Source organism: Terriglobus sp. 2YAB30_2 (assembly GCF_052114765.1).
Classification (GTDB): Bacteria; Acidobacteriota; Terriglobia; order Terriglobales; family Acidobacteriaceae; genus Terriglobus.
Window position 1 is genome coordinate 514,303 of record NZ_JBFRFJ010000002.1, and the last position, 57,671, is coordinate 571,973.

General features: G+C 58.3%; 46 protein-coding genes (2 of these 46 only partly in view). 15 read left to right on the forward strand and 31 right to left on the reverse strand.

The genetic code is table 11. From position 1 onward, the window contains the following. The 6 genes from AB4Y89_RS04785 to AB4Y89_RS04810 form a co-directional block, all read right to left on the reverse strand. Window positions 1–661 carry the 5' portion of an HAD family acid phosphatase gene (locus tag AB4Y89_RS04785; RefSeq protein ID WP_442299750.1) on the reverse strand. Its footprint begins 134 nt before the window's first position, so only the first 661 of its 795 coding nucleotides appear in the window; the start codon lies at window positions 659–661; its stop codon lies off the left edge, out of view. Between the two features lie 217 nt (window positions 662–878). Next, window positions 879–2,729, reverse strand: coding sequence for an AMP-dependent synthetase/ligase (locus AB4Y89_RS04790; protein WP_442299751.1), 1,851 nt, complete (start codon window positions 2,727–2,729; stop codon window positions 879–881). A 228-nt stretch (window positions 2,730–2,957) separates the two neighbouring features. After that, window positions 2,958–3,635, reverse strand: coding sequence for a hypothetical protein (locus AB4Y89_RS04795; protein ID WP_442299752.1), 678 nt, complete (start codon window positions 3,633–3,635; stop codon window positions 2,958–2,960). Window positions 3,636–3,790: 155 nt separating this feature from the next. Then, window positions 3,791–6,358: an ABC transporter permease gene (locus AB4Y89_RS04800; protein ID WP_442299753.1), complete on the reverse strand. Its 2,568-nt coding sequence runs from the start codon at window positions 6,356–6,358 to the stop codon at window positions 3,791–3,793. Window positions 6,359–6,486: 128 nt separating this feature from the next. Next, window positions 6,487–7,833, reverse strand: a complete 1,347-nt coding sequence (locus AB4Y89_RS04805; protein WP_442299754.1) for a hypothetical protein — start codon at window positions 7,831–7,833, stop codon at window positions 6,487–6,489. Further along, entirely contained in the window at window positions 7,830–8,150 is a 321-nt protein-coding gene (locus tag AB4Y89_RS04810; protein WP_147648251.1) for a PadR family transcriptional regulator, read from the reverse strand. The genes AB4Y89_RS04805 and AB4Y89_RS04810 overlap by 4 nt, the downstream gene beginning before the upstream one ends. Before the next feature lie 90 nt (window positions 8,151–8,240). On the opposite strand from AB4Y89_RS04810, the gene AB4Y89_RS04815 reads away from it, so the two are divergent. Together AB4Y89_RS04815 and AB4Y89_RS04820 are read left to right on the forward strand one after the other, a co-directional pair. Then, complete coding sequence (locus AB4Y89_RS04815; protein WP_442299755.1) at window positions 8,241–9,008, forward strand: ABC transporter ATP-binding protein; 768 nt, start codon at window positions 8,241–8,243, stop codon at window positions 9,006–9,008. Next, entirely contained in the window at window positions 9,001–10,722 is a 1,722-nt protein-coding gene (locus AB4Y89_RS04820; RefSeq protein WP_442299756.1) for a hypothetical protein, read from the forward strand. Before AB4Y89_RS04815 ends, AB4Y89_RS04820 begins: the two co-directional genes overlap by 8 nt. A 58-nt stretch (window positions 10,723–10,780) precedes the next feature. On the opposite strand, the gene AB4Y89_RS04825 is transcribed toward AB4Y89_RS04820, so the two are convergent. The 5 genes from AB4Y89_RS04825 to AB4Y89_RS04845 form a co-directional block, all read right to left on the reverse strand. Further along, window positions 10,781–11,182, reverse strand: coding sequence for a PEGA domain-containing protein (locus AB4Y89_RS04825; protein ID WP_442299757.1), 402 nt, complete (start codon window positions 11,180–11,182; stop codon window positions 10,781–10,783). A gap of 215 nt (window positions 11,183–11,397) precedes the next feature. Beyond that, on the reverse strand, window positions 11,398–11,967 hold the full coding sequence (locus AB4Y89_RS04830) for an outer membrane beta-barrel protein (protein WP_442299758.1): 570 nt from the start codon (window positions 11,965–11,967) through the stop codon (window positions 11,398–11,400). Window positions 11,968–11,988: 21 nt separating this feature from the next. Further along, complete coding sequence (locus AB4Y89_RS04835) at window positions 11,989–14,442, reverse strand: NHL domain-containing protein (RefSeq protein ID WP_442299759.1); 2,454 nt, start codon at window positions 14,440–14,442, stop codon at window positions 11,989–11,991. 100 nt (window positions 14,443–14,542) lie between these two features. Beyond that, on the reverse strand, window positions 14,543–15,082 hold the full coding sequence (locus AB4Y89_RS04840) for a phage tail protein (RefSeq protein ID WP_442299760.1): 540 nt from the start codon (window positions 15,080–15,082) through the stop codon (window positions 14,543–14,545). A gap of 179 nt (window positions 15,083–15,261) precedes the next feature. Continuing rightward, window positions 15,262–17,253, reverse strand: a complete 1,992-nt coding sequence (locus AB4Y89_RS04845) for a DNRLRE domain-containing protein (RefSeq protein WP_442299761.1) — start codon at window positions 17,251–17,253, stop codon at window positions 15,262–15,264. Window positions 17,254–17,936: 683 nt separating this feature from the next. Here AB4Y89_RS04845 and AB4Y89_RS04850 point away from each other — a divergent pair. Together AB4Y89_RS04850 and AB4Y89_RS04855 are read left to right on the forward strand one after the other, a co-directional pair. Further along, the gene (locus AB4Y89_RS04850; RefSeq protein ID WP_442299762.1) at window positions 17,937–18,467 is read left to right on the forward strand and encodes a TetR/AcrR family transcriptional regulator; all 531 of its coding nucleotides are present in this window, start codon (window positions 17,937–17,939) and stop codon (window positions 18,465–18,467) included. Between the two features lie 7 nt (window positions 18,468–18,474). Then, entirely contained in the window at window positions 18,475–18,816 is a 342-nt protein-coding gene (locus AB4Y89_RS04855) for a hypothetical protein (RefSeq protein ID WP_442299763.1), read from the forward strand. Between the two features lie 58 nt (window positions 18,817–18,874). Here the strand turns inward: AB4Y89_RS04855 and AB4Y89_RS04860 are convergent, their stop codons facing one another. Continuing rightward, window positions 18,875–23,353: a glutamate synthase-related protein gene (locus tag AB4Y89_RS04860; RefSeq protein ID WP_442299764.1), complete on the reverse strand. Its 4,479-nt coding sequence runs from the start codon at window positions 23,351–23,353 to the stop codon at window positions 18,875–18,877. A gap of 333 nt (window positions 23,354–23,686) precedes the next feature. On the opposite strand from AB4Y89_RS04860, the gene AB4Y89_RS04865 reads away from it, so the two are divergent. The 7 genes from AB4Y89_RS04865 (at window position 23,687) to AB4Y89_RS04895 (ending at window position 30,401) form a co-directional block, all read left to right on the forward strand. Further along, window positions 23,687–24,127 carry an arginine repressor gene (locus AB4Y89_RS04865; protein WP_442299765.1) on the forward strand — a complete coding sequence of 147 codons (441 nt, stop codon included), beginning with the start codon at window positions 23,687–23,689 and terminating at the stop codon, window positions 24,125–24,127. A gap of 4 nt (window positions 24,128–24,131) precedes the next feature. Then, window positions 24,132–25,217 (forward strand): N-acetyl-gamma-glutamyl-phosphate reductase, encoded by a 1,086-nt coding sequence (gene argC, locus AB4Y89_RS04870; RefSeq protein ID WP_442299766.1) that lies wholly within the window; start codon window positions 24,132–24,134, stop codon window positions 25,215–25,217. After that, window positions 25,214–25,996, forward strand: coding sequence for an acetylglutamate kinase (argB, locus tag AB4Y89_RS04875; RefSeq protein ID WP_442299767.1), 783 nt, complete (start codon window positions 25,214–25,216; stop codon window positions 25,994–25,996). The genes argC and argB overlap by 4 nt, the downstream gene beginning before the upstream one ends. Window positions 25,997–26,025: 29 nt before the next feature. Continuing rightward, a complete protein-coding gene (locus AB4Y89_RS04880) occupies window positions 26,026–27,276 on the forward strand; it encodes an aspartate aminotransferase family protein (RefSeq protein WP_442299768.1) in 1,251 nt (416 codons plus the stop codon). Continuing rightward, window positions 27,269–28,333, forward strand: a complete 1,065-nt coding sequence (gene argF / locus AB4Y89_RS04885; protein ID WP_442299769.1) for an ornithine carbamoyltransferase — start codon at window positions 27,269–27,271, stop codon at window positions 28,331–28,333. Before AB4Y89_RS04880 ends, argF begins: the two co-directional genes overlap by 8 nt. Before the next feature lie 75 nt (window positions 28,334–28,408). After that, window positions 28,409–29,809: an argininosuccinate lyase gene (argH, locus tag AB4Y89_RS04890; RefSeq protein WP_442299871.1), complete on the forward strand. Its 1,401-nt coding sequence runs from the start codon at window positions 28,409–28,411 to the stop codon at window positions 29,807–29,809. After that, window positions 29,802–30,401 (forward strand): GNAT family N-acetyltransferase, encoded by a 600-nt coding sequence (locus AB4Y89_RS04895; RefSeq protein WP_442299770.1) that lies wholly within the window; start codon window positions 29,802–29,804, stop codon window positions 30,399–30,401. Before argH ends, AB4Y89_RS04895 begins: the two co-directional genes overlap by 8 nt. 80 nt (window positions 30,402–30,481) lie before the next feature. Here AB4Y89_RS04895 and AB4Y89_RS04900 read toward each other — a convergent pair whose 3' ends face one another. The 18 genes from AB4Y89_RS04900 to AB4Y89_RS04985 form a co-directional block, all read right to left on the reverse strand. Then, window positions 30,482–31,273 carry an ABC transporter ATP-binding protein gene (locus AB4Y89_RS04900; protein WP_442299771.1) on the reverse strand — a complete coding sequence of 264 codons (792 nt, stop codon included), beginning with the start codon at window positions 31,271–31,273 and terminating at the stop codon, window positions 30,482–30,484. 59 nt (window positions 31,274–31,332) lie between these two features. Further along, window positions 31,333–32,484 carry an aminofutalosine synthase MqnE gene (gene mqnE, locus AB4Y89_RS04905; RefSeq protein WP_442299772.1) on the reverse strand — a complete coding sequence of 384 codons (1,152 nt, stop codon included), beginning with the start codon at window positions 32,482–32,484 and terminating at the stop codon, window positions 31,333–31,335. A gap of 32 nt (window positions 32,485–32,516) precedes the next feature. Next, on the reverse strand, window positions 32,517–34,550 hold the full coding sequence (locus AB4Y89_RS04910; RefSeq protein WP_442299773.1) for a WD40/YVTN/BNR-like repeat-containing protein: 2,034 nt from the start codon (window positions 34,548–34,550) through the stop codon (window positions 32,517–32,519). A 76-nt stretch (window positions 34,551–34,626) separates the two neighbouring features. Next, complete coding sequence (locus AB4Y89_RS04915; RefSeq protein WP_442299774.1) at window positions 34,627–36,231, reverse strand: OmpA family protein; 1,605 nt, start codon at window positions 36,229–36,231, stop codon at window positions 34,627–34,629. A gap of 178 nt (window positions 36,232–36,409) precedes the next feature. Then, window positions 36,410–37,027, reverse strand: coding sequence for an NADH-quinone oxidoreductase subunit B (locus AB4Y89_RS04920; protein ID WP_442299775.1), 618 nt, complete (start codon window positions 37,025–37,027; stop codon window positions 36,410–36,412). A gap of 95 nt (window positions 37,028–37,122) precedes the next feature. Next, the gene (locus AB4Y89_RS04925) at window positions 37,123–37,803 is read right to left on the reverse strand and encodes a hypothetical protein (RefSeq protein ID WP_442299776.1); all 681 of its coding nucleotides are present in this window, start codon (window positions 37,801–37,803) and stop codon (window positions 37,123–37,125) included. Continuing rightward, on the reverse strand, window positions 37,793–40,414 hold the full coding sequence (gene glnD, locus AB4Y89_RS04930; protein ID WP_442299777.1) for a [protein-PII] uridylyltransferase: 2,622 nt from the start codon (window positions 40,412–40,414) through the stop codon (window positions 37,793–37,795). Before glnD ends, AB4Y89_RS04925 begins: the two co-directional genes overlap by 11 nt. 63 nt (window positions 40,415–40,477) lie before the next feature. Then, a complete protein-coding gene (locus tag AB4Y89_RS04935; protein WP_442299778.1) occupies window positions 40,478–40,816 on the reverse strand; it encodes a P-II family nitrogen regulator in 339 nt (112 codons plus the stop codon). 31 nt (window positions 40,817–40,847) lie between these two features. Next, complete coding sequence (locus AB4Y89_RS04940; RefSeq protein ID WP_442299779.1) at window positions 40,848–42,209, reverse strand: ammonium transporter; 1,362 nt, start codon at window positions 42,207–42,209, stop codon at window positions 40,848–40,850. A 190-nt stretch (window positions 42,210–42,399) separates the two neighbouring features. Further along, window positions 42,400–42,672: a hypothetical protein gene (locus tag AB4Y89_RS04945; RefSeq protein WP_442299780.1), complete on the reverse strand. Its 273-nt coding sequence runs from the start codon at window positions 42,670–42,672 to the stop codon at window positions 42,400–42,402. Next, a complete protein-coding gene (locus AB4Y89_RS04950; RefSeq protein WP_442299781.1) occupies window positions 42,669–43,598 on the reverse strand; it encodes an alpha/beta hydrolase in 930 nt (309 codons plus the stop codon). The genes AB4Y89_RS04945 and AB4Y89_RS04950 overlap by 4 nt, the downstream gene beginning before the upstream one ends. Before the next feature lie 298 nt (window positions 43,599–43,896). Beyond that, window positions 43,897–44,985, reverse strand: coding sequence for a serine hydrolase domain-containing protein (locus AB4Y89_RS04955; RefSeq protein WP_442299782.1), 1,089 nt, complete (start codon window positions 44,983–44,985; stop codon window positions 43,897–43,899). 89 nt (window positions 44,986–45,074) lie between these two features. Then, window positions 45,075–46,544: a rhamnulokinase gene (locus tag AB4Y89_RS04960; RefSeq protein WP_442299783.1), complete on the reverse strand. Its 1,470-nt coding sequence runs from the start codon at window positions 46,542–46,544 to the stop codon at window positions 45,075–45,077. Beyond that, window positions 46,541–48,739: a bifunctional rhamnulose-1-phosphate aldolase/short-chain dehydrogenase gene (locus tag AB4Y89_RS04965; RefSeq protein WP_442299784.1), complete on the reverse strand. Its 2,199-nt coding sequence runs from the start codon at window positions 48,737–48,739 to the stop codon at window positions 46,541–46,543. Before AB4Y89_RS04965 ends, AB4Y89_RS04960 begins: the two co-directional genes overlap by 4 nt. Window positions 48,740–49,221: 482 nt before the next feature. Continuing rightward, window positions 49,222–49,866, reverse strand: coding sequence for a LutC/YkgG family protein (locus AB4Y89_RS04970; RefSeq protein ID WP_442299785.1), 645 nt, complete (start codon window positions 49,864–49,866; stop codon window positions 49,222–49,224). Then, on the reverse strand, window positions 49,859–51,310 hold the full coding sequence (locus AB4Y89_RS04975; RefSeq protein WP_442299786.1) for a LutB/LldF family L-lactate oxidation iron-sulfur protein: 1,452 nt from the start codon (window positions 51,308–51,310) through the stop codon (window positions 49,859–49,861). Before AB4Y89_RS04975 ends, AB4Y89_RS04970 begins: the two co-directional genes overlap by 8 nt. Then, window positions 51,307–52,044: a (Fe-S)-binding protein gene (locus AB4Y89_RS04980; protein ID WP_442299872.1), complete on the reverse strand. Its 738-nt coding sequence runs from the start codon at window positions 52,042–52,044 to the stop codon at window positions 51,307–51,309. Before AB4Y89_RS04980 ends, AB4Y89_RS04975 begins: the two co-directional genes overlap by 4 nt. Window positions 52,045–52,166: 122 nt before the next feature. Next, entirely contained in the window at window positions 52,167–52,559 is a 393-nt protein-coding gene (locus tag AB4Y89_RS04985; RefSeq protein WP_442299787.1) for an FtsB family cell division protein, read from the reverse strand. 51 nt (window positions 52,560–52,610) lie between these two features. On the opposite strand from AB4Y89_RS04985, the gene cutA reads away from it, so the two are divergent. From cutA to proC, 3 genes are all read left to right on the forward strand, one after another. Then, window positions 52,611–52,949 carry a divalent-cation tolerance protein CutA gene (cutA, locus tag AB4Y89_RS04990; protein ID WP_442299788.1) on the forward strand — a complete coding sequence of 113 codons (339 nt, stop codon included), beginning with the start codon at window positions 52,611–52,613 and terminating at the stop codon, window positions 52,947–52,949. Window positions 52,950–53,329: 380 nt separating this feature from the next. Then, entirely contained in the window at window positions 53,330–54,181 is an 852-nt protein-coding gene (locus tag AB4Y89_RS04995) for a menaquinone biosynthesis family protein (protein WP_442299789.1), read from the forward strand. Window positions 54,182–54,193: 12 nt separating this feature from the next. Further along, window positions 54,194–55,057 carry a pyrroline-5-carboxylate reductase gene (proC, locus tag AB4Y89_RS05000; RefSeq protein WP_442299790.1) on the forward strand — a complete coding sequence of 288 codons (864 nt, stop codon included), beginning with the start codon at window positions 54,194–54,196 and terminating at the stop codon, window positions 55,055–55,057. 66 nt (window positions 55,058–55,123) lie between these two features. On the opposite strand, the gene AB4Y89_RS05005 is transcribed toward proC, so the two are convergent. Beyond that, complete coding sequence (locus AB4Y89_RS05005; RefSeq protein ID WP_442299791.1) at window positions 55,124–56,455, reverse strand: hypothetical protein; 1,332 nt, start codon at window positions 56,453–56,455, stop codon at window positions 55,124–55,126. 534 nt (window positions 56,456–56,989) lie between these two features. Between AB4Y89_RS05005 and smc the strand changes: the two genes are divergently transcribed. After that, on the forward strand, window positions 56,990–57,671 hold the beginning of the coding sequence (gene smc, locus AB4Y89_RS05010; RefSeq protein ID WP_442299792.1) for a chromosome segregation protein SMC. Its footprint extends 3,197 nt past the window's final position; only the first 682 of its 3,879 coding nucleotides appear in the window; its start codon is at window positions 56,990–56,992; the stop codon falls past the right edge of the window.

Genomic DNA, 57,671 nt, shown 5'->3' on the forward strand with positions numbered 1-57,671 from the left:
CTGATTTGTAGGCAATCGTCGAGGGATACTTTCCCGGCTCCCGCAGATAAAGCTGCTTCCATCCATGAAAGCCCGCTGTCTCGAGATTGCGGGCCGTCGCCTCGCGCTGTTCTTCCGGACGGCCGGTAATGAAAACGACCTCCACACCCGCAGCCTGCGCCTTTGTCACCAGGCGTAGCGTTCCCGGAATCGGTAGCGATGCCTCCGGAGAAATCACCCACTGATTGAACATACTTCCGATGTAGCCGAAGTCCTCGCGCTTTTCTTCGCAGTAGGCTGAAAGCGTTGTCTCATCGATATCCAACACGATCGCGAGCTTTTCGCCCTGCCTGCGTGTCGCAGTGGCATGCTCCAGCACCGCAATCGCACGGTCGTACTGCGCATCGATATCGGCCCAGTAGCAGCCCGCTCCGGGAACACAGTCGTAGTAGTCTGCGAGTTTGTAGCGCTCCTGTGCGAAGTTCGGCACCGGTTCCGCGGAGAGAAGATAGAGCGGATCGTGCGCTGCTTGTTGCTGGGTCTCGATAAGCTGCTGCGTTGTCGGATGGGTGAAAGGTGCTCTTCCCGGACAGGCAGGAGGCTTCAGCGGATCAGATTGTGTTGGGCGCTGGGCCAGCAGTGAGGTAGCCAGAAGAAAAGGCAGAACGGCACGGAATCGCATGCAGGGATTCTAATTCCCGAAGGTGCATTCATTTTCTTGCTGACATGATGAAGCCCCATTCTTCGCGATCAAACCGCGAAGATGGGGCAACGGAATATCCGACCATCCCTCGTGCCTCAGCGAAGCGGGTCCTTCGCTAATCATCCCAGCGAACAAGTCCGCTGGGGAGCCGAACGCTCAGGATGACAGCAATTAAATGCTGGGACGCGTCGACTCCTTACTCGGCGTCGACGGAGTAGATATCGTTGATAACGTCCTTGTACTTGTCGTTGATCACTCGCCGCTTGAGCTTCATGCTCGGCGTCAGTTCGCCCGACTCGGGTGTCCACTCATCGACAACCACGCGGTACTTCTTGATCTTCTCGAATGGCGCCAGGGTGCTGTTCACATCAGCAATTACGGCCTTGTAGAGCGACTGGGCCGCCGGGCTCTCCAAGGCTGCTTTGCGATCGGAGGGCAGTTCCGTTCCCTGCTGTTTGGCCGCCAGCGTGAGGTTGGCAAAGTTGGGCGAGATGAGCGCCGATACGAACTTCCGTTTATCTCCCAACAGCGCTACATTGCCTACGAGATTCGATGCCTTCAGCTTGCCCTCAACAAACGACGGGGCAATGAACTTTCCGGCCGACAGCTTGATCAGCTCCTTCTTGCGATCGGTGATAAAGATGAACCCGTCATCATCGCTGTGGCCGATATCCCCAGTCTTGAAGAAGCCGTCCTCGGTAAAGACCTCTTTGGTTGCCTCCGGCTTATTCCAGTAGCCCTGGAAGACCGACGGCCCCTTCACTTCCAGTTCACCATCGTCGGCGAATCGCACGACAATATTGGTAAGTGGCTTGCCGATAGAGCCAACGCGGTTGTAGATGGGGTGGTTCAGTCCAATCACCGGAGATGTCTCCGTCAGGCCGTACCCCTCCAGAATCCTGATATTCGCTGCGGCAAACCAGTTGGCATTGTCCAGGCCAAGCGGGGCGCCACCTGAGATATAAAGGCGTACACGTCCGCCGAAGGCTTCCTTGATCTTCGAAAAAACCAGCTTGTTGGCGAGCTTCCAGAGAGGGCTTGCCGGTGTTTTCCCAGCCAGCACTGTCTCCCGATGCTTCTTCCCTTCGCCGATAGCCCAGGCAAAGATCTTCGCCTTCACCGGAGAGGCCAGCGACTTGGTCTCTGCCGAGTGCCGGATGCGCTCAAAGACGCGTGGCACGGCCACCAGGATCGTCGGTTTAACCGTCTGCATCGCAGGTGGCAATCGGTCCAGACGAGACACATAGGCCAGTACGCAGCCATTGGCGTACATCTCGTAATCGAGAATACGGGCGGTGATGTGCGAGAGCGGGAGGAAGCTGATGCAGGAGTCAGCCGGATTGAAATCAATAAACTCGACCGTGTAGTTGATGTTCTGCGCAATGTTGTTGTGCGTCAGCATCACGCCTTTGGGCTCGCCCGTCGTACCCGAGGTGTAGACGATGGTGGCCAGGTCCTCAGGCTTTGCTTCGGCCAGTTTGGCGTCGAAAGCGGCATCACGAGCCAGATCTTTGTCCGCATCGGCCAGCAGGCTGCTAAAGCTTTCGGCGCCCGGAAACTCCCCGGCGTCCATTACGATAACCCTCTCAATGCCGGATGTCTTCTCGTGAATCGACGCCAATTTCTCATACTGATCCTTCGTGGAGACGACTGCGATCCGCGCTCCGGAATCGTTGAGCATATAGGTGGTCTGCTCGGCGGTCAGCGTCGGGAACAACGGAACGCCGACCGCTCCTATGGCGAGCGCGGCAAAGTCCGTCACCGCCCACTCCCATCGGTTTTCACTGATGAGAGCCACGCGGTCGCCCTTCTTGATACCCCACGACTCCAGCGCCTTCGCAAAGGCGCGTACGCGGGCATAGAGCTGGGCGGAGGTAAGGGGGCGCCACGAGTGATCGGCTGCCTGGGTAAGAACAACCGTGGTGTCGCCCTTGGAGGCGGCGCGGAGGAAGAGGTCGTTTAGGGTACGGAGGTCGAGGATCATCGCCGAAAGAATGATACCGAAGACAGGTTTCAGGAATTCGTCATCCTGGCTGAATCCTCTCAATTTTCAGCAAATATGGAATCCGGCGCGATACTCTCGGTCCTGGAGGTTCCTCCTCCGCTCGTAACAGGACGACGAAACAGAAAGCCACCTGCGCCCCAATCAAGGGACGGGCTTCGGAAGCACAGAGATCCGGACAGCCGCCGCATTCTGGAGATGTCGGTCAAGTATCAGTTCTAAGAAACGCAAAGCGGGGCAAGACATAGCCTTGCCCCGCTTTGTCTCGCTGAACTAATTTGTGCCACAGCCAGGGCTTCCGGGGAGATCGGCTGTCTTCTTCGCGACGACTGCTCCAGGAGGAAGCCAGAACTCTACGCCTCCGCCTGGTTGGTCGAAGGCCGGAGCGACAACTCCCATATATGCGATGATTCCGCTTCGCACGTTGTCAGCATATGCGAGACAGGAAGGCTCATTCGGAAGTGCAAGCTTCTGCCGGATCGACGCGGCATCGAGCAGTTTTCCATTGCTTGTAACTGTGGACAGAGTCGTCCACCAGGATCCATTCCGTGCCGACACAGCCTTTCCGGAGACGCGCACAAGTCCTGTTGCGCCGTGGAACGACTGATTGAACTTGTCCTCGGTCAGGAAGGTCACGACCTCTGTACCTGGCAGAAATGCGGGATACAGAACGCCATCCATCTCCCCATTGAGACGCCGCGCCGAAACCAGCTCGATCCTGGTGACGCCGCTGGTCAGCAACTGATCGTAGAGAGGACAGACGGGCGAACTGAAGTCGGTTGATCCCGGAGTCGAGATGGAAGGATCCGAGAGGCATCCAGGAATTGCCGGCCACGCCCACCCTGTCTGGGCGGCCTGCGGCTGCGTTGCTGCGTTGACTTGAGTGTGGGGTAGGCCGCCCATCCAACCAGCAGAAATGAGCGTGAAAAAAGCAGTGAACAGAACTCGCATCCTGAATATCTCCTCAGCGTCGGAAGCATCGTGACTGTTTGCTGTCAATGGACGTAGAACGTACGTCCACATCAGATTTTGAACTGCGATGGCGACTGTATCACGTCCCCGGATACAGTCCAACGAAATTCCTCTACCCCAGGCTGCTCTTGCCCTCATTCACTTCTGAGAGCCACCATCGGGTCGACGCTGGCTGCCCGGCGTGCTGGGATCAGTGATGCCAACAGCGCTGCCACCGCAAGCAGGACAACCGCTGCCGTAATCATCACCGGATCCCAGGGCTTTACACCGAAGAGCTGGTCGGTCATCAACTTGCCTGCTCCAATGGCCGCTGGAATGCCGAGCGCTAGTCCCACTGCGATCTGTAGGAAGGCATTGTGCAGCACCATGCGCACCACGTCACCGCGGTTAGCGCCAAGTGCCATCCGCACGCCGATCTCGCTTGTCCGCTGCTCCACCATATACGCCATCACGCCATACAGGCCCACGGCCGCCAACGTAAGACCGAGGACGCCGAAGAGCGTAGTTAGGGTCGCGATCATGTTCTCTTGTTGGAAGTCGGCACTTACGACCTTCTTGTACGGATCGACACCGTAAAGCACAAGGTCGGGATCGATACTGACCAGCGCCTTCCTCACCTGCTCTTCCATACCAGTAGGAGCTCCCGGAGCCCAGATCACGATGTTGTAGAGATAGTGAGACCAGGTCTCGCCGGCCATGAACGCCGTATCGTCGTACTGCACCGTCTGCGTCTCCGGCACCCAGAACATCGGACGTACCGGATCTTTGTAGTCGTAAGTCATGTAGCGCATATCGCGCACAACACCGACAATCTCAAGCGTGCCCGCATATTTGATCTTGTCGATGCCGAAGTGCTGACCGATGGGATTCTGATTCTTGAAGAATCGTTTGGCGAAGGCTTCGTTGATCACGGCAACCTTACGTGTCGTCGAGGTATCTTCTTCACCGATCGAGCGGCCGAGAACCATCTGTGCACCGACAGTTTCAAAGAAGCCGGGCATCACGCGAGACCAGCCCGCTCCGGTGTCTTCCTTCGCTCCTGGCTCCGGCCTGCCCTGAATGCGTATACCATCATTCCAGCTATCGCCCGTCATCGGAGCATAGAGAGCCGGCGCGACCATGTGCACACCTGGAATCTGCATCAGGCGGGTGTCGATCTTTCGGAACATCGGTTCCAACTGGTCTGGCTTATAGTTGCCCAGCATCGGGTTGATCCACACGATATACCGGTTCTCTGTCTCGAACCCGAAGTTCTGGTGCTCCAGATTTCGCAGGCTTCGGCCCAGCAGAGCCGCCGTCGAAAGCAGCACCAGGGACATCGCCGCCTGGCCGATAACGAGCGACTTCTGCGTCCAGGAGCTTCTTCCACCCACGGAACGATTCGCTCCGCGCAATGCGTCTACAGGGTTGGCGTGTGAGGTCATCCAAGCAGGTGCGATGCCGAAGAGGATTCCCGTCAGTACAGAGATACCCAGCGTAAATAACAGCGCCGGAATCGATGGGGTCGCACTGATGGGCACGAAGTTGTTGGAGTTTCCACGCTCCAGAGCCAGATACAGAATCAGCCTGGTTCCGGCATAGGCTACAGCGACTCCAGAGATACCTCCAATCAAAGCCAGAGTAACGGCCTCGACCATCGCTCTGCGTACCAGGCGCCGCCGGGATGCTCCCAGGGCCGTCCGGATAGAGGTCTGTGCTCTGTCTTTCAGGCCGCGCGCCAGCATCAGATTTGCCAGGTTCCCACAAGCAACCAGCAGGACACACCCGGCCGCGATCAGCAGCAGCCTCAACCCAGCCTTGTACTGATCCCGCATAGCAGCGACTCCCGACCCGCCAGGAATCAGGTGCAGCGTCTGTTGCTGCCAAAGCTGTTTTTCACCAGGCTCCATATCGGGTACATGACTTGCCAGCCAGTCATGAAACTCCACGCGCAGCTTCGCTTCGAGCGTCCTCGAATCGACACCGTGGCGAACTCTTCCGATCAGATCGAGGAAGTTGCCATTGGGCCGTTTCAACCGCGACGTGGCGCCGTCGATCATGATCTCAGTCGTCAAAGGAAGCCAGAAGTCCGGCATGCCTCCGCCGGCGAGCTTGGCGCCATAAAATCCGGGCGGAGCCACGCCGATCACCGTAAAGGAATGTCCATTGATCTGATAATTTGCGCCGACGACAGAAGGATCGGAGCCGTACTTCTCCTGCCAGACGTGATAGCTCATCACCGCCACAGGCGATGCGGACTCCTGGTCATCCGCGTCTGTCATCAGGCGACCGATCCATGGCTGCACGCCGAGAGTGCGGAAGAAGTTCCCGGAGACATACTCTCCGTTGCGTGTATCCGCCTGCGCCTGGGAGCCGGCTCTGCGCACACCGAGCGCGGCATTCCCGGCCTGCAGCGCCGCAAGATCACTGAACTCCGGCGTATGCGCGCGAAAGTTCTTGTATGCCTCCCAGGAAAAGAGAGAGAAATCTCCATCGCTGCCCTGCGTATATCCGCCCCAGTTGCAGCAGCGGATCTTGTCACCGATCCTCCAGAGCTCTTCCGGCTTGGCAACCGGCAGCGACTTCAACATGACCTGGTGCACCAGGGTGAAGATTGCGGTGGTCGCACCGATTCCAAGGGCCAGGGTCACCACGGCCGTCACCGCAAATGCCGGTGCCTTCTTTAACTGCCGAAACGCGTCCCGCAGGTCTGCCAGCATCATCCCCTCCAAAACCGCTTAGGAGTCTCTAAAGTCTCTTTGCAGTGGCTATACGGAAGGAATTGCCTTCCGGTTCCCTTGAACCAGACAAAGAAGCCGGCTGATGACGAAGGCATTTCAACGGTGCTATATCACTGAGAAAACAGAACGGCCCACGACGAATCCAACGGCATCCAGCGTGGCTCTGAAAACCACGTCGTCGGCATATCCGGTATATGTGCCATGCCATGCCCTTGAGCGCAGAGCAGTTCCGTGCCATACCAGTTCAGGAAGGCGGCGGAAGGCTGCCCAACTCGAGCCGGATGTCCCAGCTTTCGCAAACAGCATGGGCAGCGATGCCGGTTGCTGCGCAGTGTCAGCCGTATCGTTGGCAGTAACAGCAGGAAGGCAGCAAACGCCTGTGACGCAGTTGCATCTTCCGGCCGCGAAAAAGTCATGCTCATCGCGATCGCCAGTGAACCGAGATAGGCGGAGGCAAGCAACAGAAGGACCTGTACGCCTACAAATATTGCCGGACGCCAGCGCAGGCGCATTGGCATCCGCAAAGCATTTTCACGAGCGAGAGGCCGCGTTCCGGCCAACGCGAATAGCAAGATCACACACGCAAACAGAAATGCTCTGCCAGGCATGAGAACACGTTCTTCCAGCGGCTTAACGTCAATATGGACAGGAGGCCGCCTGCTCTGTGTCACGGCAAAACCCAAATTGATATTGGGTGCACCAGGAGCCACGGCGGCCAACACACGCCCGTGCATACCCGCCGGAAGCCGATCTGCCAGAACAATCGCCTCCGGATCGTCCCACAACTGCAGCGTCGTGCGTGGAAGTATTCCCTGGACGCGGACCATGCTCGCACCGAGACGCACCTGTGACGGATACCCTAACCGTTTCGCAGCCGCATAACTTAGATACATTCCACCCGCGGCAGAGTGACCCAGCCCTAGCATCCGTATCAGGTTGGATGAGGCGGTCGCGACACGCAAGTGCTCACCGTTGACATACCGTTTCTGGACCACATAGAACGCAAACTCGTCGAAGAGCGACTGCCGCCGCCGCGTCCATTCGGCGTACGTCGCGTAGGAGATTGCGGGATGCTCCGCATCCTTCAGCAGCACAATGGATGATGGGGCGTTATAACTCCGGCTCAGCAAGACATCCCGGGAACCTGGAACATACACAGCGGCACACGCCATGACCAGGAACGCCGCCAACGGAAAAGCAAGAGGCTGAATCCAGGTTTGCGTCCAAATCCGGGATTGCAGCCAGGGCAGCGTCACGGACCACCCTGCCGGCGATTCCATTTCAGGCAGCGTGCGTATTTCCCGAACGTCGGCCAAGGCTCCGCGGAGTAGATGGAGAGCCGAAACCCACCCGCACTCACTCCGTACATGCCACAGCTCGGCATTCCATTCGGACAGCCACGTGTATCTCCGCTGGGCGGGCAGGAACAGAGAAAGCAATCGCAGGTAGACATTCATACGCGCTCCTTCTCCTCTGCCGGCGCGGTGAGTGCTGCCAGCAATGGATACCGACTGCGCGAAGCCTCCAAAACAGGACGCGCGGCCGCGGTCGTCTTGTAATACTTGCGTGGCGGACGCTGCTCTTTTTCGGCAATCGCTTCCGCTTCCCACTGTGATCGGATCAGCCCCTCCGCTTCGAGCCGCCGCAACGCCGGATATACGGTACCCGACGGCAACCCGGTGCTCTCCATGATGGAGAAGCCATAACGATAGCCGACCGCAATCGCATGCAGAATCAGGGCGGCGGTGTGCGAAAGCTTTCCGGTCTCAGCCATGCGCAAAAGCATACCTATGTAGCGATCTACTTGACAAGTGGGGCGGCTTCCCCTTACAAGTTATGCAGTTTGCTACATAGGGGTACCGACATGCTTGAGGTCAGAAACCTGACGAAGATCTACCGGGGCCTTCCCGCGATTGAATCCATCAATTTCACCATCCGCCCGGGTGAGGTGGTCGGTTATCTGGGCCCCAACGGCTCTGGCAAGTCCACCACCGTAAAGATCATCACCGGGCTGGTACAGCCTACGGAAGGCGGCGTGTTCTTCCAGGGCGGAAATATTCGGCATCAGTTGGAGCGATACCGGGCCACGCTGGGATACGTCCCCGAAGAGGCCCATGTCTACACGCACCTGACCGGTCTTGAGTATCTGCAACTTGTCGGCCGCCTGCGCGGGATGTCCGAATCCCTGATTGATGCCCGCGCTCATGTGCTGCTGCGTCTCTGGGGACTCGAAAGCTGGCGTCACAGCCCGATTGCGCTCTACTCCAAGGGGATGAAACAGCGCATCCTGCTCTCCGCTGCCCTGCTGCATAACCCGTCACTTCTTGTCTTTGACGAGCCCCTCAGCGGCCTCGACGTCGTCTCTGCCCGCATCTTCAAAGACCTGCTCGAGGAACTTGCAGCACGCGGCAAGGCGATCCTGTACATCTCTCACGTGCTGGAAGTGGTGGAGCAGGTCTGCAGCCGCGTGATTGTCCTTGGAAAAGGCAAAGTCATCGCAGACGAAACACCCGCCGGCCTGAAACTTGCCATGCAGCGCGGATCTCTCGAAGAAGTCTTTGCCGAGCTGGTGCGTCAGCACGATACACGTTCCACCGCACGCGAACTCGCGGAGGCCATTGCCCATGCCTGAGAGCACAGTTCTCGATCTACGCCACGATCCGGTCTCGCCCACGGCACGTATGCCTGGCCGGCTGGAGATTCTCATCCGCCACCTTCTCGCCCGCCTTTGTCAGAACGAGATGCTTTCGATCGATGGCGATATGAGCCGTGCGTTACAAACAGCATGGGCGATGGCATTGCCACAACTTCTCGCTTCACTCATCAGCTTCCCTGTCTATCACCAACCCCATGGATCTGCGACACGAGGCTATTGGCCACAGGCTGGTGATCACTACTTTTTCATTGCTTACGCACTCTTTGTGATGGGGGCGATCGCCGTCTATAGCTGGGACGTTCTCTTCCCCGATGCGATCGATGTCTTTGTCCTGGCGCCGTTACCTCTACCGGCGCAGCAACTCCTTAGTTCCCGTATCCTCGCTGTTGCTATTTTCCTGGCCGCGACCTTGCTTGCCACCAACGCACTCGGGATCATCTTCTTCCCGCTTGCCGCCGGTCAACCGCAGATTGTGCATCACATTTTCGCGCATTTCGCCTCCGTCCTTTTCGCCGGAGTCTTTGCCTGCACACTGGTGCTCTCTCTTCAGGGCATCCTTCTCACGTTCCTATCAGAACGACTCTTCCAAAAGATCACGCCTGTCCTGCAGACACTGGGAATGCTGATTCTCTTCGCCTTACTGTCAACCTTTCCATTGGTGGTGGGCGCCCTGAAAGCTCTGCTTACAAGTTCCTCCCACTGGTCCCTGTGGTTTCCACCTTTCTGGTTCCTTGGCATCTATCAGCGCATCATGTACGGCGCTGCTCCGCCCTTCGACCTACTTGCGATGCGCGGCATCATAGCAACCCTTATTACGATCACCATCAGCTGCGTTACATATCCAATCGCCTATCGCCGTAAAGTTCGTCTCGTCATGGAAGGCTCTGCTGCTACAGCACAGCGCAGAGGCCTCTTCAACACCATCACGGACATCATTGTCCCTTTTATCGTGCGTAACCCTATCCAGCGCGGCGTCTTCCGGTTTATCGGACAGACACTATGGCGATCGCGCCGTCCGAGAGCGATGATTGCTATCTTCCTGAGCATCGGCATCGCGCTAGCATTCGCCAGCATGATCACAATCGAGCCGTCCGGCATTGGGTTCCGCTACGACGGAGCACTCGTCTCGATTGCCATCGTCGCTTTCTGGCTCACATTCGCTCTGCGTGCGGCGTTTGCTTCCCCCGTCGATCAGCGTGGGAGCTGGATCTTTCGCTCCATCCTCGGCCGGGAAAAATCTCTCGTTCTCGATGTCCAAAAGCACTGGACCGTCTATGCGGTCCTGTTCGTTTCGACTGTGCTCTCAGCAACATTCTTAGCCTGTGGCGCTATCTCCATCTCCCAGTTTCTCCTGGCTGTTCTGATCTGCACGGCCGTCGCCATCCTTGCGACCGACTTCTACGGACGCCACGCCAGCGCTATTCCATTCACGCAGGCGATGAAGACGACGCAGCACGAACGCCCTCTGGCCGCAGTTCGTTATCTGGTGGTCTTTCCTTTTCTTATGAAATGGGAGGTGCGCTGGATGCAGATGAACCTTATCTGGCTGTCATTCCTCCTGCTCGATATGTATATCCTTCACCGCTATCTCGTCCGTGTAGCCGAAGATTGGCGAGCCAATGACTTCGACGGAAACCTCGATGACAGCGATCCCGACGAGTTCCCTACGAGCCTCGGGCTTCGCGAATAGTTTCAAGCGGCGGAGGATGCGAGACGCGCTCGCATCCTCCATATCGCAATTGCACGTCTTACAGAACTCGCATTTCCGCCGTTAGTTTGATGGTCTTACCCGGAATAACAAAGATGTCTCGTTTGTACGACTCTCGTCCAAAAGCACGAAGTTCGACGGTGTAGTTACCGGGAAGCATCGTCATGGTCTTCAGTTTGCTCACCGTGCCCGCATAGCTTCCATTGATAAACACTTCGGCATCCTTTACGGATGTATCTAATTTCACGGTGCCTGCTGTGGGGGTTAAACCTGCCCCGTAGTAGGAATAGAAGCCGTAATACGGATCGTACCAACCCCAAGGGCCGACGCGTCCGCCATAAACGACACCTACTCTCGGCCCAACAAACCTCCCAGGAGGTGCTGCAAGGACGGGAGCTGCAAGAGCAATGAGGGATATTGCGAAAAGGAATAAACGTTTCATGGATACCGCCTTTCACCACCCGAACCGAAGTTCGGTTATAGGAGTAGACGAGGCTCCAGAAGCACGAAGGTTACTTCCTCACGGTATAGCGGAGTAATACTGACATCACTGAGACATTTCGATGATTTCGTAGCCTCGCCGGGGCTATTGCATGTCTGATCCGTCGCTGCGCTCAGGATGACACCATCTTGATACGAACTCCAAAGCCCCTCGTACTAAAAGTGAATGCCTGCTCCAAAACTCAGGCGGAAGTTGTTCTGCACGTTATCCGCGCCATTGGGCAGCGTGGAATGCACCCAGCCAAGTTGTAGCGCACGTACATCAATGTGGTGATCCAAGCGGATATCGAGACCGGCGTCGATCAGCATGGAGAAGCTGGTTGCCCGATAAGTCGTCCCCGCTGAGGATGGAAAGGCGCTGTTCGAGCCATGCACGAATCCAAACAAAGCTTCACCGAACGGGGAATACTTTGATTGTGAGTGCCAACGATATCGCGGACCAAAGGTCAGCGCGGTGGTTGTTAAGGAGGCTCCGCTGGAGCCGATAGACCCTGCGTGGCCAACGCTCAGATCTGCGGCTGGCCCCAGGCCTCTCCATAAATCAGTGCCGTAGCTGACAGAGCCACCCTGCTTCCAGAAGCTCTGTCCGGAACTTGTACGTAGCGCTCTTTCCGTGGTGTAGGTGACAACGATATCGGTTCGAGCGGGCTGCGTACTCTGCTGCGCAGACACCATCATCGTAGACACAAGAGTTGCGAGAGTAAGAAGCGTACGAAATCGACTCATCACAAGAGTACTTTCAACTCCTTACTGCACCGTCAATACGACGATGGAGGAATGTTGCAACGTGGTTCCATTCGGGCCACTTGCGGTTCCGGTAATAGTGACCGAATACGTTTGCGGGTTCTGTCCGAAATATCCGGTGCCTGTACCGCATCCAGCCAGTCCGCCCACAGCCGCCAGGCTCAGTCCTAGTACCACAATCAATACCCCGGGCCTCCATCTGCGCACCGTGCGCCGCAGACAAGAGGAGAACGGCAGCAGGAGGAGCGCCAATACCGCAGCGCCGCCTCCGGTGCTCCTAACCGGATGGGCCATCGCAGTGGTAGCTACCGTCTGAATCGTCAGCGTAAAGCTGGCACTGCCCGAACCCAGCGAGAGGGTTGATGGCGAGAAGGTGGCCGTCGCTCCCGCCGGCAGGCCGGAAACGGAGAGGGTCACAGGGAAACTGAAAAAGCCATTCAGAGGGGAGGCGACCAGGTTATACGTCGCGGTGTGTCCAGGAACCACGGTCTGCGTTGCGCCGCCCGTTGCATTCAGCGAGAAGCTGAAATCACTCGCCTGCTGTACAAGCACCGAAGAAACACTCGCGTTGAAGTTCGTGTCCCCGCTGTAAGCTACCGTCAGATTGTGAGAGCCGGCGGTGAGAGAGGAAATCGTAACCGATGCGACGCCTGAGCTCAGGGCCTGAGCAGTTCCTAGAGCTGTTGTTCCATCCAGGAAGGTGACCGTACCAGTCGGCTGCCCTGAAGTCGTCGTAGCTACCGTAGCCCTTAGGGTCACGGGAGAACCGACCAGTGTATTAGCGACACTGGATAACAAACTGGTAAGCGAAGCAGCCTTCGAGATCGTGATACCGCCCGTTACAGATGACAACGTGTAGTTCGCAGAGGCACTGCCTGAAAGCGCGCCAGTCACCGCATATGATCCCGGAGAAGATGTAGAGATGGCGCCCGTACTGAACGCCACCTCTACATTGCCGCTGTCCTGCGCAAGCACACCTGAGAGCGATCCCGTAATTGCTGGAATCGCTTGGCCGTACTGCACCGAGATTGGCGTAATCGAAGCGGTAATCGACAGAGGACTCACCGCCACCACCATGACACCACTCACCGAGGCTGGATTCGTACCGTCACCTGCGAAGGAGGCGCTGAGGTTATGCGTGCCGACTTTGAGCGAACCGAGGTTCAAGACAGCGACGCCACTGGACAGAGTCACCGTCGAGACAGGCGAACCAGAGTCATAGAAGACGACGCTTCCGCTTGAGGAAGCGGAAGTGGTCAGAGTAGCAGTAAGTACTCCCTGACCATAGGTAATGGCTTGCGAAGGAATGGAGAGCGCTAACACGCTGGTCGCCTGGTCTCCACCTGCGGTCGTCACAACTGTGCCGCCGAAAATGGCACGGACAAGATCATTGTCTGTATCTGCTATGGCAATAGTCCCTTGTGGCCCAATAGCCACACCAAGAGGCGAATCCAACGAAGCAGCCGTTGCGCTCCCATTCAACTGATCTTCTCCCTCTTGGCCATTCCCGGCGATGGTCGAGAGGAGATTAGAACTATTGATCTGCCGAATCCGTTGATTGTCCGTATCAGCGATGTAAAGTGTTGTTCCACTAGCGTTGACAGCAATGCCGTGCGGAGATGCGAAGGAGCCTGAGGTGGCAGTGCTTCCGTCGCCCGCGAAGTTAAAGGAGCCGTCTCCCGCAATCGTCGTGATCACACCACCGGAGACCTTACGGATGCGATTATTGTGCGTATCGCTTAGGTAAAGATTGCCCGAAGCATCGACTGAGATTCCCTCAGGCGAGTCAAGAGAAGCGCCGGTCGCCGCACCTCCATCACCTGAGTACCCCTGTTCGCCATTTCCGGCCACAGTTTGGATCGTCCCTGAAGCAGTCACGATCTCACGCACACGGTTATTATTCGAGTCCGCAAAGAAGATATTCCCGCTGCTATCGACCGCTATCGCGGTCGGAAGAGAGATCATTGCCAAGGTTGCGGCAGCTCCGTCGCCCGAGAAACCAGCCATGCCTGTACCGGCGATCGTGCTGATTGTGCCGTTAGAACTCACCTTACGGATACGCTGGTTCTTTGTGTCGGAGATATAGAGATTTCCCGATGCATCAATAGCAACTCCCGCCGGGGTGTCAAGCGTTGCCTGGGTCGCAGCTCCGCCATCACCATCGAACCCCTGCTCTCCTGTGCCGGCTGCGGTAGTAATCGTCCCGGCCGTATCGACCTTACGGATGATGTTGTTGTTCTGGTCCGCGATATAGAAATTGCCGGCGGAGTCATAACAGAGTGCTGCAGGAGAATTCAGTGGCGCTGTGACAGCCAGTTGACCATTCGTTTGCGCAGCCTGAACGGCGCTTACATGTATCCCGGCCTTGTCCAACGACTTCAGTTGAGCGGGTGTCTGCGCCGCCCCGATAGCCGCCGCCATGCATACACCGGCACAAGCCAGTTTTCGAATGATCATACCGGGATGGGACATCATGATGATTCTGCCTCAACTCCTTTGAAATGCCGGCCGTGTCATAACATCTCGCATCGGTTGACATGACCGGCATTCCCTTACGTTAGCCACGCGATGGGAAGACTCCCTGCAGTGCAATGATGAACGTTACTGCCAGATAGGGGGGCATGGTAGAGATCGGAAGAGACTGTCCGGTGTTTCCCGACGGAAAAGGCAGAGCAGTCCCGGTACCGGTAGTCTTGGTATACGACGAGATGGTGTTTCCACTGGAAGGATCGTTCGGTAGCGCCTCAATTGCTCCAGTTGGATCCGAAAGGTCCGCCGCTGCATTGCACACCGGAATAGCAATCGCGTGACTGTGCGCGGGAAGGTTACTGGGAAGTATGTTTACATTTGGGCTGCCGCTGAACTCTCCCAGCACGTAGGAATTTCCCTGATTCGACGTACCCCAATGAAGCGGCACTCGCCCCTGTAGATTCGGCAAAGCAAAGGTGCTAATGCCGTCACCGCCGTAGTAGGTTCCGAGAAGACTGAATAACGCGCTATTTTGTGCGATGGACATGAGCTGCCCGTTGCACAGAGCCCAGCCGTTGGGGTTGAAACTTCCGGCGAACATCCGAATCTCTCCGAGAAATGGCTCCATAACGTAATTCCTTCCTGAGGTGTACTCCACACGGACCCGGGATTAATTGCGTACTAGATCGTCAGTCCAACCGTTGATTGTGCTTGCTTGACCCCATCCAACTTTCTTGTGGGATTCGATGAGAACAAAACTATCCACCGCCGCTTCCGTATTTTCGGCAAACGGCGGTGTCACACCTGTTACTGACAAGAAAATGCTGTCGTGAAGTTTGCAGTGGTTGCGCTTGTTTCATTGAGCCAGAGCGCAGTACCAGCACTGACTGTTCCCCCATCGATCGTGCAACTGTAACTATTGCCGCTACTGGTTGAACACGACGTGGATGATGGCGTACCGAAGGTGGAACCGCCGCTGTATGTCGCCGCGAAGAGATTCCAGGTGATCGCGTTCGAAGGAGAGTAGATGGTTACGTACGCATGACAGGAACTCGGCGCCAGCGTAGCGACGATGTAGTAGTTACTCGTCGACGATGTTGTCGCCGCACTGGACGTAACCGAGAAGTTCGCCTGCGCCGCAGTGGCGCCGTGACCGACAACGGCGAGTGGAAGACTTGTCAATGTCTGTCCGTCGCCGGCCGTACCCGCCGGCCCGGTCGCTCCAGTTGCGCCGGTAGCGCCCTGAGCTCCAGTTGCACCCGCGGGGCCCACGTTACCTTGCAGTCCCTGTGCTCCCTGCGATGCCAGACGAGCCCAGAAGGCCGTAGGCGTATTTCCAACTGGGAGCGCGTTTCCAACGTTGCCGTTCGCCAGCGAAATATAGCTGTTGTAGTAGTTGGAGTCAGAAACGACATCACCCAGCGAATAGGTTGCACCTGCCGAGTACACGCTTTGATAGGCGACGGTACCCGAAGCTCCGGTCGCACCGGTTGCCCCTGTAGCACCTGTGACACCAGTTGCTCCAGCAGAGCCCTGCGCTCCGGTTACGCCCTGAATCCCCTGAATGCCCTGCGCTCCGGTTGCACCAGTGGCTCCCGTCGCACCCGTCGCTCCGGTTGCACCCTGTTGTGCCAGCAATGCCCACACCGTGCCGTCAGTGCCAGGCGTTACGTTGAAGTTTCCCGTCAGAGCAATCCAGGAGCTGCCGTTATAGAACACAGCATCTCCAGTGTTGTAGACGGTCGTACTGCTCCAATTGCCCTGGAAGCTCACGGGTGAACCGGTCGCTCCAGTTGCTCCCGTCGCACCGGTTGATCCTGTCACACCCGCGGCACCCTGGGCGCCCGTTGCGCCTGTGGCACCCGCGATACCTTGAATACCCTGTATGCCTTGAGCTCCCGTCGCTCCGGTTGCACCGGTCGCGCCTTGCTGCGCCAACAACGCCCACACCGTGCCGTCAGTGCCAGGCGTTACGTTGAAGTTATTCGTCAAGGCGATCCAGGAGCTGCCGTTGTAAAACACCGCGTCTCCGGTCGAGTAGACGGTTGAACTACTCCAGGTGTTCTTGAAGCTAATGGGAGCACCCGTTGCTCCGGTCGCGCCAGTAGCTCCGGTTGCACCGGTAGCCCCTGCGGCGCCTGCAATGCCCTGCGGCCCCACGGCGCCAGTCACACCTTGAATACCTTGAATCCCCTGCGGTCCTTGCGGCCCGATGGCGCCGGTCGCTCCAGTGGCTCCGGTGGCACCCATGGAAGTTACGACAACATCCAATGAACTCGCATGAGATGTCTGATCGTTCTCCTTTGCATCCAACAGCACGTTCGCCGCATTCGTCGTAAGCGCGATACCGAAGTTCGTTCCCGGACTTGAAAGCCAAGACTGCACCTGGCTGGTCACGTCGATTACGACATACTGACCGGGAATCGTAGCTGTAAAGCTGGTAATTGCTGTACCGATGGCAGGCGCAGTTGCGTAGCTAACCGAGTATTCGTTCCATGACGCATTCACTGGCGCCACGCTGATCAGACCAGGCGTATTGACGCGGTTCACATACAGGCTAACCGTCGCACGCGCAATCTGACTGGCTGTCGTTCCGGCAGGAAGCGCGGAAAGATCGAACTGCACGAGCGTCTTCTGGCTGGCGCTCACGTAAAGATTTGAGAGCGAACCGTAGTTGAATGTCGGGTGATTACTGTTCAGGGTTGTATCGCCGGACACGATCAACTGTCCATGAGCAGCGGAGACACACGCAAAGGCAGCCAAGCCTGCAAGCAGGCGCACAAGGGGGACACTCTTCAAAACGCACTCTCCTTCTCAAGCGAGATCGTTACGAACTCGTCGAGAACCAAGCAAAATCTAACTCAGCAATGCTTTGAGCAGAGATCTGTGCCAAGTTGCTAACACAACTAGAAACGGACACCGGAGACGTTACCGCTATCATCCCCATCTTGTCAAAAGAATTTTTAATTATTCATTTCGTCAGAAAGGTCAGGGGGCGACATGAGGACTGACTGGAGATTGACGATCGCACGTTGAGCGAACCGAAGATCTGCTATGGAACAAACCTTTGTCGCCCCCGGAGATCCTACTCACTACACGCACCAGCATCATCTTTTGTGCAGTGATGTAATCAGACTGCATGCTAAAAGCTCTCCCGTCGAGGAGAGCTTTTCGCATGCACCTATTTCGTATCTATTGCGCGAATGCACTTCCGGTAAACGCCTGCACCACCTTCGGCTGAGGACGTAGAAGTCAATAGAGCGCAGTCACATGAGTGATCATCAGCACGGGCACATAGATAACAGAACTTCTGACGGCATAGAGACCTCCCTATGCGCTATAGAGTTATTTGCATCATCCTATCGATGCAGCTTTCTACAATCCGCCTCGAGGCTGTCACCAAAGTTAGATGATGCGCGAAATCCTATAATGAGGCGATGCGCTACCCGGCGGAACACAAAGCTGAAATCCATCAGAAGATTGTGAAAGACGCCTCACGGCGAATTCGCACCGAAGGCCTGACCGGCGCTGCCGTTTCCGCGGTAATGCGAGACACAGGTCTGACCCATGGCGGCTTCTATAAACATTTCGAGAGCAAGGACGAGTTACTCCTCGAGTCGTTAAACGAGGCCTTCCGGGAGATTACCGACCGTCTTTTGAAGGCCGCGAAAGAATCTCGTCCTAAGGTTGCGTGGAAGGCGATCGTAACAACCTATCTCCAGCCGGAACACTGCTCTCAGGCTGAGAACTGGTGCCCTCTGACCGCCCTCGCGCCCGAGATGGTGCGCACCAGCGAGGAGATGAAGAGCCGGATCTTCGACGAGCTCAGGAACTATAAGGACCTCATGCAGCCGTTTATGCCGGGCCGAAGGGCTGTCGACAAAGAGCGCGCGTTTTTTTTGATCTTTTCTACGATGATCGGGACAGTCCAGATTGCCCGCTTGCTTCCGGACCCCGCGTTGCGAAGGAAGATACTGGCAAATACGAGGGATTTTCTACTGGGCAACTTCTAATTCCCCGGTGACCGAGACGAAGCTGCCGGAAGACCATTACCATCTTTGGCACGATCGCGCGGTCTTCCCCTTCCTGGTAGAACAGGTGCGCCGGAAGCGCTACGTCAACCAGGTGAGACGTGCACTCAAAACAGGTGGCCGAATTTTGATTTCGACCTTCGGCCCAGAAGGTCCCACTCGCTGCAGCGGCCTCGAAGTACATCGCCACGACAAGGAGTCTCTTGTTGCTGCCTTTGGTGAGGGCTTCGCGCTCGAAGACTCAGAGCTTCTGGTGCATGAGACTCCCACAGGCAAGCTGCAGCAGTTCCTCTGTGCTCGATTCAACTTCTCCGGCCCTGGTCATCCCTAGCAGACAAACCGGCTGGCAGCGTGGGCTGCCAGCCGGCTTCTACTGTTAGGTTCTCCTCTTACGCCTGCGGCTTGGGCACCAGGCGGACGAACTTCTGCGATGCATTTGCCCAGTCGGCCAACAGAGTCTTCGCCAGCGAGCTGTTCGACCTTTCCACGTGTGCTTCGATCAGCTCGTGCAGCTGCATCTGCGCATGCTCACCAGCCTGCTCGAAGGTCTCGGGAGCCAGGAACTCTTCATGGCAACGCTTCGTTGCCATGAAGCTACCGTCGGCGTCGTACACCCAGGCAATACCGCCGGTCATACCGGCGCCGAAGTTGATGCCGGTCTTACCGAGAATGACAGCCATACCGCCCGTCATGTACTCGCAGCCGTGATCGCCGATACCTTCCACCACCGCAGTGGCGCCGGAGTTGCGGACCGCAAAGCGCTCGCCTGCGCGGCCGGCGGCGAAGAGCGTGCCGCTGGTAGCGCCGTAGAGAGCCACATTGCCGAGGATGACGTGATGACCGGAGTCCTGTGCCGCCAGACCGCGCGCGCGCAGAATGATCTCACCACCCGCAAGGCCCTTACCGACGAAGTCGTTGGCCTGGCCTTCCAGGATGAGTTTCATGCCGTCGACCGCAAAACAGCCAAAGGACTGACCGGCTGTGCCGTTCAGGTTCAGCGTGATGTCGGGACGAGGCAGCGGAGCTTCGGCGCGCGACTTCAGCAGCGCCAGCTCACCGGCGATACGGGCGCCGATGGCGCGGTCGCGATTGGCCACATCAGAGTGCACACGGTACGGCATACCCTGCTTTGCAGCGTCGATCGCCGGAGCAACCCAGGCTTCGTCGACAGCAGGACGCGAGACCGGACGATCATTGCGGCCCCCCTGCCAGCGAACTGCACCTTCTTCGGTGGCAACGGCCAGCATCGGCTTCAGATCCAGACCGCCATCGAAGCGGACCTGCTCCAACAGATCGGCACGTCCGATTGCGGCTTCCAGCGAAGGCAGACCGTAACGGGCGAGAAGCTGCTGGACTTCCGAAGCGAGCTGCTGGAAAAACTGCACCACATGCTCAGGCTTGCCGCGGAACTTCGCGCGGAGCTCAGGCTTTTGCGTGGCAATGCCGGTCGGGCAGGAGTTCAGGTGGCACTGGCGGGCCATATCGCAGCCCAGAGTCACCAGCACTGCCGTTCCGAAGGCAAACTCGTCCGCTCCCAGCAGCGCAGCGACCAGGATGTCGCGGGCCGTCGAGAGACCACCGTCAGTACGCAGACGGACACGTCCACGCATGCCGTTTTCGATCAGCACCTGCTGAGCTTCGGCCAGACCAAGCTCCCACGGATTACCCGCGTACTTGATCGACGACAGCGCCGCTGCACCAGTACCGCCAGTGTTGCCGGCGATCACGATGTAATCGGCATACGCCTTGGCGACACCCGCGGCAACCGTTCCCACGCCGCAGGAGGAGACCAGTTTCACACCCACCGCCGCACGCGGATTGACGTGCTTCAGGTCGTGGATAAGCTGTGCGAGGTCTTCGATCGAGTAGATGTCGTGGTGCGGCGGCGGAGAGATCAGCGGCACACCCGGCTGAGCGTGACGCAGACGAGCGATAAGGCCGGAGACCTTGTGTCCGGGCAACTGTCCACCTTCGCCCGGTTTGGCGCCCTGGGCGACCTTGATCTCAATCTCCTCAGCGTTGGCCAGATACTCGGCTGTAACACCAAAGCGTCCGCTGGCGACCTGCTTGATCTTGTTGTTCAGTTTGCCGTGGATCGCCGGGGCTTCAACAATCGGCTCAGCGACAGCGACGCTGCCCTCGCTCTCGTTGCGGGCCATGGTCACGACACCACCGCCAGGCGTACGGAAGCTGGAGACAGCCGGGCTCGGCTTGTAGACCCCAGGGTCTTCTCCGCCCTCGCCCGTGTTGGACTTGCCGCCGAGGGTGTTCATGGCGAGCGTGATGGTCGAGTGGGCCTCAGGGCTCAGCGAGCCGAGCGACATGGCCGACGCGATGAAGCGGCGGTACATCTTCTCCGGCGCTTCCACTGCACTGACAGGCAGCTCCTGTCCTGCAGGACGAATCTCCAGCAGGTCACGAAGGAAGGCCGGTTCGCGACTGGCAACGTTCTGCGTATAGATCTGGAAGGCGGCAGCAGGGTCAGCAGCAGCGGGAACGTTACGGGCCGAGCCCACAACCGTCTGCAGCTCCTTTACCAGCGGAGGAGCCCAGCCGTGCGGCTCGGTGCCGTCGGCGCGGCGGAACTTAACCCAGCCCGGATCGGTGAGATCTGTTCCAAGCTCTGTACCCCAAAGCTTGCGAAGCTGCTGCTCGATCTCCGTAAAACCGATGCCCGAGATAGGAGCCGGCGTCGCCGGGAAGCACTTATCGACGACACTGAGGTGCAGACCGAGGATGTCGAAGAGGTGGGCCGAGCGGTAGGAGTCGACGACGGAGACACCCATCTTCGACATGATCTTGGCGAGACCCGTATCGAGCGCCTTGAGCATCTTCTTCTCGGACTCGTAGGGGTCGGTTCCGGCGGGAGTAAGAGCGCGGCCGCTTTCGAGAGCCAGCCAGGGACAGACCGCACCTGCGCCGTAGCCGATGAGGACGGCGGCGTGGTGAATGTCGCGACAGTCTCCTGCCTCTACAGCGATACCTACGTTAGCGCGCAGGCCTGCCTTGATCAGAACCTCATTGACATAGGCAGTGGCCATCGCCATGGGGATCGGCAGCGAGGCCGCGGAAGCTCCACGGTCGGTCAGCAGAAGAATGCCGGCGCCGTTGTGCACCAGGCTCACAGCCTGCTCGCCGACTGCTTCGAGCCCTGCTTCAAGGGTCGTAGTTGCATCGAAGAGACACGGCAGCTCAACCGTCTTCAGGTTGGCGGCGTGATCGTACTTGTGCTCACGCAGCGCAGCAGCCTGTCCCAGCGAGAGGAACGGCGAGAACAGCGAGAGACCCGGCAACGGAGCATGCTTGTCCAGCATGTGCGACCACGGACCGAGGCGCGTATGCAGTGAAACCACGCAGGCCTCGCGCAGCGGATCGATCGCCGGATTGGTTACCTGAGCGAAGCGCTGACGGAAGTAGGCATACAGCGGACGCGGAGCCTTTGCCAGAAACGCGAGCGGCGTATCGTCGCCCATCGACCACACCGGATCCTTACCCTCGGTCGCCATTGGCGCGAGGATCATGCGGACCTCTTCCTTGGTGTAGCCAAAGGCAAGGTGAATCGGCAGCAGCGACTTCAGATCGGGTGTGTCGGCGATATCGGCCTTGAGCAGCGGGGTCTGCTCGGCGAGAAGCTGCTGGTAGGTCGGGTCTGCATCGAACAGGTCGAAGAGCTCGTCGTTGTGCAGCACCTTGTGCTCGATCAGATCGACAACGAACATCTCACCCGGGCCAAGACGTCCGGACTCAATCACCGTGTTGGGATCGAGATCGACCAGGCCTGCCTCCGATCCAGCCACGACGACACCGGTATTGGTGACGGCATAGCGCGAGGGGCGCAGACCGTTACGGTCAAGGGCCGCACCAACCACCTTGCCGTCGGCAAAGCCGAGCGCAGCAGGGCCATCCCAGGGCTCAGCCATATCGACGTGGTACTGCAGGAAGGAAGAGGGCTTCGCGGTGTAGGCCGGTGGCACCAGCATGCGGAGTGACTCAGGCAGCGTACGGCCGTTGTAGCGAAGCAGCTCGACGGTCTCGTCGAGAGAGGTGGAATCGGAACCGCCCTGCGTCAGAATCGGCTTGCACTCATCAGGCAGAGTGGCATCGCGGGCAGCCATGCGGGCGCGGTTGCCCCAGACAGTGTTGATCTCGCCGTTATGCGCCAGGGCACGACAAGGCTGCGCGCGGTGCCAGGTCGGCGTGGTGTTGGTGGCGTAACGCTGGTGGAAGAGTGCGAACGACGTCACGAAGGCCTGATTGGCCAGGTCGGGAAAGAATTCGGGCAACAGACGGCCGGCGCACATCGACTTGTAGACAATGGTCTGGGTCGAGAGCGAACAAAGGTATCCGTCGGCCTCACCCGAAGCCAGGAAGCCGTCAAACTTCTTGCGCGCCAGGTACAGGCGACGCTCCACGTCCGTGGAGGTGTCGTCGGTTGTGGCGATCACCTGCTTGATGACAGGCATGGTGGAGAGGGCGATCTCACCCAGCGTCTCCGGACGGGTCGGCACCGTACGCCACGCCAGGACCTTAAACGACTGAAGCTCCAGCGAGCGGACAATGGCGGCCTCGGTTTTGGCTGAATCCACCGGCAGGAAGCACATACCGACGGCCAGCGGCTTGCCCGCCGGAAGGTCCAGTTTCAGCTCTTCCAGCAGCAACGCGCGCGGTACTGCCGCCATAATGCCTACGCCATCCGACGATTTGCCATCGGCCGCAACTGCGCCGCGATGGGCGAGACGGGCAAGGGCGGTCAGGGCTTTGGCCAGAATGTCATACGACGGCGTGGCAGACACCTGAGCGACGAAACCAACGCCGCAGGAGTCATGGTCAAAGCGAGAGTCGAGAAGCGAGGGCACTGACATCTTCATAGCGATGAACCTGGGTAAAGCCTTCCTGTCATTCGGGGACACCTGCAGGTAGACGCTCGCGATGGCGCATACACATTCGCCTGAAAAGCGGTACTACTGGGAGTCCGGTCTTTATTCTACGCCGATTTCCCCGCCCCGAAACACCGTCCAGAGGCATGGATCTCGACCTGAGAGCGACACCGCCAGGCACTTGACATAGCGGCTGTGAATATTTATACATGATCTTGTATTTTTATGCATCACCAACGTAGTGCCGGCCGTCAAAAGCAGGTGCTGCGTTTTTCTGCTGTTCAAAGCGGCAGAGGATGCAGGACGGGTGAATAGAAATTCAGTATGAAACAGCAACGGCACAGTGCAATTCGAGAGCTCCTGGTGACGACGACGGTCACCAGCCAGGATGAGCTGCGCAGAAAGCTGGCCAAGCGCGGTTTCAACGTCACGCAGGCGACCCTGTCCCGGGACATGCGCGAGTTAAACCTCTACAAGGGCCCGAACGGGTATACGCTCGCCAATTCCGCCGTAGCCGAGGATGACCGGTCTCCGGAGATCAATGACCTGTTGAAGAGCTTCGGTCTGGAGGTACGGCAGGCGATGAACCAGGTCGTCATCATCACGACGACTGGTGGAGCCCAGCCCGTAGCTGCCGGCCTGGATTATGAAGACTGGGATGAAATTGTAGGAACGATTGCCGGGGACGATACGGTGCTGGTGATTTGCGGCGATATCGAACAGGCCAAAACCATAACCGCGCGGATTGCGGAGCTGATTAGATAAGAAGATGACGACGGCGACAGAGGTAAAGACGGAGTTGACGGCAACGACGGGCAGCGTACGCACGGCACTTGCGGGCGTTAGCGGCTATGCCGGCGGAGAGCTGGCGCGGTTGCTACTGAAGCACCCCCGGTTACAGGAGACCAGGCCCATTTTCATTGGCCGCGAGGCCACCACACTGAGCGAGCTGCAGCCGCATCTTTACACCATTGACGAACAGGAATTGCCTGTAGTTCCCTACCCCACCTGGAGCGAGCTGAAGGCCGCCGGCGTGGACATTATCTTTCTGGCGACTCCGCATGAGCAGTCGCGGGAGTGGGTACCGCAGATTCTGAACGCCGGTCTCCGCGTGGTGGATCTGAGCGGAGCCTGGAGGCTGAAGTCGGCGTCCAATCGGGCTGTCTATAAGCTGCACGATGCCGATGCGGAGCTGGCGGCGAAGCTGGATGCCGAAGCGGTCTTCGGCTGCCCGGAGCTGCATCATGACGCTATCCGCAACGCGCGGCTGGTCGCCAACCCTGGCTGCTACGCCACCAGCGTCATTCTAGCGCTACGGCCTCTGGTCGCCGCGGGGCTGGTAGATATCGAACATGGCATCGTCTGCGACGCCAAGAGCGGCGTGAGCGGCGCCGGCAAGGCTCCGACAGCAAAGACACACTTTATGCATGCCGCCGACAACCTCAGCGCTTATGCCGTCTTCGGGCACCGGCACACAGGCGAGGTCCTTGAGCAGGTGGGCCTGCCGGCCGAGGCGCTGCAGTTCACGCCGCACCTGCTGCCGATTCCCCGCGGCATTCTGTCGACGATCTATCTGCGGCTGAAGTCCCGGATGGACAAGGCTGCCGTGGAACAGGTCTTCCGGGAGTTCTATGCCGGCCATCCGCTGGTGCGGATCTTCAAGGCCGGGAGCCTGCCGCAGATCCAGTACATCGTGCGGACGAACTACTGCGATCTGGGATTCGAACTTGCGGCAGATGGCCGGCGCATGGTGCTGGTGAGCTGTCTCGATAATTTGCTGAAGGGCGCGGCCGGACAAGCCGTGGAGAACATGAACGTAATGTGCGGATGGAAGGAAGAGGAGGGCCTGCTGTGAAGTACGTCGTGAAATTGGGCGGTGCGGGCCTGGAGAACGAGAAATTGCGGATGGATTGCGCGCGCGCCATCGTGGAACTAGCCAAGGATGGCCACCAGGTGGCCGTGGTGCATGGCGGCGGTGTACAGCTAACCAAGACGCTGGCGGCTCTGGGCAAGAAGAGTGAATTTATCCATGGACTGCGCGTTACCGACGCCGAGACCCGAGATGCGGCCTTGATGGTCTTGGCAGGCCGTGTCAACAAGTCGCTGGTGGCGGCTCTGGGACAGCTTGGCCAACAGGCCGTCGGCCTCGCCGGCGGTGATGGCAATGTCTTCCGTGCACGGAAGAAGAAGACCAACCCGGATCTGGGTTTTGTCGGCGAGATTGCCGCGACCGATCCGACGTGGCTGGATGCAATCTGGAAGATGGGAGCCATCCCGGTCATCTCGTCCATTGCTTTAGGTTTTGACGGTGAGTACTACAACGTAAACGCAGATGAGATGGCCTCGGCTGCAGCCGTTGCCACTCGGGCTGATGCCTTGGTCTTCCTGACCGACGTTCCCGGAGTGAAGGGAGCGGACGGAGCAGTAATGCGATGGCTCTCGTTGAAGGAGATTCCTCAGCTCGAGAAGAGCCAGATAATCTCCGGTGGCATGCTGCCCAAGCTGAAGGCGTGCAAGGATGCGCTTCTGGGCGGTGTAAAGCGGGTTCGAATTTTGCCGGCGGAGGCAGCATCCGTGCTGCCGGACCTCGTCCATACACGAGTCAACGACGGTACAGAAGTGATGGTGGCGTAGAGATGAATAACCAGGAAAGGGTGAAAAAAATGGACCTTGCATCGATTCAGGCAGCGGAGAAGAAGTTCCTGCTTGAGACCTACGAACGCAACCCGGTGATGTTTGTAAGCGGCAAGGGCTTCTACCTGCGCGACAGCGAAGGCAACGACTACCTGGACCTGTTGAGCGGTATCGGTGTTTCGGCCCTCGGGTACGGACATCCGGCGATTGAGAATGCGATCGCGGAACAGTCAAAGAAGCTGCTGCACACCTCCAATCTGTTCTTTCACGAAGGTACGGCCACACTCGCGCTCAAACTGACGGAGCTGACCGGTATGGACCGGGTCTTCTTTTGCAACTCGGGTACCGAGGCCTGGGAGGCGGCGCTGAAGCTCGCTCGTGCCCACGCCGGCGTACTGCGCGAAGAGGGCAAGACGGTCGGAACGAAGTTCCTCGCCCTGGAGCACAGCTTCCATGGCCGGACGATGGGATCGGTCGCCACGACGCATAAGGACAAGTACCGCGAGCCCTTTGCCCCGGTGATGCCCGATGTCGAGTTCGTGCGCTTCAATGACATCGAGGATCTGAAGGCAAAGTTCTCCAACGATGTCTGCGGCATCTGCATCGAGGTGCTGCAGGGCGAGGGTGGCATTCACCCTGTCTCCAACGAGTTCTTCGCGGCGGCACGTGCGCTATGCGACTCGACCGGCGCCCTGCTGCTGGCCGACGAGATTCAGAGCGGCATGGGCCGGACCGGCAAGTGGACGGCGTATCAGCACTTCGGTATTCAGCCCGACATTACGACCCTGGCAAAGCCGCTGGCAGGCGGCCTGCCGATGGGCGCCATGCTTTGCAACGAGGAAGCTGCCCGCGCCATGAAGCCTGGTCTGCACGGAACCACTTTTGGTGGTGGCCCGCTGGCCTGCGCCGTGGCTACGGCAGTAATCGATGAGATCCAGAACGAAGGTTTGCTGGCGCATGTAACCGAGGTCGGCAACTACTTCATGGAGCAATTGCAGGGCCTTGCGGCAAAGCATCCTGAAATCATCTCGGTACGTGGTATCGGTATGATGATCGGCGCGGAGATCAACGATGCGGAGCTGGCAAAGCAGGTTGCCAGGCAGATGATGGACCGTCGCATTCTAATCAACCGCACCAGCGAGACAGTATTGCGGTTCCTTCCGCCTTACCTGATCGAAAAGAAACATGTAAACATTGCAGTAAGCGCTCTGGACGAGATTTTGAGGCAGGCTAAGGAGGCAACGTCTCCCGCGCTTGCAGGTGAGGTAGCCCATGGATAGCAAAACCATTGTCATGAGCCCGAGGAATGAAGGAGTAGCAGTGCCGAAAGTATCATTGGGAATTCAAAGCGATAGCGCATTCAGCGAGGCCGCAAAGCGCTTGAAAGGCCGCGATCTGTGTTCGATCGCCGATCTGACTGTGGAAGAGATGGCAGCCATCATGGAGCTGGCGCACGCCGTCAAAAACCATCCGGAAGATTTCAAGACAGCCCTCGACGGCAAGCAGATGGTGATGTTCTTCGAGAAGGCATCGTTGCGTACGCGCCTGACCTTCGAGGCCGCCATCAATACCATGGGCGGCAATGCCATCTTCGTCGACCAGACGCAGAGCCCCCTGGGTGAGCGCGAAAGCCTGGCGGATATGGCGCATAACCTCGAACGCTGGATGAGCGTGATTGTCCTGCGCACCTACTCGCACGACACCATCACAGAGATGGCCGCCTGCGCCAAGGTGCCGGTAGTCAATGCCCTGTCGGATTATGAGCATCCGTGCCAGGCGATTGCCGACTTCCTTACGCTGGAAGAGAAGTTCTCAACCTGCGAAGGTCTGAAGTTCACCTACGTCGGTGACGGCAATAACGTCTGCCACTCCCTGATGCTGGCCGCGGCACAGCTCGGAGCGCATTGCACCATCGCGACGCCGAAGAACTACGGGCCGAAGCTGGACGTGATTCACAAGGCCATCGAGATCGCAGAGCAGACCGGTGGAAGCATTACGCTGACGCAGGACCCGATCAAGGCCGTAACCGGCGCCGATGCGATCTATACCGACGTCTGCACCTCCATGGGCTTCGAGCACGAGGCGACCAAGCGCGCACCGATCTTCAAGCCTTACCAGGTCAACGACGAGCTCATGTCCCATGCCAACGATCAGGCCGTCTTCATGCACTGCCTGCCGGCACACCGCAACGCCGAGGTGACCGACGCCGTACTGGATGGTCCGCAGTCGATCGTCTTCGACCAGGCGGAGAACCGTATGCATGCGCAGAAGGCCATCCTGCTGATGCTGCTCGGAGGCGCCAAGCGCATTCCGAAGGCGAAGAAGCGGTTCGTCTAACTAGAATCACCGCACTCTGTCCGGTCACCTGCAAACAGGTGGCCGGACGCAAGGAAAAGAGGTTGTGACGTGAAAATGTGGTCTGGGCGGTTCCGGGAACCGCTCAATCGCAAATTCGAGATGTGGCAGCGGTCGTTCCCCTTTGACTGGCAGCTGATCCCCCAGGAGATCCGTGCGTCAAAGGCCCATGCGAGGATGATCGCGGCTGCCGGCATTTTGACCGATACCGAGCTAGCGGAGATTCTCGCCGGGCTGGACCGCATCGGCGCGGACTTCGCCGCGGATACGCTGGATCTCGCTTCCGAGACGCCGGAGGACGTGCATCACTTCGTCGAGCTGGAGCTGACGAAGCACATCGGCACGCTTGCGCTCAAGCTGCATACAGGCCGCTCCCGTAACGAGCAGATCGCGACCGATCTGCGCCTCTTTATTCGCGATGCCATCGACCAGGTGTTGACCGATCTGGCCTCGTGGGCAGATGCCCTGCTGGACCAGGCTGTTAGATCCGGCGACGCCGTGATGCCTGGCTACACGCATCTGCAGCGCGCCGAGCCGGTTCTTTTGGCTCATTGGCTGCAGGCCTATGTGCAGATGATCCTGCGGGACGCCTCACGCTTTGCCGATGCCCGCAAGCGGATGAACCTATGTCCGCTCGGTTCAGGCGCCATCGCCGGTGCGACGCTTGCACTCGATCGCACCATCGCTTCCGAGGCCCTGGGCTTCGATGCGCCGACGGCGAACAGCATGGACGCCACCAGCGACCGTGACTTTGCCCTGGAGTTCTCTCAGTGCGCTGCCGGACTGGGTTTGCATCTCTCTCGCTTCGCCGAGGAGATCACGCTCTACGCCACCCAGGAGTTTGGATTCATTGAGCTGCCGGAGGCGTTTTCAACCGGATCCTCGGCTATGCCACAAAAGAAGAATCCGGATCTGACCGAATTGGTGCGTGGCAAGAGCGGCCGTCTGCTGGGCGCGGCGACGACCTTCGCGACCATCGTCAAAGGGCTTCCGCTGGCTTACAACAAAGACATGCAGGAGACCCAGGAGGCTACCTTCGAGGTCGCTGCCACACTGGCCGGAATGCTGCCCCTGATGGCGCCGTTCACCGCCGCCCTCCAGTTCCGGCTGGACCGGATGGAGACGGCAGCCTCTACCGGCTACCTGAACGCCATGGCCGCCGCTACCTATCTGGTACACAAGGGAGTTCCCTTCCGCAAAGCGCACGAAAAGATCGGGAACGCTGTCCGCTATGCTTTAGATAAGGGCTGCGAACTGAACGAACTGACCTTGGACGAGCTGAAACAATTCGGAGACGAATTTGGCGCGGACTTCCACGATGCCATCACGCTGCGGGCAACCGTGGACTGTCATGATGTCATCGGCGGCACAGCGACTGCGCAGGTGGCAGCATCGCTGGCGCTGGCGCGCGAGAAGGTCGCGGCCCTGACTCCGCAGCAGGAGCAGGTCCATGTCTAGTGTGATCAGTGAATCGACTGTGTCAACGCGTCCCCGCGTCAACGGCGCCCAGGTGCGTAAAGCCCGCCTGCAGGATGCGAATAACATCTTCGACATCGTCAATTCCCTGTCTGGCGACGGCACGCTGCTTCGCCGCAGCTATGCCGAGGTCTGCGAGAACGTTCGCGATTTCACCGTTGCCGAATCCGAAAGTGGCGTCTTTCTTGGCTGCGGTGCCCTGCATCTCTATGGCCCGCATCTTGCCGAAGTCCGTTCCATCGTCGTGAAGCCTGAGGCGAAAGGCCAGGGGGCGGGCGGCAGAATCCTGCGTGCCCTCCTTGAGGAGGCCGACGACCACGGAGTCCCTTCGGTGTGTCTCTTCACCCGGATTCCCGACTTCTTCTTCCACTTCGGCTTCCGCATCACGATGGATCGCGCGGCCCTGCCGGACAAGATCTACAAAGATTGCCAGAACTGCCCTCGCCTGCACGCCTGCGATGAGGTAGCCATGGTGCGCGGCCCAATTCCCCGTGTCGCTGTACTTGGTCCCAGTCGCGTGCAGGACTCAGATCTGGTTCCCATCCAGATTCCATTTAGCGGCGAGCGGCACTAAGCCCTGAACAGATAGAAATAGAAGAGGCAGAGCTCGCGCTCTGCCTCTTTCATTGACACGATAACTTCAGGGACGCCACACTAGGCCATGGAATAAAAGCCGTCGCGCTCGCGAAGCTCAACCTCCGTATCGAAGAGCTGCGAGAGCTTCTCACCGGTCAATAGGTCACGTTTTGCGCCATCCGCAACGATGCGTCCATCCCGCATCATGATGACGCGGTCGATCTCCGGCAGAATGTCTTCGATGTGATGCGTGATCAGCAGAATGCCGGTTCCCCGCTGCGCTAGGCGCCGCAGCGTCAATCGCAGGCTGCGCTGTGCGGAGATATCCAGCGCATTCGAAGGCTCGTCCAACAGCAGCATCTCGTTGCTGCGCACGAGGGCACGCGCGATCATGACGCGACGCTGCTGACCGGCAGACATCTGTCCGACCAACTTTTCACCCAGCACTTCGCCTTCGACCAGGCGCAACGCATCTTCTGCTTTGGATCGCATCTCGTCCGTGATGGTGAGATTGGGCCAAAGAGTCGAACTTGAAAAGAAGCCGGAGACCACAGCGTCCAGGCCGGTCGTCTTGAGCGTTGGCTTGCCTGGCAGCTCCGGAGAGACCACACCCAGACGGCGCCGCAGCTCCTGCAGGTCCCAGCGTTCGCGACCAAAGATACGGACGCGCATCCCAGGCTCGACCAGCGGATAGATCTCACAGGTCATCGCTTTGATGAGTGTGGACTTGCCGCAGCCGTTCGGCCCGAGAATCACGACGTTCTCACCTGGGCGAATGCTGAGGTTGATATCATGCAGCACCCGCTGGGAACCGCGTGCAACATTCACATGTTCGAACAGGAGAAATGGCTCAATGCTGGCTTCGCACATCAGGCCTTCAGAATATCGTTCTGAAGGCCTGAAAATCCTTATGCACTTTGAAGAAGTCGTTATACCGCGATGGTGAAGCTGTCTTCACTGCGAGTGACCGCGCGGTACATGGTGTCGCGCTCAAACGGAACCCGGCCGGCCTCGCGGATCAGGCGTTCCAATTCAGCGCGACGCATGCCCTGAGGTGTGGTAGCACCGGCATCGTGATAGATCTTCTCTTCTACTACGGTGCCGTCGATATCGTCCGCGCCAAAGCGCAGCGAGATCTGGGCCATCTTCGGCGTCACCATCTGCCAGTAGCTCTTGATATGCGGGAAGTTGTCCAGCATCAGACGGCCGACCGCAATCTGCTTGACGTCGAGCATGCCGGTCGTGCGCGGTAGATGTCCCAATGGCGTGTTATCAGGATGGAAAGCCAGCGGAATGAAGGTCTGGAAGCCACTGGTCTCATCCTGCACGGCACGCAGCTTCAATAGGTGATCGACACGATCCTCTTCGTTCTCGATATGCCCATAGAGCATGGTGGCATTGGAACGAAGGCCAGCCTTATGGGCCAGACGCGCGGTATCCAGCCACTCGGAGCCATCGATCTTGTGGTCGCAGATGATGTGACGAACGCGGTCAGCGAAGATCTCCGCTCCGCCGCCCGGGCAGGAATCGACACCAGCAGCCTTCATGCGCTCCAGCACTTCAGGAATCGTGAGCTTGGCGCGCTTGGCAAGGAATGCGACCTCCACCATGGTGAAGGCTTTGATATGCACTTTTGGGAAGCGCTCTTTTAAGCCGCTGACCAGATCCATGAAGTACTGAAATGGCAGATCCGGATGGAGACCACCGACGATATGAAACTCGGTTACAGCTTCGGTATAACCCGCGCCCGCAGCCTCCCAGGCCTCTTCCAGAGCCATGGTGTAAGTGCCGGGAGCATCTTTCTTGCGGCCGAAGGCACACAGGCGGCAACTTGCGACACAGACATTGGTCGGATTGATGTGCCGGTTGACATTGAAGTACGCCACATCTCCGTGCAGTTTTTCGCGTACCCAGTTGGCCAGCCAGCCTACGGCCAGGATGTCCGGACTGCGGTAGAGAGCGAGACCATCCTCATAGTCCAGCCGCGTGCCGGAGAGGACCTTGTCCGCAATGGGCGCAAGGCGTGGGTCGTCTGTCTGAAATGCATGGCGCGGCCGCGAGGAGATTGAGGTAGCTGTCATCGCACTTCTATTCTAATCCTCGCTGCGGCCGGTTATCTCACTGCAGATTCGACCATCCGGGGCTGAAGTACTATGCCATCGTAGAGGGTAGCCCCAATCAGGTGATCTCCCACCGGACGGACGAAGCGAAGGTGCCATCCTGTGTCCCAGAAGGCAACATGGTCATCCGCGAGGCTCACAGCGAAGGTGAGGGTCGTCGAGCTGTTTGCCGAAATCAGCATCCGCTTTCCCGCGCCGTCGTAGAAGATGCTATTGACGTCTGCTACGTGGAGATCCGGGAGGCCCTGCCAGCTTGTCCCGGTATTAGAACGGAAGACTCCCTCGCGCCCTCCGGCCCAGAGACGTCCTTTGTCATCGATTCCAATCGCGGTGATCTGGGCAAGTCCACCAGGCATCGAAGCCTCAGTCCACTGCTGCGTCGCCGGGTTCAGGATTGCAATCCGGTGAAGACCGGCAACCACAACATTTCCACCCGGCRCAGCTCCGGAATAACGGAAATCATCACTGGTAAGTGACGTGATCCGCCATGTGATTCCGGAGTCGTTGCTCTGCAATATCCCAAGAGCAGTTGTGGCATAGAGCATGTTGCCGGAGCGGACCATGGAAGAGGTAAGGGCATTCAGAGCGCGGCTCGGCCCGGAAGGACGCGCCACAACAAACCGTGCAGGGACGGGATGTCGCGTCTTAGCTGCGTTTGGACCACCAACACTCCGCGTATTTCCAGCACTCCGCGTCGGAGCCACTGCCGGTTTCGTCGCTGTATTGCCGACAATTGTTCCGCTGGGAACCCAGACAGCCCCCTGCAGTCGGAAGATACCATGTGAGGTTCCGGCGATGAGGGTGCCGTCAGGAGCCTGCACCAACGCCAGAACATCCAATCCATTCAGCCCGGAACTAAGTTGATCCCATGTCAGCCCGCCGTTGGCACTGGCGAAGACACCGCCGGAATCCTTGTCGTTGACTACGCCGATATAAAGCTTCGCGGGATTGACGTAATCCGCGGCATACGCCGTTATCTGACGCGAGGAGAAGCCGGAGTTCGATGAGCGGAACGAGAAACCGCCATCATCACTCATCAAAACGCCGCTATAGTCAGTCGCCAGCAGTACACGATCTGGATTCTCTGGATCGACAAAAACGTCATTCACAACGGTTGTAGGATCGGTCGTGCGTCGCCAGGTTGCTCCGCCATCTGCGGTACGCCATAAACCTTCTGTCGTTCCCGCAAAAACCGTATCCAGATGCTTTGGGTCTTGTGTAAGAACTCGAGTACGGCGAGCCGTCGACGGAATTCCCTGAATTTTGTCAAAGGTGTCGCCGCCATTCCGGCTCTTGTAGATACCGGAACATGCGCTGGCATAGACAATCTCAGGAGTTTTCGGATGGACGATAATGGAAAAGACGTCGGAATCATCGATCATTCCGTCCTTGATGTTCTTCCAATTCACCCCGCCATCGGTTGTCTTCCAAGGCAGATGCCAGGTTCCTGCATAAATCGTCTTGGGATCCTTCGGATCGATCGCAATGGACTCGACCTCATGAATCTCGGTACTGCCCGCTGGGCTGATCAGCGTCCAATGCTGTCCACCATCGGAGCTCCGGAAGATACCATCGAGCGTTCCGGCAACTAATGTCTTGGGAGACGACGGCGACTCCGAAAGAGACCGAATCGACTGACCATGCATTGAGGGCGATTCCACCCATGTCATGCCGGCATCGCGGCTGATATAGAAAGCACCATCCGTACTACCGAGCACCCATGCGCCGGCATAGAGCACGTTGGGCTCCGCGGCATCGACCACAATATTGTCGATCACCAGATCATCGCGATTTCCCAGACGCGCAAGGCGCTTCCATGTCCGACCGCCGTCATGGCTGTCGTACATCCAGCCGATGGCTGTTCCCAGATATACATGCTTATGATCGTGTGGATCTTCCGCGAAGGCGCGGGCCGAACCCCCATCCGGACCGAACGGGAACCATGTCACGGCGTGCAGCCATGAAGACACCAGAAACGGAATGGCGAGTGCAGCAACGCGGATTGCTCCGCCAAGGAATTTTCTCATTGACTTATTTTCTCTTAAATAGACCAAGGGCCGACTGGCATATCGCCAGTCGGCCCTGAGCCTTTATAGGTTCGTGTTACTTCTTCTTGGCAGCGTGCTTGCGAACCGGCTTCGCAGGCTTGACCGGCTCAGTCACTTCCGTCAGACCGCTGGTGCTGAAGGTAGCGCCAGCAGGGATCAGAGTGGTGGTGACGGTCTTGCCTTCGGTGGTGGAGGTATAGGTGGCAACGCGGGAAGCGTCGATACCCTTGTCCTTCACCAGGTACTCCTTGGCGTTAAGAGCACGCTCAGAAGATACCGTATCGCCATGCTTCTCCTTGCTGTCAGCGGAGCCGGCCAGAGCAACCTTGGCATCGGACGAGCGCTGCAGGTTCAGAGCGACGTCGTCGAGGCAGGCCTTGCCCTCGTTGTCAACACGGGACGGACGCTTCTTATCGCGCTCGAAGTTGACCGTGCAGAGGCTCGAGGTCTTCGGAGCCGGTGGCGGCGGCGGAGCAACAACGCTGACCGAGGTAGTGGCCGATGCGGTCTGGCCCTTATCGTCAACTACGTTGCAGGTGACGGTAACGGTGCCAGGCGCAGCGCCGGCGGTGCTCAGGGTAGCGGAGGTTCCGTTGCCGGAGACCGAACCGGAGGTCGAGCTATAGCTGTAGGTCAGAGGACGGTTCTGCGGGCTAACACCGTTTGCAGTGATCGTCGCAGACTCACCCGGGCGAAGGCTGGATGGGCTGGCCGAGCAGCTGATGGTCGGCGGCTCGAAGGCCTTGACCGTGAACGGAGCCGAGCAGTCGGCAAACTGACCGACCTTCTTGCCCTCTTCCACATGACCCTTGACGGTATAGCTGCCAGGGTTCAGCGACTTGGTGTCAACGTTCGCGGTGCTGGAAGTACCGGAAACAGAGCCGGCATCAGAGGTCCAGCTATAGGTCGCGGTCTTCTTCGGGTTCAGGTTTGCGGCAGTGCCGGTCACCGTGACGGGATCACCCGGGAAGACAGTCGCAGGCGACGCAACGCAGGAGTAGGTCACAGGAGGCGGCGGAATGATGCTGCCAATGTGCCACAGGAGACCGCTGCTCAACTGAGCAGCGCTGATATTCGCGCGTCCACCGACCACTCCGCCGCCGGGGTTCGCGGGACCAAAGTTGTCGTGAATGTATTGGTAGTCCGCCTGGAAGAGGCGAATGCCCAGCTTGTGATTGAACAGCGGCGTGTCATAGTCCATACCGCCGCCGGCCGTCAAAGCAGTGCCCCACATTGTCGGGTTGTAGCCCGCAATAGTGTTCGGGCCGCCGAGTTTCGCACCACCAACCAGGCCGTGTGCGAAGACGGTAAAGTTCTGGGCGGGATAACGGAAGATCGGACCGGCTGAAATGGTATAGAGAGAATCGTTCTTACCATCCGGATGGGCCGCGAAAACAACTTCGCCGCCAACATACTTATTGAAGTAATAGGCACCGCTACCGATCGCACCAAGGTCGATGGAGCTGTACTGGATGTTGGCAGGCTTGATGGGGCTATGCGTACCGAAGTACGAGTATCCCAGGAAAATATCAGCGCGCGACGGGTTGGGTTCCGACGGGGCCGCCGGAGCCGTCTGCGCTTGCAGCCCGGTGACCCCAAGGCTGACGGCGCAGGCAGCGAGTAGAAGTCTACCGAAACTGCGAACTGGGCGTTCGAACATTTATTTCCTCCGCGAATACTTACATGTTGTGCTCTGAGCTCAAATGCTTACAGACTCAGTGGCTTACGAATTCCCTCAAAAGTGTAGCGCACCTGAGTTTCGGTTCAGCTACAAATTCCGGGCGGTACTCAACTTACTACCCCGTTTTACGGGATTTTTACCCCATGAAACGAGTTTCTCAGGCAAGGTTCAACGCTTTCTTCAACGTTCCCCTCTCCTTTTGAATCTTTTCCTGCAATAAGGTGATGGCATAGATGAGCTGTTCTGGACGGGGTGGGCACCCAGGCACGTAGACGTCAACCGGAATAACCTGGTTTACGCCCTGCATCAGTGCGTAGTTGTTGAAGACGCCTCCCGAGGTTGCGCACGCGCCCATCGAGATAACCCACTTTGGCTCTGGCATCTGCTCATACAAGCGGCGAATCACGGGAGCCATCTTCTGGGAGACACGGCCTGCGATCACCATCAAATCGCTTTGCCGCGGTGAAGGACGGAAGACCTCAGCGCCAAAACGCGCGATGTCATACCGCGAGCCGCCCATGGACATCATCTCGATCGCACAGCAAGCCAGACCAAAGGTCATAGGCCACACCGAATTCTTTCGAACCCAGTTAATGGCCGCGTCCATAGAGGCCAAAACGACGCCCTCTGGCTGATCGTAGCCCCAGGACACCTCTTCCAGCTTTTCGCGATTCTTGCCAAAGCTGTCCAAGCTGCCAAAGAGATAGCGATCATTCTTTTCGGGCCCGTTCATCGGGCGACCATTGCTCGAGGTTTCCTGCGCCGGAGTGCTCATACTCTCAATATATAGAACGGATTACGCGGATGTGGAACCAGCCGGAATCTTCCCTATCTGTCATGATGCCTGTGGAACCCGAGATGTTGCCTGTTTTATCTGCAGAACACCGTATTTCCTGTGCTCTTTTCCGGCAGCCTGAGCGATATTCGGAATCGAAACCATGTAATGCGCCCCAAGGGAGAAACCGTTTCACCGTGTGTAGCTACCACTGAATGGGCGGTTTCACTCAGATGCGAGGCGACCATTGCCGCCAAGCCAGCCTGATCTGCCGTGCCTGCAACGATCCTGGCGTCCAGAATACGAAGTTCTCCGGACTGCGTCTGCTGCACCAAGGACGTCAACCGCCCTTCTGCCGAACGACGTGAAACAGAATCCTGAGCCCCGATGTAATTGTTATAAGCCATTACGAGCCTGTTGAAAGCATCAGACGCTGTAACAAAACGGAAGTTGCGTGGATTCCAGGCAATCGCATCCTGGGCTCGAAAGCTGAAGTCCGTCGAGACGGCCAACGCTGTTACCGACTGATACGGGGGCGTCGCAAGTTCGGCATAGTCATGCTGCGGACGAGGTTTGCCTATCGGCAGCACACGCAATAGCCACCCAGAAGGCAACGGGTCGAGTACGAGCTCCAGATCGCTGTTGATCGCATGACGATAGGGCTGGCCAAACGAGACTTCCCCCTCAAAGCTGGAGACGGTGCACTGCTGGTTCTGCCCCCAGACTGTTAACGAAATGCAAAACAGCGCAAGGATACTGAAGTGCCTAGCTCGCATTATCCCTGACCGCCTTGAGCAACGTTTCCTTCAGCTGGGCCTGATCGGTCTGGCTGAGCTTGCCCCCTTCTTGCGTCAGATAAAACACGTCGATGGCGGTATCTCCCTCGGTATCGATCAATGCAACCTCAATGCTGCAGCCAAACGTGGCCAGAGCCTCACTGAGCGCATGAAGCAGGCCTGGGACATCCTGCGCGACCACCTGCAGCAGTGTGCAGTGCGTGGAGGCGATGTCGTCGAAACTGATAGCCGTCTCTACGGTGACCAACGGCGCACGTCTCCTGGTGCGGCGCCTGCCGGCAAGAAACTTCTCCAGAGGAATCTCTCCGCCGGCTACCTTCCGCACGCTCTCCAGGAACGGCTCACGCTCGCTGGGATTGAGCTCCAGGGTCCGAAAGCTATCGGTAAAGTGAAAACTGTCGACGACGATACCGCTGGCGTCCGAGAAAGCGTCCGCGGTCACAATGTTCATGCCCCAGCCCGTGAGAGCGCCTGTCATGGCTGCAAAGAGCATCGGACGGTCTTTGGCGATCAGCGTTATCTCCCAGTCAGCGCTGCTCTGCTGAAGACTGAGCTGAATGGAACCGTCCTGAGCTTTCTCCGCCATCTGAAAGTGCACGCGGATCTCGTCCGGAGTCCTTGTGTGCAGGTAACGCTGGGGAAATCCATCAAGAAACTCACGGATAGATTCGGCCTTGGCGGGCTGCAGTGCGGTGACACGGCGGACGAGCTCACGCTCCATCTTCGTGTCCACACGATCTTCATCCACGCTGCGATCCAGATAGTTGGAGGTTGCCATATACAACCGCCACAGGTTCTCGGCCTTCCATGGAGTCAACGCATCAGGATGGACGGCATTGATGTCAGCGTAGGTGAAGACAACCAGCATGCGGAGCTGCTCATGTGTCTGCACCTTGGAGGCAAAGATGCGCACCGTCTCCAAGTCAAAGATATCGCGGCGGAGAGCATTCGACATCTCCAGATGATTCCGGATGAGCGACAGGACCAGGCCGGTCTCATGCAAATCGAACTCCAGGCGTGAGCAGACGCTTTGCGCCATGCGCGAACTCTCGACCGCATGGTCGTCGCCGCTGCGTCCTTTGCCGGTATCGTGCAGCAACGCTGCCAGATACAGCAGTGCGGTGTGCTCGATCTCATCGCGGATGATGCCGAACTTCCTTGCCCAGTCCGCCAGTGGACCTTCCACGACCCGCGGCAGGCCATGCAGGGTGTCAATCAGAAGGAAGGTGTGCTCATCCACGGTATACCGATGGTAGGCATCACGAATCACCAGGGCGTCGATACCGTGAAACTCCGGCAACATCAGTTCCAGGATGCCCAGGGCATGCATGGTACGCAGAGCCTGGCCGGCAAATGGACCGGTCAGGATGGCGCTTAGGTGCCTCCACAGCGCGGGCCCATCTTCAAGGCTGGAAGAGAGCATCGGGAGCGCATCCGCAAGACGCATCTCCGCATTGCGGCTGAGGCGCAGACCCTGGGCGGCGATCGCTTCAAAGATAGCGAGCACCGTCTCCATCTCATGCGCGGGGTCCATCCCCTTTTCTGCCTTGTCGAGAAGGACAATCCCCCGCTCCACACGAAAGCCGAGGGGCGCCTGCTTCCCGCCGGGCTTTAGACCGAATGCACGCGCCGCGAGGCTCTTCTTCTGCGGAATCTCATCGAGCAATTGCAACGTACGGCGCTCAATGCTGCGTGCATGGCGGAAATAGTTCCGCATCCAGTAAGCAGCATCTGCCTTCCCTCGTCCGCTGAGACCGATGCGGGCGGAGGCGGCGCCATCCTGAGCCTGCCAGTCCAATACGTTGTCATCCCGGTCATGACGGTAGTGCAGGTACGCCCGCACGGTCTTCAGAAAGTCAACCGCTTCAGAAAATTCGGCATCGTCCGCGATCGGAAACTCGGGTACGGGCTTCCCCTTGCCATCTGCCGCCAGCTTGAGAATCTGGGGCAGCCAGCCGCAGACATGCGCATCACGAAGGCCGCCCGGGCATTCCTTGATATTGGGTTCGAGATGAAAGAGTGTATTGCCGTAACGGGTATGGCGCTCTGCGGTCATCTGCTGCAGTTGGGCCAGAAGCCCAGTGCTTTCCTTTGCCAGAAGACGCGGCAACAGCCTCTCACTGAGTGCTGCGTAGAGTTCCTGGCTGCCCGTAAGAAAACGATGATCGAGCATGGCGATGGCAAACTCGACATTAGTCGGGTCGAACCGTTCGCATTCCAGTAAGGACCGTGTTACCGGAGCCAGACGAATGCCGCAGTCCCACATCTGCTGCGAGAGGGTCCGCACCCCATCGGTCAATGCCTTGGCCGGTCTGGCGTCATTCAGCAGGACCAACAGGTCGACATCCGAGCAGGGATAGAGCTCCTGACGACCATAGCCACCAATCGCAATCAGTGCAGCAGCATCTCCCAGGCCGGTGGATTGCCATAACCCTCGTATGACTTCGTCGACGGCAATCGACCGGGCGGCAACCATCCGCGATCCGTCGGGCAACTTTTCAAAGACCTGCCGGACTGTCTCCATCTGATGCTCGTAAATCTCGCGCACCGGAGATGTGACCTTACTTGCGGGCTGTGACTTTAAAGACATTCGCTGTATGCCGTGTGTGAAGCTCCAGCATACAGCGAAGAGAGGGGAATATTGTGGAAGGAGTTAGATGGCAATCTCGCCGCGTTCTTCATTACGAATCCGGATCACCTCGTCCACGCGAGAGACGAAGATCTTGCCATCGCCGATCTTGCCGGTCTGGGCGGCCGCAATGATGGCATTAATCGCCTTCTCGGCAATATCGTCAGCAACAACGGTTTCGATCTTAATCTTTGGGAGCAGGTCCACGGAGTATTCGCGACCGCGATAGAACTCCGTGTGGCCCTTCTGGCGGCCGTGGCCGCGTGCTTCCAGGATAGTCATTCCCTGCACGCCAATCTCGACCAGAGCGTCTTTTACTGCATCCAGTTTTCCGGGTTGAATCACCGCTTCAATCTTCAGCATCGTTTCAGTCCTTTTTCCGTGCGGCGCGTGCTTAGTGCGCCGAAGCCTCTGCGTGGTAGCCCTCTTCTCCGTGTTGCGACAGGTCAAGGCCAATCGCCTCATCTTCCGGCGAAACCCGCAGACCAATCAGCTTATCAACAATGAAGAGCAGGATGAGTGTTCCGACGATAGAGATACCCCACGCCAGCCCCACACCGATGGCCTGGTTAAGAACCTGCGTGTGGTTGCCCTCGAAGAAGCCAGTCGCCTTCCCTGGTCCGAGAAGCGGATTGATGGAGCTGTTGGCGAAGATACCGGTCAAAATAGCGCCCAGCGTTCCACCCGCGCCATGGACACCGAAGGCATCCAGAGAGTCGTCGTAACCGAAGATGGCCTTGACCGTCACAACCATGTAGAAGCAGAAGACACCGGCAATCGCACCGATAACCAGGGCGCTCATCGGGGTCACAAAGCCAGCTGCCGGAGTAATGGCGACCAGGCCGGCGACTGCGCCGGAGATACCACCCAGAGCGGAAGGTTTACCGTTACGAATCCACTCCGCTGCCAGCCAGCCCAGCGCTGCAGTCGCCGCGCCGAAGTGAGTTGCTACAAACGCGGAAGTTGCCAGGGTACCGGAGGCCAGAGCGGAACCGGCGTTGAAGCCAAACCAACCCACCCACAGAAGACAGGCGCCGATGAAGCTGAGGACCACGGAGTGCGGCGGCATGGGCTCCTTGGGGTAACCGATGCGCTTGCCAAGATAGATAGCTGTCACCAGCGCTGAAACGCCTGACGTGACGTGCACCACGGTGCCGCCGGCAAAGTCCAGGCATGGGAACTTGCCACCGAGAGCCGCGTTCAGCAGACCACCTTCACCCCAGACCATATGTGCCATCGGCGAGTAGATAAAGAGTGCCCACAGAACACTGAAGACCAGCATGGCCGAGAACTTCATACGCTCGGCAAAGGCGCCCGTGATAAGCGCCGGCGTAATGATGGCGAACATGAGCTGATAGACCATGAAGGTCTGCTCGGGAATCGTTGCCGCATAGGTCGGATTCGGAGTCAGGCCAACACCTTTGAGAAACAGATGATGGAAGCCGCCAATGAACGCATTTCCATGGCCGAAAGCGAGAGAGTACATCACTACGGCCCACAGAACCGTGATGACCGCCATCATGGCGAAGGTCTGCATGAACGTACCGAGTACATTCTTCTTACGCACCAGACCGCCATAAAAGAGTGCAAGTCCGGGACCGCTCATCATCAGCACCAGAGCGGAGCTGACCAGCATCCAGCTATTGTCGCCGGAGTCGACTTTAGGAGTGCCTGCTGCTTGTCCAAATGCAGGAGCGGTCGCCAGAACCAGCCCCAGAAGTACAGCTAGATACACTTTCACACTACGAAGACGCATGCACATTTCACCTGTTCTTCTACTGAAGGCCCTACGGGCTACCGAAAGCTCTGCAGACGAGGGCTGACGCCCACCGAAAGCATGCAGATGTTCCGTGGATGGCTCTACTTTACACAATTGTGAACACACCACAAAGGCTTTCTCTAGGGCATGTCATCCAATTTCTGCCGTCAGAAATTGGAGGCGCGCCCTACGCCAGCAGCGACTCGGCGATAAACCGCCATTCCTCCTCAAGAGATCCCCGAAAAACGGACTTCCCCGCCCGGCCGTACCAGTAACCGGCGTTTCCCTCATCGCCTTCCTTACGATGCAGGTAGGCGTGGACCCAGGCGCAGTCACCAAATTCCTCCACCTGGGCTGTCTCATGCGCCGCATTCCAGTCGCCATGGGCATCGTGCCACAAGGCACGCAGAGCTCGCGGCAAGCCTTCGGGCCTGCCGGCCATCATCTCCTCAACCGTCATGGCCTGGCCGCCCATCCATTGGCCTGGAGCCAGTGCAGCAGCAGGTTTGGCCACTCCCGTAGCGCCGGATCTGCCTGGGCAAGACCGCTGCCATGTGAACCATGTTGGAAGGCATGCAGCTCTACTGGAATCCCAGCCTTCACCAGTGCCTCGTACCACAAGACACTATTCATGACCGGCACGGTCTTATCATCGGTTGTGGTGTAGAGGAAGGTTGGCGGCGTTTTCGAGTTCACCAGGCCGGTCAGCGACATTTTTTCTACGAGCGCATCGTCCGGAGTCTCTCCAAGAAGCATCTTGCGCGAACCGGAGTGCATATAGGGCGCGTCCAGACGAATAACGGGGTAACACAGAATAACGAAGTCCGGACGGCTGTTCTCGTGGTCGATGGCGTCACCAGTTGCGAGACCCTCGTCAAACAAAACGCTGGTAGACGCCGCCAGGTGGCCCCCGGCGGACGATCCCATCATGCCGACCTTTTCTTTGTCGATGCCCCATTCTGCGGCGCGCGCGCGCACCGTACGGATCGCACGCTGCGCATCACCAATCTCAATGGGATGGTGATACTTCGGCCCCAGACGGTACTTCAGTACAAATGCGGCTACCCCTTGCGCATTGAGCCACTGCGCAAACATAGTTCCCTCTTTTTCAGTCGCCAGGTGTGTATAGCCCCCACCGGGAGCAACGACAACCGCAGCCTTGGTAGGGTTCTGTGCCGGAATATAGGCCGTGAGCGTTGGTTTATCGTCGTCGGCCTCTCCCTGCGCTCCAGGAGCACCGTTCGGCCAAAGCAACATCGGTGCCGGAGCCGTTGTGGGAGTTGAGGGGCCACCAGGAGAATAGGCAACCGCAGGAGGAGGGGTTTGAGCATGCATGGAGACAGCCGCTGCAGACAGGACAAAACTCACAAGGGCGGAACGGAGCATCGACGAAGATCACCTCTCGCCTACACCATGCCCGTTTGGATGCATGGCTTGCAACTGGAAATGGCTGTCATATCGGGAACCGTCTCATTTCGCGAGATGGATGTCCATAACAAGCCGGTTCAATGGGTACACATACCAGGTTCAGAGGCATTTTCCCTGTAGGTGTGGTGCAGGGATTCCACGCCTATGGGCGTTTCCGCAATGAAAACGCCGCTGCATGCCTCTTCCGGGATACTCAGCAACAGGGAAGATGCTCTAAACCCCGGCCGTAAGTTTTCGCCAGTCAGTGATCGGCTTTCTAAGTGCTTTGGTCATCACACAGCCATTTCAAACCGGCGTCTGCAACATCCCCCATCGCAGGCTGGTCTGTTCCGCGATGATTCATGACGATAACCGCTTCTCCCGAGCCGCGAACACGCACCGCAAGCATTCGGAAGCTGCGGTTGGAGCCATCCTCCCAGATCACCGTGCGCTCCTTTCCGTGCAGAGTTCGTGTTCGCACGCGCCCGCCGAGAGCATAGTGCTGCTCCGGCATCCGCAGAGTAAAGAGCCGTTCGGTCGATGCCTTGCTCAGAATCTCTTCCTTGTCCACGGCGTCGAGAATGCGCAGCATCTCTGGGGCATTGCTATAAAACCCACCGACCATCGCCATAAAGCTTGGCATCGTGGAAGGGTCCGGTGTGCCGTCTGCCTTTCGGCTTTCTGCCATGCCCGGAATCGCGAGCGATTCTCCGTAAAAGATGCCGCTGTGTTTCAGGCCCAGCGGCTTCCATAGAGTCTCGGCGGCAAGCTCTTCGTAGGTCCGACTGGTCGCATGCTCCACAGCGGCACGGACGAGCAGCCAATTGGAATGGGAGTAGTCCCAAGTTGATCCCGGCTCAAATTGCAGATCGCCGCTCGCCCAGCGAGCCACGGCCTCATCGGCCGTGGCCTGCAGCCTACGATCCGCACGCAGTGCAGGAATCACCTGATTCGGTACACCACTCTGGTGGCTCATCAGATGAGCCATGGTCAGCTTCGCCCCATTATCTTTGCGAAACGCTGGAAGATAGGTCGAGATCGGGACATCCAGCGAGAGTTTGCCTTTGTCAACCTGTTTCAGAACGACGATCGATGCGATCCATTTGGAGATGGAACCACCTTCAAAGACCGTCTCCAGCGTGACCGGTGTCCCTGGCTCCGTCCGGGCATCTCCGAAGACATATTGTTCGACGATACTGTCCTGTTTGCCGAGCAGAATCACTCCGCTGAAATGCTGCGCCTGCGCATAATGCTTCACGGTATCGCGAAACGAAGATCCTGTCTGTGCACGAAGCGAGGACGCCATGCAGACGAGAGCGGAGTTTGTGAGGAAGGAACGGCGAGTCCATGCGGACGTTCGAGACATAAGAGCCTCATACGGCGACGAGTCCCCATCGGTTCCGTGCAACGAAAAGGCTGCCATCAATGGCAGCCTTTTCGGTACGGCGGAAATGCTTATTTCATGACGGCATTGCAGAAGAGACCGGACCAGTCGACAACGCTCTCGGCAAAGACACCGGTGATCTTGTCTCCCATGCCTTCCAGGCACGCCATCTGCACAGCGAAGTTGCCGATCGTAGAACTCTCGACCGCGCCGCGATGCACGTCGAGGCCAGTAGCCTCCGCGGTGAGACGGTTGAGAAACTCATTCTGACTGGCCCCGCCGACAATGTAGAGCCGCCTGAATTTCTTGCCGCTATGGAGCGAGATACGATCCAGCACCTTGGCATATCGCGCAGCGAGCGAGTAGAAGATCAGATTCGCGATAACCGGGGCTCCTGCTGACGAAGTATCGAGAGCCGGCAGTCCTTTCTTCGCACGCTGTGCGTTAATGCGCTCGGGCATCCGCTCGGGCAGCAGCAGGTCTTCATCATCCACATCGAGCAGGGCGTCGGGCTTGCCAATCTGCTCTGCAGCCTTTATCAGGTCCGCAATGTTCCATGATTTCCCTTCTGCCGCCCAGTACGCCATGGATTGCTCCATCAGCCACATGCCGTTGACGTTCTTATGGAAGCAGATCCGGCTTCCCACGGCTCCGAGGTTGGTGAAATTGTCGGCCTTAACGGCGTCGCTGTTCCGGGGCTGCTCCAGCAGCGTACCAACCAGGGACCATGTTCCCGAGCTGATGTAAGCCCAATCACGGCCGGAGGCAGGAATGCCCGCGATGGCCGAGGCAGTGTCGTGGCATCCGGGAGCAATGAGCCTGGTTCCCTTGAAGGCCGGCAACTCGGCGAGCGGGCCGCGGACTTCGCCGAGATCCGATCCCGGAGGAACGATCTTCGGTGCGGAAGCAAGATCCAGGCCGACGGCGGTAAAGATCTCATGGCACCACTGCGGACGGTACAGCTCCACCAGTTGTGTGTGCGTAGCGTTGGTCAGCTCGGCAACACGAGCTCCTCCCCATCGCGAGAGGAAGTACTCCGGCAGATTCATCCACTGATCGCCTTCAGGAAGGCCGGCGAGTTGATCGGCATGAAGCTGGTAGAGGGTATTGATGCGGATGAGCTGAATACCCGTCAGCTCACGCATGCGATCGGGACTGCAGCGACGATGCACAGACTTCTCGGACTTGATCGTCCGCTCATCGCGATAGCAGTATGGATCACCAAGAGGATTGCCCGACGTGTCTACACGCACGTAGTCGACGGCCCAGCCGTCCACAGCGATGGCGCGCACACCTTCGGTAGCGATCTCAGCCGCCTTGCGTAAACCGGCTTCGAGTCCCTCGGTAATCATTGTCAGGTCCCAGAACAGGCCGCCGTTGACCTCACGCGGCGCATTGGCGAAGCGATGCACCAGGGAGATCTGCGGTTTGTTCTCAACCCACCGAAGCAGAGAGACCCTACAGCTACCCGCGCCAAGGTCAACTGCAACCAAGGCGCGGGTATCGGAAGGGCGAAGGGTTTTAGGTGCGGTGCGTCTCAACGGAGATAAGCCTCCACCAGACCGCCATCGACCGGAATCAGATGGCCAGTGGTTACCGGAGTCTTTGGACCAGCCAGGAAGAGGATCGCCTCGGCGCAGTCCTTCGGATCGATCGGGACGTGAGTCAACGTGCGCTTCGCATAGAAACCAGCCAACTTGTTGCGCAGGCCGTCATCCGTCTCGTTCTCTTCGAAAGCGATGTTGTACTTGGCGAGCGACGCCTTCACGCGATCGCGCGGGAACATCGTTGATCCCTTCACAACCGTTGCCGGGCTGATGCCGTTGACACGGATCTTCGGCGAGTAGGTAACAGCAAGCTCACGCACCAGGTGGCTGAGCGCCGCCTTGGAAACGTCATACGCTTCCGTTCCCTTCTTGGCAACGACTGCATTGGCAGAGCTGGTCAGCACCATGCTGCCATCCAGTCCCTGCTTCGCCAGGACCTTCTGCGCCTCATCGGTGAGCAGATAGTTCGCCGTGACATTGATCTCCAGCGTCAGAGCCCACTGTGCATCGCTGACGACGCCATCAGGCGAGGACGGGAAGATAGCCGCGGTGTTGATCAGGATATCGAGACCGCCGAACTTCTCGATGGTGACATCGAGAGCTGCGCGAATGGCATTGCGGTCGCGAATATCAATGGAAGCGAAGGTGACGACTTCCTTACCGGCGATAGCCTTGCACTCTTCAGCAACCTTCTCAGCTCCGGTGACATCTCGGTCAGCGACGACGACGTGTGCTCCGCGCTCGGCAGCCAGCAGCGCGACCTCACGGCCAATACCCGAACCACCACCGACCACCAGAGCGACGCGGCGGCTCAGCTCCTTCTCAGGAGGCATGCGGCGAATCTTGGCTTCTTCCAGGGCCCAGTACTCGATGCGGAAAGCCTCGCTGGGCGGCAGAGCCACGTAGTTCTCATAGACGGTGAACTCAGCGGCTCCGGCCGCCGGACCAGCCTGCGGAACATCGATGCAGTCGATTCCCGAACCGAGAGCGCCCGCACCCTGCATCACATGGATGGCATTGGTATAGAACTCACCGGTAAGGCGGGATTCAGTCTTGTTCTTACCGAAGGTAAACATACCGACGCCGGGAACCAGCACCACTGTGGGGCTGGCATCGCGCATCGCAGGCGACTCAGGCAGAGCATGCTTCTTGTAGTACTCGGCATACTCATCACGATAGGTCGCAAGCGTGGAGTCGACCAGAGCTTCCAACTCCTTCGGGTCGCCTGCGGGATTCCACTCGAGATACATCGGTCGGATCTTGGTGCGGATGAAGTGATCGGGGCAGCTCGTACCCAGATGAGCCAACTTCTTGGCCTGCGAGGAGTTCACAAACTCCAGCACGTCCGCGCCCTCAAAGTAGGTACCGATCCAGCGCTGCTTGCGCGAAACGGCGCCGCGGATCACCGGGAAGATCTTCTTCGCGATGTCAGCGCGATCATCACGGCTCTGGAACGTTGCTCCGCCGAAGGCCGGAACGTTTTTCGCAACAGCGTGCTTCTCGATGAACTGGCCGATCTGATCGATGATCGTGATGGTGTTCAGGTAGCTCTCACGCTGTGTGTTACCCCAGGTGAACAGACCGTGCCCGCCGAGGATGATGCCGTCGCAGCCGGGATTTGCTTCCACAGCGCGCTTCAGCATCATGGCCAGCTCAAAGCCAGGACGCTGCCACGGAACCCACGCCAGCTTGTGACCAAACTCCTTATTGAACTGCTCCATCTTCTCTTTGCCGTTGGATGAGGCAGCGAGAGCAATTCCCCAGTCGGGATGCAGGTGGTCGACGTGCGGGAAAGGCAGATAACCGTGCAACGGGGTGTCAATGGAGGCGGCGACAGGATTGTTGCCAAAGGTGATCAGCGGATACATCGCGACCATCTCGTCTTCGCGAGCAACGCCGGGATAGATCTTCTCCATGCTGAGCAGGCGATCCATGTAGAGCGTGGCGAAGCCGGCGCGCTTGATGCTGCCCAGGTCGCCGCCCGAACCCTTCACCCACAGCACCTTGACCGTCTGGCCGGTCAGCGGGTCTACCTGATCGATCTTCGAGCTGGTATTGCCACCGCCAAAGTTGGTGATGCGCAGGTCCGAGCCCAACAGGTTGGAGCGGTAACGGAGCAGCTCCGGTTCATCCAATTTCGACGCGATTGAGTCGTCCCAACGATCTTCCAAGAACTTTAGACCTGACATCTTTCCCTCTGTTTCGATTCGCTTTTGTGGATTGCGCGCCTGGCGCGACACGGTGATTCTACACGCGAAAATACAGGTAAATCCTTGCGATGGGCCAATCTACACCCGTCCCCGGCAGCGTGTCATGCGAGTGGTTTGCAATCGTCAGCCCTTGCCTGAAAAATGCCCAACATTGGTCAGACCACAGACAGAAAGATATGACAGGGTGGCCGCGGTGGTATTTTTTCGGATTGCTCCGTGTCCGTGCCGCCGAGACCGATAAACGCGCAGATCTCTTCGACAGAGGAATTGTTCCTGAAATCCCGGATAGCTTGTAGAGGAGAGCTGCGGCTGGTCAACCAGTGATGAGGAAAAGATTTTTCGAAAAAATTCTCGAAGCGGTGCTGTGATCCGATCTTCGCGGCAGAGATTCGCGAAAACGCGAATGCCCGCTCACGCCGTGCATGAGCGGGCATCGACTGCTTCGGGACAAGGAAAATGCGCTAGTCGAGCACCAGTACGACATCCAGGAAGCGTGGACCGTGGACACCCTTGATGCGGGTCATCTCGATATCGGCCGTAGCAGACGGACCGGAAAAGAACGTAATGGGAGCGGTGTTCCAGGTTTGCAGCAGGCGCATCGCCTCCGGCACCGTCTTCACCACAGCACTCGCGAAGACAACGCAGAGGTGATAATCCGGCACCAGTGTGATGGCGCGGCGCCCCTGCCCTGAAGTGTTGCGGACAACGATGCTGCCGGTATCGGCAATAGCGACAGTACAACCGGTCATCACACCGTCTACGAGATCCAGTTCGCTGAAGGGCAATTCGCGATCGACAACGAAGTCGACTCCCTCATTGGGCAGCCATGCAGGCTCCATCCCCTCAGGAATCGCCATCCTCGACTTACCGCGCTTTTCAAGAAGAGCTTTGACAACACCAGCGATCTCGCCGGGAACACAGCGCTCGACGGTTGCATCGTAGTCCAGCAGCCGGTCTTCCAGAAGATGAAGGATCTCCTCACGGCCAAGCGTCGAGCCGACAAGGAAGCTGCGTGGAATCTGCTGCCAGGCAGTCGCCTTGTCTCCGAAGCCCGCTGGTTTCACGGCACGGATCTTCTCAAGAATCGCAGAGCGGGCATCAGCCATTGCGGCCCTCCTTCTTGTCGCGCTTTTCCCACCACTCGCGGAAAGTCTCATCGGGCATGGCCTGCAGATCGCGGGCCTGTGTCCATCCACCCAGCATGCCGGGCAGCCAACCGATCCAGCCTTCCCGGTTCACCAGCGGCTTCTCGGCGGTACGGCCGAACTTCTGTGCCGCGCGGAAACGTGCTTCGCTGCGGAAGATGTTGGCCATCACGCGCATCGCAACCGCTTCGGGGTTGAGCGTGCCGAGACCTTTGGTCTGCTTCTCCACCACCTTGTGGCGCAGGTGGATCAGCACCTCAGGAATGTTGATCTTGACCGGGCAGACCTCGTAGCAGGCGCCGCAGAGAGACGACGCATAAGGCAGGCTCTCGGCATGATGCAACTCCTGCAACTGGGGAGTCAGGATGGCGCCGATCGGGCCTGCATACACACTGCCGTAAGCGTGGCCGCCGGTCTGGCGATAGACCGGGCAGGCATTCTGGCACGCTCCGCAACGGATGCAGTGGAGCGTCTGACGTCCCTCTTCGTCGGCAAGAACCTCGGTACGAGCGTTGTCCATGATGACGACGTGGAAGTTCTTGGGTCCATCACCCGCGTGCACGCCCGTCCAGATCGAGTTGTACGGGTTCATACGCTCGCCGGTGGCGGAACGTGGCAGCGTCTGCAGAAAGACCTCGAGATCCTGGAAACGCGGAATCACCTTGTCGATGCCGGCAATGGTAATCAGCGTTTCCGGCAGTGTAAGGCACATACGGCCATTGCCTTCACTCTCGACGATACAGACACCGCCGGTCTCGGCAATCAGATAGTTAGCACCGCTCACCGCCGTCGGCACCGTAAGGAACTTATGGCGCAGATAGGAACGTGCGGCTTCGGCAAGATCGGCGGGAGTATCGCCGAGGTCTTTGAGCCCCATTTTCTGCTTGAAGATTTCACGGACCTGGTGCCGGTTTTTATGCAGCGCTGGGACGACAATATGCGACGGCTGATCCTCACCGAGTTGAATGATCAGTTCAGCGAGATCGGTCTCAACCGGCATGATGCCGGCGGTTTCCAGCGCATTGTTGAGGTGGATCTCCTCCGAGGTCATCGTCTTGATCTTGATGACCTCCTTTGCACCAGCCTCCCGCGCAAGGCGGGTTACGATCTCGCAGGCCTCTTTGCCGTCGCGAGCCCAATGCACGTGACCGCCGGCTTTGGTGCAGTTTCGTTCGAACTCTTCCAGGTACTGATCCAGATAGCGAAGTGTGTGCTGACGAATCTGGCTGCCGCTCTCGCGCAGGTCCTGCCAGTCATCGCGCTCTTCGACCATCCGCTTGCGCTTCGCCTGAATGACATCGGTAGCGTGACGCACATTACGGCGCAACTGCTGGTCACCAAGAGACTTCTTTGCCGCCTTCGGGAAGGCCGGCGACGTTGCCGGGTCGAGCGGAATACGGCTCATTGCCCTGCCTCCTCACCGGCGAGAATCTCTGCCAGATGAATGGTATGCACGCCGGCCTTCTGGCGGTGCAGCGAGCCCTCCATGTGCATCAGGCACGAGTTGTCGCATGCGGTACAGACCTCGGCGCCGGTCTTCAACACGGAACCGAGCTTCTCTTCCAGCATGGCCATCGAAGTCTCGGGATTTTTGACGGCGAAGGTTCCTCCGAAGCCGCAGCAGCGATCGAGGTTCTCGATCTCGACGAGTTCCAGGCCCTTCACGTTGCGAAGCAGGTCCATCGGACCGTCCTTGATTCCGAGATTACGGAGACCGTGACAGCTTGCGTGATAGGTGACCTTGTGCGGATAGTAAGCGCCGACATCTTTCAGACCGAGACAGTCGGTAAGGAACTGCGAGAACTCCCACACCTTCGGCAGTAACTGCTTCAGCTCTGCCTTCAGCGTCTCGTCCTTTAATTGCTCCGCCATCAGCGGATAGTGATCTTTCATCATCGCAACGCAACTGCTCGAAGGCACTACTACAGCTTCCGCATCACGAAACTGATCGACAAAACGCTGCACCAGCGGAAGAGCTTCCTTCTGATAGCCGGTATTCCAATGCATCTGCCCACAGCAGGTCTGGCCGGCAGGAAACTCCACCGTATGCCCCAACCGCTCGAGCACGCGTACAACCGCCTTCCCTGTTCCGGGAAAGAGCGTGTCGTTATAACAAGTGATAAAGAGTGAGACCCGCAGAACGCCTCTCCTTGTTCCAACGGCATATGCTCCAAGGGTTCATGCAGTGCATGGCACCGATCGCCAACACTGTCTTGTCCTGGAACCAGTCGATAGGAACGAGTCAATCTTACTTGCAGTGACTACTTTTTGGCAGGCGCAGCAGGCAGTGTGTAGATGACTTCCCCGGGACGTGTGTAGTGAAGTTCTTCCCTTGCCTGGTGCTCAATCGCACTTGGATCATTCTGCAGACGCTCGATGTGACCAGACATCTGCTCGTTCTCTTTTTGCAGACGCTTAAGCTCTACATCCAGCTCCCTGGCTTCACGCTTCTTCTGCTCATATATGGTCAGACCATTCTGGCCGAAGATGACGTGATATCCGAGCGAAATCGCCAAACCCACCGCCGCGACGGTCGCAAGTTTGCGGCGGCCGCTATAGAGCCGCTCGCCCGCGCCGATCAATCTGCTCCAGAGGCTGGAAGAGTTCCGCATACAGTTCCAGAAGTATCGACGGCCATCGCCGCGGTCAAGCAAAACTCTCTCCCCGGAACCTGGGTAGGTACAGGGCGTGGAATACTCCTATGCATGACAGAGCCTGTTCTAGTTCTGACAACCGTTGGCACGCGTGAGACCGCGGAGGCGCTGGCGGACGTTCTGGTGCACGAAAACCTGGCAGCATGCGTCAGCATCAGCGGTCCTGTGCGATCGGTCTATCGCTGGCGGGGTTCCATCGAACGAGGTGAGGAGTACCAACTCACGATCAAGTCGCTCGGCACAAATCTCAGCCGGATCGACGAAAGAATCAACAACTTCCACGCGGAGCGTCCGGATGGATATTCCTTACCGGAGTTACTGGTCGTGCCACTGACGGGCGGCAGCGCGGCGTACCTTGCGTGGTTACGGGAGAACGCACAGCCCGGCTAGCCATGCTTTGGTATCCTTTCCTTTGTCCGATGCAGATTCTTTTTGCGGTCACCGTGCTTTCCGTCTGCGCTCTTCTATGGGCGTCCTGGGCTATTGCACGTCACGTCCGCAAGGCCGCTTCGGCGGGTCAAAAGCCTGGGAATCTGACCGCAGAAAATATTTTTGAACAGCACCACGATGTGTCGAACATCGAACACAAAGAGAGTGTTATATCGATGCGCCGCCAGCCGCACGGACGACCGTGGTCACCGAATGACGCGGGCGATCTGAGCGACCCGTACCAGCGACCGCGCTCCGTGCAGCGTCGCGCTGCACACTGACGACATCCGCAAGTCCACAGACACTAACCGCTGTATCCTTTCCAGAGGTCATCCGATTGTATGAGTAGTTCCGCCATTCGCGAGATCAGCATCGCGCACTCTCCTGATTCCGACGACGCATTTATGTTTTATGGCCTGGCGACGAACAAGATTCGTGTCCCGGGTTACAAGTTCAGCCATACGCTGACGGACATCGAGACCCTGAATCGGAAGGCCATGAACGAGGCCTTTTACGATGTGACCGCCATCAGCTTCCACGCATATCCCTATCTGCAGGACAACTATGCGCTGATGGCCTGCGGCGGCTCCGTTGGCGATGGCTACGGTCCGATGATCGTGGCCCCGAAGAAGCTGACCACCGATGAGGTCAAGAAGCTCAAGATCGCTGTTCCGGGCACGTTGACGACAGCCTACCTGGCACTGAAGCTCTTCGCTCCTGAGGTTGAGACGGCAACGATTCCCTTCGACGAGATCATTCCGCGCGTCGCCGGCGGCGAGTTCGAGGCCGGGCTCATTATTCACGAAGGGCAGCTCACTTACGGAAACAGCGGTCTGCATAAGATTCTGGATCTGGGTCAGTGGTGGCGTGAGGAAACCAATGGGCTGCCGCTGCCTCTCGGCGGCAACGCAATTCGCCGCTCGCTTGGCTCGGATGTCATGAAGACCACGACCCAGGCGCTGCGCGACAGCATTCAGCACGCCCTCGACAACCGCGAAGAGGCGCTGCAGTATGCCATGCAGTTTGCGCGCGATCTTGATACCAGCCTGGCGAACCGCTTCGTTGGCATGTATGTAAACGAGCGTACTCTCAACTACGGAGACGATGGACGAGAAGCGATCAAGAAGCTGCTCGAACTCGGCTACGAGCGCGGCATTATTCCTCACAAAGCCAAAGTTGATTTCATCGACTAGAACGACACACTTATGGTCAACGACGATCTAAAAATCGAGATACCTACCCTCGGGCCCGCATCCTTGCCCGGCATCAAGGTCGCTATCCTTGGCGCCGGCAAGATGGGCGGCATTCTGCTGCAGGCCTTCCTGAAGAACAACCTGCTGCACCCGGAACAGATTGTTGCCACGGTGGCACACCCGGAGCGCGCGCAGGCGCTCTCCGTCCAGTTCCAGGTGGAGGTCACGACCGATAACCTGGCTGCCGCCAAAGTGGCCGACATCATCCTGGTCGGCGTAAAGCCGACTCAGGTTCCGACACTGGTCGAAGAGATCAGGCCAGTACTGACGCCGCAGAAGCTGATCGTCTCGTTTGCTGCCTCGGTTAAGACCAGCGCAATTGAAGAGGCTGCCGGAATGAATATCCCGGTGATCCGTGCAATGCCAAACACGCCCTCCATGCTGGCTGCTGGCGTGACGGCGCTTTGCCCAGGACGCTTTGTCTCCAGCGATCAACTCGTAACGGCACAGAAGATCTTCAACACGGTAGGACGTTCCGTCATTGTTGACGAAAAACACATGGACGCGGTAACGGGTCTCTCCGGCTCCGGTCCGGCGTATGTCTACATCATCGTAGAGGCGCTGGCTGAGGCCGGCGTAAACGTCGGCCTGCCCCGCGACGTGGCTACGCTGCTTGCGGCGCAGACAGTCTTTGGCGCCGCGCGTATGGTGCTGGAGACCGGATACCATCCTGCCCTGCTCAAAGACCAGGTCACAACCCCCGCAGGCTGCACCGTGGACGGCATTCTAGAACTGGAAGAGGGCGGACTCCGTGTAACCCTCATCAAGGCCGTAAAACGGGCTACAGAGCGCGCCAAGCAGCTCGCTGCCGGCTAAGGACGACTTGAAGGAAAGAAGAAGGGCAGCCCCGAGGGGCTGCCCTTCTCTTGTCGTAAACCGCAGTTACTTCTTGCGGGCCGGAGCGTGATGAACCGGAGCCTTGGCAGCCGGCTTGGCAGGGGTCTTCTTCGGAGCTTCCACCATAGCGTCCTTCATGATGATCATGACCGGAACAGCCTGCCCGGGGCTCTGAGTGTAGGAGTCATAGGTGCCGGCGATGACGATCTTGTCGCCGACAGCAGGGACCTTCGTGAGAGGCTCCTTCAGATTGAAGGTGAAGTCGGCAGCCTTCGATTGGACGGCATCATCGGAGACAGAACCCTTGATGACCGACCCCGTCGCTTCAACGACCACGACATCAGGAATCTTTACGTCCTTACCCTGCAGCACAGCCCACATCTTATCGGCATCTTCCTTCTTGCCGTAAGCCAGGATGAACTCGCGGTCGCTGAGAGCCAGCGTCGAGAGGTCCGGGGTGGAGGAGATGGTCTGGGCAACGATATCGGCGGGCGAAGGAGCCGGATCGATCTTGAAATCAGCCGGAGGATTCAGGCTGCTCTTCACAGCGGCCTGCACGGTCTCATAACCATCGGCCTTGCCGTGGTACTTGGTGTAGCAGTACTTGGCAGTAGGAGCGTACTGGCTCTTGTAAGGCTCTGGAGCGATCTCGACGAAGCGAGTGGTGTACCAGGTGCAGTTCACATAGTCAGGCGGGGTGGACTGCAGATAAGCCAGGCCGAGGAAGAAGGTGTCCTGCAGGAAGGGCCCGGGAGTAGCGGTCTGCTCGACCGGAACTGCAGCCAGCTCCTTCTTGTAGTTGTCGATGGCGGTGGCGGTGTCCTTCTTGTTGAGGGCGGCAGAAGCGATTGCGCTGTACAGGTAAGGAGTAGCCTGCTTGATCATCGCATCCCAGGTTGCCTGGTCGATGTCCTTACCCTTGGTCGCGCTCAAAGCCTTCTTGGCGGCATCGGCTGCCTTGTCGAGCTCAGCCTGCTTCTCGGCCGGATCAGACTTCTGATCGGCCATGGTCTTGTGGAGACTCATCTCCATCGTGAGGGCGCGCAGACTCTGCGGATTGACCTGCAGCAGCTTGTCAGCGGCAGAGAGCACACCCGGAGCGTCGTTAAGCTGACCGTAGGCGCCCATGATGAGCTCCAGGACGCTTTCTTTCACGGTGCTCTGCGGATACTTGTCGAGGTATGCCTGCAGCGCGGCAATCTTGGCTTTCGGATCGGCAGTCTTCGTAGCCGCATCGTAAGCGTTGTACTCTTCCTGCGACATCTGCACGCCGCCACCCTGGGCTTGGCCCACGTTGGCCGTTGCTGCCACCAGGGCGATAGGGGAGACCGCAACTGCAGCGGCCGCCAGGAACGAGGCGAACAAAACCTTCTTCATTTTGATAAGGCTCCTAAGTACTCTCAAAATCTACTGTGCGATGTCTATGAAGGTACAGCAGGGAGAATTTCCCTATGGACCAGAGGTTCACTGCACGACAGCGATTGCGCGCTGCGCCGCTTCGCCCTGCCATAGGGGGTTGATGCGGATTATAAGAAGCTCGTTGCTCTCTGGCAAGAGGACGGAAAGAGCCGGACGTGGCGAAGAACTGCGGCATATCCTGCACCGTCACAGTGGTTTGACCACCTTGTAACGGGACCATGACAACCTATAGACGCTCCCGGTCGGCAAACTGTCACTGAGAGCGCGTGAGATGGGCCAGCGAAACGGCTGAAGCGGAACGATTCCCTCCCTGATAGGACCTTTTGACTGCATGCGGCGCCCATTTGTGGGGTTACGGCCGTTTTATCCACAAAATCTTGGGTTGCACTTGTTGATTCAGGCAGCCCGACATGCCCACAATTGATATGAGGCTCTAGAACGTCCAATGTTCAAGGACGCTCACGGCCTGTTTCGTTCGGAGGCACCCATTCCATGCTCAAGTTGAAGCGCATTCAGATTCTCGGCTTCAAGTCCTTCTGTGATCGCACCGAGGTTCAACTCGCCGGCAACGGCATTGCGGCCATTGTTGGCCCGAACGGTTGCGGCAAGTCGAATATTTCGGACGCCATTACATGGGTACTGGGCGAACAGTCAGCCAAGAGCCTGCGCGGAACCAAGATGGAAGATGTCATCTTCGCCGGAACCCGCGACCGCAAACCGACAGGCATGGCCGAAGTCTCTCTCACGCTGGTAGACCCCGAGGTTTATGACGGCCATTTGCTGGCGCCGGGCGAGACGCCCGAGATCGAGATCGAAGACGAGCATCCGGAAGACAACGGGGCTATCAAGCCCAACGGCGACTGGGACGAAGCTGCCCTGCGCGCTGAGCGTGCCGCCGACACCGAAGCCGCGGTGCTGGAAGCGCAGCCAGGTCAGGTAATCGATGGTGAAGCGCATCCGCAACAGCAGCTCGAAGGCATTCCCGAAGCCGATGCGGCCAACAATGTGGTACTGAAGATCCGCCGTCGCAAGTTCAATCGTGCTCCGGTACGCGCTGGCGAGATTACCGTCACCCGCCGTTTGTTCCGCTCCGGCGAGTCCGAGTACCTGATGAACGGCAAGATCTGCCGCCTGCGCGACATCCAGGATGTCTTCATGGGTACGGGTCTCTCTG

Bases quoted from the DNA above. Each gene is read 5' to 3' on its own strand.
- AB4Y89_RS04795 (WP_442299752.1), bottom strand. From the start codon at position 3,635: ATGCGAGTTCTGTTCACTGCTTTTTTCACGCTCATTTCTGCTGGTTGG.
- AB4Y89_RS04800 (WP_442299753.1), bottom strand. From the start codon at position 6,358: ATGATGCTGGCAGACCTGCGGGACGCGTTTCGGCAGTTAAAGAAGGCA.
- AB4Y89_RS04805 (WP_442299754.1), bottom strand. From the start codon at position 7,833: ATGAATGTCTACCTGCGATTGCTTTCTCTGTTCCTGCCCGCCCAGCGG.
- AB4Y89_RS04810 (WP_147648251.1), bottom strand. From the start codon at position 8,150: ATGGCTGAGACCGGAAAGCTTTCGCACACCGCCGCCCTGATTCTGCAT.
- AB4Y89_RS04815 (WP_442299755.1), top strand. From the start codon at position 8,241: ATGCTTGAGGTCAGAAACCTGACGAAGATCTACCGGGGCCTTCCCGCG.
- AB4Y89_RS04820 (WP_442299756.1), top strand. From the start codon at position 9,001: ATGCCTGAGAGCACAGTTCTCGATCTACGCCACGATCCGGTCTCGCCC.
- AB4Y89_RS04825 (WP_442299757.1), bottom strand. From the start codon at position 11,182: ATGAAACGTTTATTCCTTTTCGCAATATCCCTCATTGCTCTTGCAGCT.
- AB4Y89_RS04830 (WP_442299758.1), bottom strand. From the start codon at position 11,967: ATGAGTCGATTTCGTACGCTTCTTACTCTCGCAACTCTTGTGTCTACG.
- AB4Y89_RS04835 (WP_442299759.1), bottom strand. From the start codon at position 14,442: ATGATCATTCGAAAACTGGCTTGTGCCGGTGTATGCATGGCGGCGGCT.
- AB4Y89_RS04840 (WP_442299760.1), bottom strand. From the start codon at position 15,082: ATGGAGCCATTTCTCGGAGAGATTCGGATGTTCGCCGGAAGTTTCAAC.
- AB4Y89_RS04860 (WP_442299764.1), bottom strand. From the start codon at position 23,353: ATGAAGATGTCAGTGCCCTCGCTTCTCGACTCTCGCTTTGACCATGAC.
- AB4Y89_RS04865 (WP_442299765.1), top strand. From the start codon at position 23,687: ATGAAACAGCAACGGCACAGTGCAATTCGAGAGCTCCTGGTGACGACG.
- argC (WP_442299766.1), top strand. From the start codon at position 24,132: ATGACGACGGCGACAGAGGTAAAGACGGAGTTGACGGCAACGACGGGC.
- AB4Y89_RS04880 (WP_442299768.1), top strand. From the start codon at position 26,026: ATGGACCTTGCATCGATTCAGGCAGCGGAGAAGAAGTTCCTGCTTGAG.
- argF (WP_442299769.1), top strand. From the start codon at position 27,269: ATGGATAGCAAAACCATTGTCATGAGCCCGAGGAATGAAGGAGTAGCA.
- argH (WP_442299871.1), top strand. From the start codon at position 28,409: ATGTGGTCTGGGCGGTTCCGGGAACCGCTCAATCGCAAATTCGAGATG.
- AB4Y89_RS04895 (WP_442299770.1), top strand. From the start codon at position 29,802: ATGTCTAGTGTGATCAGTGAATCGACTGTGTCAACGCGTCCCCGCGTC.
- AB4Y89_RS04900 (WP_442299771.1), bottom strand. From the start codon at position 31,273: ATGTGCGAAGCCAGCATTGAGCCATTTCTCCTGTTCGAACATGTGAAT.
- mqnE (WP_442299772.1), bottom strand. From the start codon at position 32,484: ATGACAGCTACCTCAATCTCCTCGCGGCCGCGCCATGCATTTCAGACA.
- AB4Y89_RS04915 (WP_442299774.1), bottom strand. From the start codon at position 36,231: ATGTTCGAACGCCCAGTTCGCAGTTTCGGTAGACTTCTACTCGCTGCC.
- AB4Y89_RS04920 (WP_442299775.1), bottom strand. From the start codon at position 37,027: ATGAGCACTCCGGCGCAGGAAACCTCGAGCAATGGTCGCCCGATGAAC.
- AB4Y89_RS04925 (WP_442299776.1), bottom strand. From the start codon at position 37,803: ATGCGAGCTAGGCACTTCAGTATCCTTGCGCTGTTTTGCATTTCGTTA.
- glnD (WP_442299777.1), bottom strand. From the start codon at position 40,414: ATGTCTTTAAAGTCACAGCCCGCAAGTAAGGTCACATCTCCGGTGCGC.
- AB4Y89_RS04935 (WP_442299778.1), bottom strand. From the start codon at position 40,816: ATGCTGAAGATTGAAGCGGTGATTCAACCCGGAAAACTGGATGCAGTA.
- AB4Y89_RS04940 (WP_442299779.1), bottom strand. From the start codon at position 42,209: ATGCGTCTTCGTAGTGTGAAAGTGTATCTAGCTGTACTTCTGGGGCTG.
- AB4Y89_RS04945 (WP_442299780.1), bottom strand. From the start codon at position 42,672: ATGACGGTTGAGGAGATGATGGCCGGCAGGCCCGAAGGCTTGCCGCGA.
- AB4Y89_RS04950 (WP_442299781.1), bottom strand. From the start codon at position 43,598: ATGCTCCGTTCCGCCCTTGTGAGTTTTGTCCTGTCTGCAGCGGCTGTC.
- AB4Y89_RS04955 (WP_442299782.1), bottom strand. From the start codon at position 44,985: ATGTCTCGAACGTCCGCATGGACTCGCCGTTCCTTCCTCACAAACTCC.
- AB4Y89_RS04965 (WP_442299784.1), bottom strand. From the start codon at position 48,739: ATGTCAGGTCTAAAGTTCTTGGAAGATCGTTGGGACGACTCAATCGCG.
- AB4Y89_RS04970 (WP_442299785.1), bottom strand. From the start codon at position 49,866: ATGGCTGATGCCCGCTCTGCGATTCTTGAGAAGATCCGTGCCGTGAAA.
- AB4Y89_RS04975 (WP_442299786.1), bottom strand. From the start codon at position 51,310: ATGAGCCGTATTCCGCTCGACCCGGCAACGTCGCCGGCCTTCCCGAAG.
- cutA (WP_442299788.1), top strand. From the start codon at position 52,611: ATGACAGAGCCTGTTCTAGTTCTGACAACCGTTGGCACGCGTGAGACC.
- AB4Y89_RS04995 (WP_442299789.1), top strand. From the start codon at position 53,330: ATGAGTAGTTCCGCCATTCGCGAGATCAGCATCGCGCACTCTCCTGAT.
- proC (WP_442299790.1), top strand. From the start codon at position 54,194: ATGGTCAACGACGATCTAAAAATCGAGATACCTACCCTCGGGCCCGCA.
- AB4Y89_RS05005 (WP_442299791.1), bottom strand. From the start codon at position 56,455: ATGAAGAAGGTTTTGTTCGCCTCGTTCCTGGCGGCCGCTGCAGTTGCG.